At 71.7% G+C, this 48252-nt stretch carries 34 protein-coding genes and 1 tRNA gene (1 of these 35 cut by a window edge); 25 read left to right on the top strand and 10 right to left on the bottom strand.

The window, feature by feature from the left end; genetic code table 11:
- From IXW69_RS07820 to IXW69_RS07845, 6 genes are all read left to right on the top strand, one after another.
- Nucleotides 1–27, top strand: partial view of a TadA family conjugal transfer-associated ATPase gene (locus IXW69_RS07820; protein ID WP_194785781.1) — the 3' end only. It extends 1146 nt beyond the left edge of the window; only the last 27 of its 1173 coding nucleotides appear in the window; its start codon lies beyond the left edge, outside the window; its stop codon occupies nt 25–27.
- Complete coding sequence (locus IXW69_RS11675; protein WP_323745237.1) at nt 24–1451, top strand: hypothetical protein; 1428 nt, start codon at nt 24–26, stop codon at nt 1449–1451. Before IXW69_RS07820 ends, IXW69_RS11675 begins: the two co-directional genes overlap by 4 nt.
- Entirely contained in the window at nt 1373–2320 is a 948-nt protein-coding gene (locus tag IXW69_RS07830) for an HAD family hydrolase (RefSeq protein ID WP_194785782.1), read from the top strand. Before IXW69_RS11675 ends, IXW69_RS07830 begins: the two co-directional genes overlap by 79 nt.
- Before the next feature lie 196 nt (nt 2321–2516).
- On the top strand, nt 2517–3029 hold the full coding sequence (locus IXW69_RS07835) for a PH domain-containing protein (RefSeq protein WP_194785783.1): 513 nt from the start codon (nt 2517–2519) through the stop codon (nt 3027–3029).
- A gap of 195 nt (nt 3030–3224) precedes the next feature.
- Nucleotides 3225–3929 (top strand): TetR/AcrR family transcriptional regulator, encoded by a 705-nt coding sequence (locus IXW69_RS07840; RefSeq protein ID WP_194785784.1) that lies wholly within the window; start codon nt 3225–3227, stop codon nt 3927–3929.
- Between the two features lie 236 nt (nt 3930–4165).
- Nucleotides 4166–5773 (top strand): MDR family MFS transporter, encoded by a 1608-nt coding sequence (locus IXW69_RS07845; RefSeq protein ID WP_407646553.1) that lies wholly within the window; start codon nt 4166–4168, stop codon nt 5771–5773.
- A 216-nt stretch (nt 5774–5989) separates the two neighbouring features.
- Here IXW69_RS07845 and IXW69_RS07850 read toward each other — a convergent pair whose 3' ends face one another.
- Entirely contained in the window at nt 5990–6520 is a 531-nt protein-coding gene (locus IXW69_RS07850; RefSeq protein WP_194785786.1) for a carboxymuconolactone decarboxylase family protein, read from the bottom strand.
- Between the two features lie 5 nt (nt 6521–6525).
- A complete protein-coding gene (locus IXW69_RS07855) occupies nt 6526–7110 on the bottom strand; it encodes a peroxiredoxin (RefSeq protein WP_194785787.1) in 585 nt (194 codons plus the stop codon).
- Nucleotides 7111–7668: 558 nt separating this feature from the next.
- Here IXW69_RS07855 and IXW69_RS07860 point away from each other — a divergent pair.
- The 6 genes from IXW69_RS07860 (at nt 7669) to IXW69_RS07885 (ending at nt 24310) form a co-directional block, all read left to right on the top strand.
- A complete protein-coding gene (locus IXW69_RS07860; protein ID WP_194785788.1) occupies nt 7669–7950 on the top strand; it encodes a hypothetical protein in 282 nt (93 codons plus the stop codon).
- A 200-nt stretch (nt 7951–8150) separates the two neighbouring features.
- The gene (locus IXW69_RS07865) at nt 8151–9134 is read left to right on the top strand and encodes an MsnO8 family LLM class oxidoreductase (protein WP_194785789.1); all 984 of its coding nucleotides are present in this window, start codon (nt 8151–8153) and stop codon (nt 9132–9134) included.
- Nucleotides 9135–9634: 500 nt separating this feature from the next.
- The gene (locus tag IXW69_RS07870) at nt 9635–11977 is read left to right on the top strand and encodes an Ig-like domain-containing protein (protein ID WP_194785790.1); all 2343 of its coding nucleotides are present in this window, start codon (nt 9635–9637) and stop codon (nt 11975–11977) included.
- Nucleotides 11978–12162: 185 nt separating this feature from the next.
- Nucleotides 12163–13746: a DUF7059 domain-containing protein gene (locus IXW69_RS07875; RefSeq protein WP_194785791.1), complete on the top strand. Its 1584-nt coding sequence runs from the start codon at nt 12163–12165 to the stop codon at nt 13744–13746.
- Between the two features lie 321 nt (nt 13747–14067).
- Nucleotides 14068–23148 carry a DUF5979 domain-containing protein gene (locus IXW69_RS07880; protein WP_194785792.1) on the top strand — a complete coding sequence of 3027 codons (9081 nt, stop codon included), beginning with the start codon at nt 14068–14070 and terminating at the stop codon, nt 23146–23148.
- Nucleotides 23149–23263: 115 nt separating this feature from the next.
- Nucleotides 23264–24310, top strand: a complete 1047-nt coding sequence (locus tag IXW69_RS07885; protein WP_194785817.1) for a phosphatase PAP2 family protein — start codon at nt 23264–23266, stop codon at nt 24308–24310.
- Between the two features lie 640 nt (nt 24311–24950).
- Here the strand turns inward: IXW69_RS07885 and IXW69_RS07890 are convergent.
- A complete protein-coding gene (locus IXW69_RS07890; RefSeq protein ID WP_194785818.1) occupies nt 24951–26663 on the bottom strand; it encodes a sensor histidine kinase in 1713 nt (570 codons plus the stop codon).
- Between the two features lie 220 nt (nt 26664–26883).
- Nucleotides 26884–27630: a response regulator transcription factor gene (locus IXW69_RS07895; RefSeq protein ID WP_194785793.1), complete on the bottom strand. Its 747-nt coding sequence runs from the start codon at nt 27628–27630 to the stop codon at nt 26884–26886.
- Nucleotides 27631–27859: 229 nt separating this feature from the next.
- Between IXW69_RS07895 and topA the strand changes: the two genes are divergently transcribed.
- From topA to IXW69_RS07925, 6 genes are all read left to right on the top strand, one after another.
- Nucleotides 27860–30715, top strand: a complete 2856-nt coding sequence (gene topA, locus IXW69_RS07900; protein ID WP_194785794.1) for a type I DNA topoisomerase — start codon at nt 27860–27862, stop codon at nt 30713–30715.
- 198 nt (nt 30716–30913) lie between these two features.
- The gene (locus IXW69_RS07905; protein WP_194785795.1) at nt 30914–31963 is read left to right on the top strand and encodes a hypothetical protein; all 1050 of its coding nucleotides are present in this window, start codon (nt 30914–30916) and stop codon (nt 31961–31963) included.
- Nucleotides 31964–32092: 129 nt separating this feature from the next.
- Nucleotides 32093–32890: a dTMP kinase gene (gene tmk, locus IXW69_RS07910; RefSeq protein WP_194785796.1), complete on the top strand. Its 798-nt coding sequence runs from the start codon at nt 32093–32095 to the stop codon at nt 32888–32890.
- The gene (locus IXW69_RS07915) at nt 32887–34149 is read left to right on the top strand and encodes a DNA polymerase III subunit delta' (protein ID WP_194785797.1); all 1263 of its coding nucleotides are present in this window, start codon (nt 32887–32889) and stop codon (nt 34147–34149) included. Before tmk ends, IXW69_RS07915 begins: the two co-directional genes overlap by 4 nt.
- Before the next feature lie 5 nt (nt 34150–34154).
- Nucleotides 34155–34664 (top strand): hypothetical protein, encoded by a 510-nt coding sequence (locus IXW69_RS07920; RefSeq protein ID WP_194785798.1) that lies wholly within the window; start codon nt 34155–34157, stop codon nt 34662–34664.
- A gap of 201 nt (nt 34665–34865) precedes the next feature.
- Nucleotides 34866–36527, top strand: coding sequence for an alpha/beta hydrolase (locus IXW69_RS07925; RefSeq protein ID WP_323745238.1), 1662 nt, complete (start codon nt 34866–34868; stop codon nt 36525–36527).
- Nucleotides 36528–36713: 186 nt separating this feature from the next.
- On the opposite strand, the gene IXW69_RS07930 is transcribed toward IXW69_RS07925, so the two are convergent.
- Complete coding sequence (locus IXW69_RS07930) at nt 36714–37721, bottom strand: asparaginase (RefSeq protein WP_194785799.1); 1008 nt, start codon at nt 37719–37721, stop codon at nt 36714–36716.
- 153 nt (nt 37722–37874) lie between these two features.
- Nucleotides 37875–39218 (bottom strand): amino acid permease, encoded by a 1344-nt coding sequence (locus tag IXW69_RS07935; protein WP_228525097.1) that lies wholly within the window; start codon nt 39216–39218, stop codon nt 37875–37877.
- 548 nt (nt 39219–39766) lie between these two features.
- On the opposite strand from IXW69_RS07935, the gene IXW69_RS07940 reads away from it, so the two are divergent.
- From IXW69_RS07940 to IXW69_RS07950, 3 genes are all read left to right on the top strand, one after another.
- Nucleotides 39767–39839: transfer RNA gene (locus tag IXW69_RS07940), tRNA-Thr, on the top strand.
- Nucleotides 39840–40229: 390 nt separating this feature from the next.
- Nucleotides 40230–40559, top strand: a complete 330-nt coding sequence (locus IXW69_RS07945; RefSeq protein ID WP_194785801.1) for a histone-like nucleoid-structuring protein Lsr2 — start codon at nt 40230–40232, stop codon at nt 40557–40559.
- A gap of 110 nt (nt 40560–40669) precedes the next feature.
- Nucleotides 40670–41404 carry a phosphoglyceromutase gene (locus IXW69_RS07950; protein ID WP_194785802.1) on the top strand — a complete coding sequence of 245 codons (735 nt, stop codon included), beginning with the start codon at nt 40670–40672 and terminating at the stop codon, nt 41402–41404.
- A 170-nt stretch (nt 41405–41574) separates the two neighbouring features.
- On the opposite strand, the gene phoU is transcribed toward IXW69_RS07950, so the two are convergent.
- Nucleotides 41575–42255 carry a phosphate signaling complex protein PhoU gene (gene phoU / locus IXW69_RS07955; protein WP_194785803.1) on the bottom strand — a complete coding sequence of 227 codons (681 nt, stop codon included), beginning with the start codon at nt 42253–42255 and terminating at the stop codon, nt 41575–41577.
- 229 nt (nt 42256–42484) lie between these two features.
- Here phoU and IXW69_RS07960 point away from each other — a divergent pair, with 229 nt between their 5' ends.
- From IXW69_RS07960 to IXW69_RS07975, 4 genes are all read left to right on the top strand, one after another.
- Nucleotides 42485–43762 carry a sensor histidine kinase gene (locus tag IXW69_RS07960; RefSeq protein ID WP_194785804.1) on the top strand — a complete coding sequence of 426 codons (1278 nt, stop codon included), beginning with the start codon at nt 42485–42487 and terminating at the stop codon, nt 43760–43762.
- A complete protein-coding gene (locus IXW69_RS07965) occupies nt 43759–44460 on the top strand; it encodes a response regulator transcription factor (protein ID WP_194785805.1) in 702 nt (233 codons plus the stop codon). Before IXW69_RS07960 ends, IXW69_RS07965 begins: the two co-directional genes overlap by 4 nt.
- A 124-nt stretch (nt 44461–44584) precedes the next feature.
- A complete protein-coding gene (locus IXW69_RS07970) occupies nt 44585–45079 on the top strand; it encodes a CarD family transcriptional regulator (RefSeq protein ID WP_194785806.1) in 495 nt (164 codons plus the stop codon).
- 93 nt (nt 45080–45172) lie between these two features.
- Entirely contained in the window at nt 45173–46636 is a 1464-nt protein-coding gene (locus tag IXW69_RS07975) for an MFS transporter (RefSeq protein ID WP_194785807.1), read from the top strand.
- A 193-nt stretch (nt 46637–46829) separates the two neighbouring features.
- On the opposite strand, the gene IXW69_RS07980 is transcribed toward IXW69_RS07975, so the two are convergent.
- The 3 genes from IXW69_RS07980 to IXW69_RS07990 all read right to left on the bottom strand — a co-directional run bounded on the left by IXW69_RS07980 (nt 46830) and on the right by IXW69_RS07990 (nt 48122).
- Complete coding sequence (locus IXW69_RS07980; protein ID WP_194785808.1) at nt 46830–47258, bottom strand: DUF2218 domain-containing protein; 429 nt, start codon at nt 47256–47258, stop codon at nt 46830–46832.
- 120 nt (nt 47259–47378) lie between these two features.
- Nucleotides 47379–47840 (bottom strand): NUDIX hydrolase, encoded by a 462-nt coding sequence (locus tag IXW69_RS07985; protein WP_194785809.1) that lies wholly within the window; start codon nt 47838–47840, stop codon nt 47379–47381.
- Between the two features lie 9 nt (nt 47841–47849).
- On the bottom strand, nt 47850–48122 hold the full coding sequence (locus IXW69_RS07990; RefSeq protein ID WP_194785810.1) for a prolyl oligopeptidase family serine peptidase: 273 nt from the start codon (nt 48120–48122) through the stop codon (nt 47850–47852).
- Nucleotides 48123–48252 lie beyond the last annotated feature (130 nt).

A 48252-nucleotide genomic window follows, 5' to 3' on the forward strand; every position in this document is an offset into this window, starting at 1 on the left:
GAGGCGGCGCTGGGAGGAGCCTCGTGACCGGCGACTGGGCGGTGACGGCCGTGCCCGTCGCGCTGCTCCTCGCGCTCGCGACGGCCGTCCTGCTGCTGCCCGCGCGGCGGGAGCGCCCAGCGACGCGGCAGAGCCGGTTCGCCGCCCCGGGCTCGACGAGCGACGACGCGGGTGGGAGCAGGAGTGAGGGAGGCCTGAGGTCCGCCGCCCGGGAGCCCGCCGGCGACCTCGAGGTCGGACTCGTCCTCACCGAGGTCGCCACGCTTCTGCGCGCCGGGGCCACGCCGCAGCGAGCCTGGGAACGGACGCTCGGGCGCGCGGGCGTCCTCGATGGCGCCCAGCCGGGTGAGGACGGTGTGCCGCCCGCGCTCCGCGACCTCGCTGAGGCGCCCGTGCCGTCCTGGGCGCCTCAGCGGGTCGTGCGGACGCCGTCCGTCGGTAGCAGCCGCGGAGCCGACGACGGCACGGGGCGGTGGGACGCGGCGCGAGCCCTGCACGCCGTCGGCACCGCAGGAGCGCCGGTGGTCGACTCTGAGGACGACGGTCCCGGCCGGCCCCGGACTCCTGGTCCCCTGCGCTGGACGTGGCTGCCGCCCGTCTCGCGCCACCGGTCCGGACCCCTGCCCGGCCTGCCGCTGCCGGATCCCGCTGTCGCCCGGCGAGCCCGTGCCGCTCGGGCCGCCGCACCCGGCGCCGTCGCCGCCTGCCGCCTCACCGCCGAGCTCGGCGCCCCGCTCGCCGGGATCCTCGAGACCGTCGCCGACGGTGTCGCCGAGGCCGGTCACGCCGACTCCTCGCGCCGCACCGCCCTGTCCGGTCCCCGAACGACGGCCCGGCTCCTCGCCTGCCTGCCGCTCCTCGGGATCGCCCTCGGCCAGGCGGTCGGAGCGCACCCGGCCGCGGTGCTCCTCGATGGTGGATGGGGCAGCGCCGTCGGCCTGCTCGGGCTCGGTCTCATGGCCCTCGGCCAGCTGCTCACGGCACGCCTCGTCCGTGCCGCCGAGGGGGAGGCTGACGCCGTCGACGAGGCCCTCGTCCTCGACCTGGCCGGCGCCGCCCTCGGCGCCGGCGCCTCGCTGCCCGGAGCGCTCCAGGCCCTCGGAGGAGCCCTCGACGAGGAGCCTCTCGCCGTCGTCGGGCGGGCCCTCCTCCTCGGGGCGTCCTGGGACGCGGCCTGGCGGGCGCCCGAGGACCCCGGATGGCACGAGCGGCGCGTCCGCCTGGAGCAGTGCCTGCGCCCCGGGTGGGAGGACGGCGCGTCGCCCGGACCGCTGCTCGCCGGCACCGCGCGCGCCCTGCGCGCCGGACGGGCCGCCCGGGACGAGGAGGCCGCCGAGCGCCTCGCGGTGCGCCTCGTCGTGCCGCTCGGCCTGTGCTTCCTGCCGGCCTTCGTCGCCCTCGGGATCGTCCCCGTCATCGCCGGCGTCGGCCTCGACCTTCTCGCGGCCTGAGCCGTGCCCGGGCACACTGGCGCCGTGAGCAGCTCCGAGTCCCCCGTCCCCGCCGGCCTGCGGCCCGCCGAGGAGGACGCCGCCCGGCGCGAGACCGGCGACGTCGAGCAGCGCTCCGTGCCGTCCTCCCTGTCGATTCTGATGGCGCCGTCCACCTCGGCGCCGACGTCCACGGCCTCCTCCTCGACATCGACGGCGTCCTGTCCGACCACCGCACGGCAGCCGACGCGGCCGTCTTCTCCTGGGCCTCCGCCCTCCCCGGCTGGAGCCTCGCCCCAGCCGAGACCGCCGAGCTCTGGGAGCGCCTCGACCGCAAGCACTTCCTGCGCTACCAGCACGGCGAGCTCACGTTCAACGGCCAGCTCCTCGCCCGGGTGCGGGACTTCGTCCCGGGCGGCGCCGACCTCGACGACGCCGGGGCCCAGGCGCGGATCGACGAGTACTACGACCACTACCGCGCCCGGCTCGTCCCGTACGAGGACGTCGCCGGCTTCATCGCCCGGCTGCGCGACGCCGTCGCCCGCCGTGCTGACGCCGGGGAGCGGCTCGCCGTCGCCTACGTGACCAACGGCGACGAGGACTCCCAGCGGACCAAGCTCGACGCCGTCGGCGCCCTCGTGGGGGACTGGCCCCTCATCGCCTCCGCGCAGGCCGGTGCCTCCAAGCCGGACCCGCGCATCTTCGCCCTCGCGTGCGAGCGCCTCGGCACCGGCGCCGGTGAGACCGTCATGGTCGGTGACGACCCCTGGTCCGACGTCGACGGCGCCACCGGTGCTGGACTGCGCAGCGTCCACCTCCGGCGCTCGGCGTCGGCACCCGGGCGCCCCGTCGCCACGATCGGCACGCTCGCGCGCCTCGTCATCGACTGAGCGCCGGACGTCCGCGGGCGGAGGCTCGTCGACTGCCGAGGACGCTGGGTTCCGTCGCCCGCGGGCCCGCAGCCGGTGGTGCCTCAGTGGTCAGGGCTCCTGAGCCGCTGGGGCCCGCCGCCCAGCGGCCCGCCACTGAGCGTCGCGCCACGGAGCGGCCCGCGCCCGACCGCGGGTCGCGTGGCACCATGAGTGCATGGCACTGCCCAAGAAGCTGCTCGGCCGGGACGAGGTCGTCGTCCGCCACATGCGCACGCACCCGAAGGTGCTCATCGGCCGCACCCTGCTCGAGGTGCTCCTCCTCGTGCTCGCCGTCGTCGGCACGGTCTACGCGCCGGAGTCCTGGAACCCGTGGGGCTACGTCGCCATCTGGGCCCTCTGGCTCCTCCTGTCGATCCCGCTCCTCATCGTCCCGTGGATGCGGTGGGTGTCGACCACCTACACGGTGACGACGAAGCGCGTCATCACCCGCTCCGGCATCCTCAACAAGACGGGGCACGACCTGCCGCTCTCGCGCATCAGCGACGTCCAGCAGGACCGTTCCGCCACGGACCGTCTCTTCGGCGTCGGCACCCTGCGTCTCCAGACCTCGGCCGACGACCCGCTCACCCTCACGGACGTCCCGCAGGTGGAGACGGTCCAGGTCGAGATCGCGAACCTGCTCTTCCACGACGCGCAGGGCGCCATCGACGCCGACCCCGACGACTGACGCGCGCCGCCCGAGGGGCCCTCGCGCACACCCAAATGCGCGTGTGCAGCGCCTCACGCGAGGAGGGTCCTGGGCGTCTCCTTCCGCGTGATCCCGCTGATCAGGGCGAAGGTCCCGCTATTCCGTGACGTCGTGTGCCGAAGAGCACCATTTCTGCACTTGGTGCAAGTCTGCACTGAGTGCAGGATATGCGGCATGAACACGACCACCGTCTCGGCCCCGACCGCTCGCGCGGCCGGCGGCCTGCGCGCCTCGAGGGCGCGCCGGACGCGCGACGCCATCCAGGCCAGCGCCCTCCGGCTCGCCCACGAGCGCGGCTACGACGCGACGACGGTCGAGGACGTGGCGGCGGACGCCGGGGTCTCCCGGCGCACCGTCTTCAACTACTTCCCCACCAAGATCGACATGTTCGTCCACGGGCCCCTGGCGCCCGAGGCGGACGCGGTCGAGGCCTTCATCGCCTCCGACGGGGACCTCCTCGACGACCTCGGCGCCCTCATCGCCTCCGCGGACCCCCGCGACAGCGACGACGCCGAGGACTTCCGCCGTCTGCGCGCCGTCTTCCGCGAGAACCCCGAGATCATCGTGGCGCTGCAGCCCCGCGTGCGTCTCTTCCACTCGGTCGTCCGTGCCGCCATCGCGCAGCGCCTCGGCACCGAGCTCTCGGACCCCCGGGTCCGGGCCGCCTCCGGCCTCGCCCACCTCATCCAGAAGACGGCCGTCGAGCTGTGGGCCGGGGACGACTGCGACTCCGCGGAGGGCGCCGCCCCGAGCAGCACGACCGCGGCTCCCGCCCCCGCCCCCGCCCCCGCCTCCGTCGCCGACGCCGTCCCGGTCGCCATCACCAGCCTTCGCGAGGTCCTCACGATCTCGCCCCGAACCTCACAGGAGCCCTCATGACCGCAACGCAGCCCGGCGCCTCCGCGCCCCGCGGCCGTCACGCGGCGGACCGCCCTGTCGACAGCGTCGAGAAGCAGGACACCCGGGCCGCCCGGGGCCGCCACGCCCTCGCCGTCGACGACGCCCGCCCCGACGCCGCCCCCCTGTCCACCCCGCGCACGGCCGCGGCGCCCGCGACCAAGGCCTTCCGCCCCGACCGCCGCTTCTGGGCCGTCTACGCCTCCCTCCTCGTCGTCATGTTCCTGTCCGCCATGGACCAGACGATCGTCGGCACGGCGCTGCCCACGATCGTCGGGGACCTCGGCGGCGCCAGCCACATGGCCTGGATCATCACGGCCTACACGCTCGCCGTCACCGTCGCCATGCCCGTCTACGGCAAGGTCGGCGACCTCATCGGCCGCAAGCGCCTCTTCCTCATCGCTATCGCGCTCTTCCTCATCGGCTCCGCCCTGTGCGGCACCGCCTCCGACATGGGACAGCTCATCGCCTGGCGCGCCCTCCAGGGCCTCGGCGGCGGCGGCCTCATGATCTCCTCGCAGGCCATCACCGGTGACCTCATCCCGCCGCGCGAGCGCGGCACCTACATGGCCCCCATGGGCGCCATGTTCGGCATCGCCTCCGTCCTCGGCCCGATCCTCGGCGGCTGGCTCACCGACTCCGTCAACTGGCGCTGGGTCTTCTGGGTCAACCTGCCGCTCGGCATCCTCGCCTGGATCGCCGTCTGGGCCGTCCTCAAGCTGCCCGTCCGCACGTTCGACTCGAAGGTCGACTGGGCCGGCCTCTCCCTCATGAACCTCGGCGCCGTCCTCATCGTCCTCGGCGCCACCTTCGGCGGGAACCAGCTCGAGTGGTCCTCTCCGGCCCTCATCGCGATGTTCGTCATCGGCGCCCTCGCCTGGATCGCCCTGCCCTTCGTGGAGATGCGCGCCGTCGAGCCGATCCTTCCGTGGGAGGTCATGAAGGGGCGAACCTTCGTCCTCACCACCCTCCAGGGCATGCTCGCCATGGCCGGCATGATCGGCACGAACCTCTACCTGCCCACCTACCTGCAGATGAGCTACGGCTACTCCGCCACGAAGTCCGGTCTGCTCCTGGTGCCGATGACCGTCGGCATGCTCGTCGCCGGCATCGGCTCCGGCATCGCCGTGACCCGCACCGGTCGCTACCGCGCCTACCCGATCGTCGGCCCGCTCGTCTCCGCCGCGGCCCTGTGGTGGATGAGCACCTTCGACGTGAGCACGCCGGTCTGGCACATCTCCCTCGCCGTCCTCATCCTGGGCTCCGGCATCGGCCTGTTCTTCCAGCTCCTCATGACGCTGGTCCAGAACGACGTCGAGGCCCGCAACATCGGCTCGGCGACGAGCGGCAACAACTTCTTCCGCCAGGTCGCGGTGTCCCTGAGCGCCTCGCTCATCGGCGTCGCCTTCTCCAACAACCTCACGGACAACCTGACCTCGAACATCGCGGCGCTCGCCACGAGCAAGGACCCGTCGGTCCTCAAGGCTCTCGCGGCCTTCAAGGCGTCCTCCGGTGGTTCGGAGTCCTCGCTGACGCCGGCCGTGGTCAACCAGCTCCCCGGCGCCCTCCACACGGCGATCACGACCGCCTACGCGGACGCCCTGAGCCCGATCTTCCTGCTCATGGTCCCGACCTTCATCCTCGCCGCGGTCGTCGGCGTCTTCTACAAGTCGGTCCCGCTGTCGCACAAGACCGCCCTTGAGCAGCTCGAGGAGCAGACCGACGGCGAGCTCGTCTCCGAGGCCGAGGCCCTCGCCAACGGTGAGATCACGGAGCCCGAGGGCGACGACGTCGTCCACGACCCGCACGCCGTCAGCGTGCACTGACAGGAGGTCTCACGCTCCAGCAGCAGCACGACGCTGGCCCGCCGCCCCTCGAGGGGTGGCGGGCCAGCGTCGTGCTGGGGCTGTACTGGGGTCGGTCGGGCCGGCGCTCGCCGCCGCGTCCGGCGGTGCTCCTCCCGCGAGCAAGACATCCTCGGCAGAACAGGCGCCGTAGGCGTCGGTCTCTGCCGAGGATGTCTTGCTGTGTATGAGCTGGGCTCAGCCGAGCGTCTCGACGACCTGGATGGCCTGGGCGGCGCCCTGGACGGTCGCCGCGATGCGGACGGCCTCCCAGACCTGCTCCGTGGACAGGCCCTCGCCGCGGACGGTCGCGTCGTGGGCGGTGACGCAGCGCTCGCAGCCGTTGATGGTGGACACCGCGAGGGCCCAGAGCTCGAAGTCGACCTTGTCGACGCCGCCGGACGTGCCGATGATGTTCATCCGCAGGCCCATGCGCTCCTTCTCATAGTCGCCACCGAGGAAGTGGCGGGCGCGGTAGGCGACGTTGTTCATCGCCATGATCGAGGCGGCGCCGAGCGCGGCGGCCTGGGCCTCCTCGGACAGGTGCTCCTTGGCGTCCTCGGCCACCTGGACGAGCACGGACTCGTTGCGGGTCGCGGCGGCGGCGGCGAGGAAGGTGCCCCACTGCTGCTGCTCGGTCAGCGTCGAGGTGCGCGCGAGGCTGGAGAGGTTGAGGGAGAGGTCCTTGGCCCAGTCGGGCAGCGCGGAGCGGAGGTTCGCGATCGTCATGCGGCTCAGGCCTCCATCTCGTGGAGAGCGTCGATCGTGGCCGCGCCGGCCTTCCAGTTGCAGGCGCAGAGCTCGTCGGACTGGAGGGCGTCGAGCTGGCGCAGGACCTCCTCAGTGTTGCGGCCGACGGAGTCCGCGGTGACGGAGACGGACTGGATGGTGTTGTGCGGGTCGACGATGAAGGTGGCGCGGTCGGCCTCGCCGGAGGCGCGCTGGATGCCGAGGGCGCTCACGAGCTCGCGGTTGAGGTCCGAGCCCATGACGAAGGGGAGGTCCTGGAGCTTCTCGTGGCTGCGGCGCCAGGCGTAGTGCGTGTACTCGTTGTCGACGGAGACGCCGATGACCTCGCAGTCGCGGTCCTTGAACTCCTCGTAGAGCTCGCCGAAGGCGGCGATCTCGGTGGGGCAGACGAAGGTGAAGTCCTTGGGCCAGAAGAAGACGACGCGCCAGGTGTCCTCGGGGACGTCCTCGGAGGAGACGGTCGTGAAGTAGTCCTCGGGCTGGTCGGCCTCGACGTTCTTGAGGTTGCCGGGGATGAGGCCCGTCATCTTGTAGGCGGGGAACTGGTCGCCGATGGTGAGAACGGCCATGGGTGCCTCCTAAGGGGCTCGGTGCGGGCGGCCCGAGCGCCGGTTCAGGGTGGGCGCTCGACCGCGTTGTCGGGATCAACGCTAGGTCGACCATCCGATAACAACAAGTAAGTAACGGAGCGAATTTCCGAAGGTCACATTATTGGACATGGTCAGGCGCTCCGCCGGGAACGGCAGTGAGGGGCCGGGCAGCCGTTGCGCTCGGGGTGACGGCGCCGGGGAGCGCGCTCCCCCAAGGGTGAGCCACCCTGGCCTCCTCGAGGGGTACGCGCTTCGAGTGCGTGCACGTCCTTGGAATCGTGCGGGTTTCGACACGCGGGTGGGGGCGTGGATGAGGGTGAGGGGTGAGTGACCCACCCGAGGGACGGGTGAGGGTGTCACCCGGTCGCTGGGTGAATGCGGGGTGCCGGGCCGAACCCCCAATGGGTGCAATTCTCAATACCCCCACACTTATAGGTGAATCTCGCATCGGCACCGTGTTTCCTAGGACCAGCACGAACGGGCCACGCGGCCCGCTCCTCCACGAACCAGGAACACGAGAGCAGGCAGGTACGCCACATGAGCACGATGACGCTGACGCAGTCCGCGGCCCCCACGAAGGTCACGGCCCGTCGTCCCGCCACCGTCCGTCGCGAGAGCAACGTCCGCGCGGCGATCATGCCCCTCGTCTCCGGCCTCCTCCTGGTCCTCGCCGTCCTCGTCGGCGTCGGCGTCCTCTCCGCCGCCGTCGCCGTCATCCTCGCCGGCGACTCCGCCGTCGCCACCACGCTCGTCGGCGTCGCGGGCATCGCCCTCGTCGGCACCGGCTGCCTCGTCGCGATCCGCTCGCGCTCCTACTGAGCCGCGCGCTCATCCGTGGTGCCCGGTCCTCCGGACGCCGCCGACCCCAGACCTCCGGGCCGGCTCACCCTTCTTCCTGGCTTGGGGTGAGCCGGCCCGGTGCCCTTTCTCAGGAGGGTCCCGGAATGCCGACGACGACGCCGGTGTTGCGTCCCGTGGACGCGCGGGGAGACGGCCCCGCGCCCGGCCCAAGGAGCAGCATGAAGCTGAGCGCACTCGAGCAGATCCCACTCTTCGAGGGACGCACGCCCCAGGAGGGCATCGAGCAGACCGTCCGCCTCGCGCAGGGCGTGGAGGAGCTCGGTTTCGAGCGCTTCTGGGTGGCCGAGCATCACAACACGAGCGCCTTCCTCTCCAGCGCCCCCGATCTCCTCATGATGCACGTCCTGGACGCGACGACGTCGATCCGCGTCGGTTCCGGCGGCGTCATGGCCATGCACTACGGCAGCCTCCAGATGGCCGAGCGCTTCGCCACGCTCGCCACGCTCCACCCCGACCGCGTCGACATGGGGCTGGGCCGAGCGCCGGGCGGCGACATGCTCGCCTCCCACGCGCTCAACCAGAACCGCGTCATCGACCCGGACTCGATCAACACCCTCATCGCGGAGACCAAGGCCCTCATGCTCGACGAGCTGCCGGCCGACCACCCGTACGCCTCCCTCGAGGTCCATCCGACGCCGGCGGTGCTGCCCCAGTTCTGGCTGCTCGGCTCGTCGGGCCAGTCCGCGGCCTGGGCGGCCCAGCACGACATGAGCTACGCCTACGCCCAGTTCTTCTCCGGGCGGCAGTCCGTCGACGTCATGGACCACTACCGCTCCCACCTGCCGGAGGGGGCGACGTCGGGGCGGACCCTCTCGGCGCTCTGCGTCTCGGCCGCCGCGACGCGCGAGGAGGCCTGGGAGCAGGCCCTCGTGGCCGGAGCCTTCCGCCTCGGGCTGCGCACGGGGCGGTCCGGGGGCTTCCGCTCCCCGAGCACCTTCACCCCGGAGTTCCGGGCCCAGGTGGAGCAGTACCTCACGCTCGACCCCTCGGTCATCATCGGCACCTACGACGAGGTCGCCGACGCCGTGGGGTCCTTCGCGACCAACCACCGCACCGACGAGGTCATGCTCATCAGCTACATCGACGACGTCGAGGTCAAGATCAACCAGTACCGCGAGCTCGCGGCGCGTCTGGGCGACTGAGGTTCTAGCGGGAACCTTGCGTGTGGTGCGCGTTGATCCGCGGAACGGCGGCGATTCGGGATACATCAGGTGTTCTGAATTGCTGCCGTTTCAGGTCCAAGGTATCGATTCGGGACGCGTAGGGCGGGCCTGCAATGAGATTTCGTCGATCTCCTTGACCGGATCGTGACCTGCTCGTGCGGACTGTCGCGCCGCGGGGGCGTTTTCGCAGTTCAGAGGCTGTTTCGGGCCCGTGCGGGCCCGCAATTGGGTCTCGTGACGATAGGTCGGATCGATGAAAAGCGACGTGCGAGGATTTGGTTAATCTCTCAACGGCACCGAGATCTCGCGGTTTCCGGTGGGTTCTCAGTGCAAGCAGGTATCTCGATCGTTTATTAGAACGCAGGTCGAATACCCCTGGCCCGGAGGGTGCCAGGTCTGTACCGTCAATCCCGTCTGAGGGACCTCTGTGCGCCCCGCACCGCGTCCCCACTCGAGATCCCTTGCGAAAGGTCCTTCACATGCGCTCCATCCAGAATCGAACGGGGGTGCTTCCCGTGCCTCGGACCGCGGTGTCCTTCCTCGCCGTCCTCGCCCTCGTCCTGGCGTACGTCGTGGCCGCCGTGTCCGCCTCGCCGACCGCGTCGGCCGCAACGGTGGAGCCCTCCGGGCTCTCCGCGAGCACCACGGTCTCGCTCACTGGCACGGACCCGAACAACGCGCAGTGCTACGACGGTACCGTCACGTCGGTCCTGAGCTTCACCCTCCCCGCCACGGCTCAGGTCGGGGACACCTTCACCCTCACGCTGCCCTCGCAGCTCACGTCCTTCCCGTCGAGCATGAGCATCGTCGCCGCCACCACGGGCGACACGGTCGCAACCGGCACGGTCGACCAGACGGCGAAGACGGTGCTCTTCACCCTCACTGACAACTTCGCGTCCTTCGTCGGCAAGACGACGAAGGTGACGGTGAGCTTCTCCGCCAAGTTCGCCCAGTGCCAGCAGAGCGGTGAGGCTGTGGACCTCACGTACACCGTGGACGACCAGACGACCATCGGGCAGGACCCGAACACCCGTGACACGCCCGTCATCACGCCGGGCAACACCCCTGTGGCGGTCCCGACCGCCCCCTCGAAGGCGGGTTGGCCGGCCGCCAACCAGCCGAACGCGTGCCGCTCCACCGACACGGTCGCGGGCTGCCTCACCTGGGACATCACCGTCCCGATGAAGGACACGGACGGCCGCGACGGCGCCGACCAGATCAGGATCGTCGACACCGCCCCGTCGACCGCCGCCGCTGACGGCAGCGCACCCTGGAACTGGTACTGCTCCTCGCCCAGGGCCCGCCTCGTCCTCAGCCAGTACGTGACCGCCAACGGCACGACGACGAAGACCGAGGTCGGCCGCCTCACGGGCTCGCAGATCGCTGTGGGCGCGACGATCCCGGGAAGCAGCGCCACGATCTCCGCCTTCACCTGCGACACGAGCACCCGCACCCTGTCGGTCACCATCGAGCCGAACGGCCTCACCGTCGGTGAGTACGTCATCGACCTCGCCTGGCAGGGCACGCCCGATGAGCTCGTCGGCGACGCCGAGCAGGTCTTCGCCAACTCCGGCACCGTCTACTACAACGGCACCCCGACTGACGTCGGGAACAACTTCAAGGTCCAGAGCGCCCGCGGCGTCGCCGACACCCAGGACACCACCTTCGCGGTCTCCAAGACCTCGGCGGACAAGACCGACGCGAACCCGACCGGGCAGGTCGTCCTGGCCTCCGGCCAGACGAGCCTCGACCGCACCTACGCCGTCACGGTCACGAACACCGGGGACTTCCAGGGCGTCTCCTCACCCGTCATCGACACCCCGGCCGTTCACGACGGCTTCACCATCTCCACGGTGGCTCTCAAGAACGACGACGGCACCACCACGGCGCTGACCGCGAACGCCGACGGCTCGTACACGCTGTCGGGCGGCGTGCTCCTCAGCGCCGGCAAGTCGAGGACCTTCACCGTTGTCGTCACCTACACCGTCGACGAGTCGAAGATCACCGCGGACGAGTGGGCCGCGCTCGGTACCTGCGCCGCTGCTGGCTCCACCTCTGAGGCCGTGTCGGACAAGGGGCTCGCCAACGTGGTCGCCATGGAGGGCGACTCGGACACCGAGCAGACCACGAACAACTGGGACTGCACGCCCGTCACCCCGTCCAGCCCGTCGATCGGCATCGAGAAGATCGACGAGAACGGCAACGACGCGGACACCGCCAAGGAGACCGTTGACCTCACCAAGACCAACGGCACCATTGGCCTCAACGTCCCGGTGACGAACACGGGCTCCGTCGACCTCACCAACATCGTCATCACCGACGAGCTCCTCGCCGGCTCCGGCCACGTCACCGAGCTCACCTGCGACCTCACGCCCTACGGCGGCTCCAGGGTCACGGACGACCTCACCGACGGCAGGATCCGCATCGAGGCCGGCAGCAAGGTCGTCCTGCCCGTCGGCAAGGTCATCGACTGCACCGCCAGGCTCACCGGCGTCACCGCCGTCGTCCACTCCGACCGCATGACGGTCGCCGCCGACGGCATCGTCACCGGTCTCGACGAGAACGGCAACAAGACGACGAGGCTCGTTCCCGTCACGGACCACGACGACTACTTCGCCAAGACGACCGTCCGCCCGACGCCGTCCACCCCGGCCACTCCCGGGACCCCGGTCAAGCCGGGCAACCCGGTCTCCGGCCACGGCACGACGACGAGCTCCCTCGCCCACACCGGTACGGACTCCCTCGCCGCGATCATCCTCGCAGCCGGGGCCCTCGCCGGAGGCGCCGTGCTCACCGGCTCCCGCCGTCGTAAGGACGCCTGAGGGCCAGGAGGACGCCGGAGCCGGTGCGCCGGCTGAGCGCCCCGCCCCTGACCGACCGCCCGCCACCCACCGGTGGCGGGCGGTCGCGCGTTCCGGGGAGCGAGTGCTCCGGGCGGCCACGCCGGCGTACCCCGCCCCGCCGACGGCACGCCCGGGTCCCCGTGAGGCCGCGATAGCGTCGGGTCATGACCTCCACGCCCCCGCCCACCGCCACGCCTCAGCAGGCCGCCGACCTGCGCAAGGACCTCGAGGCGGCCGGCTGGGGCGTCGACACCGTCCGCCACGCGCTCGGCGAGGTCGCCGACGCCGCCCTCCGCCGGGAGGTCCGCCTCCCCGCCCTCCTCGCGGTCCGCGCCGGTCTCGCCGAGGACCGCGCCGCCGGCGCCACCCCCAGCCCCATCGCCCTCCTCACGGCCCTCTTCATGCTCGGTGAGCCCGTCGCCGCCGCCGAGCTCGACACCGCCCTGCGCCGCACCCGCACGCGCGACGCCGTCGCCATGGGGCTCGTCACCGAGCCCGACGACGACGGGATGGTCCGCGCGCTCGTCGACCTGCGTCCCCACGAGGCCGGCGACGCGAAGGGCGAGGTGCGCTGGTGGGTCGCCTCCGACCTCGGCGAGCTCACCACCGGCCGCGCCCTCGAGCCCGACCACGTCCTCGGCATCGGCGGCGCCGGCCTCACCCTCGCCGCCCTCACCCCACGCACCCCCGTGCGCACCGCCCTCGACCTCGGCTGCGGCTGCGGCATCCAGACCCTCTACCTCCTGCGCCACGCCCAGCACGTCACCGCCACCGACATCTCGGAGCGGGCCCTCGCCTTCACCGCCTTCAACGCGGCCCTCGCCGGTACGGAGGAGGGACGCCTCGAGCTGCTCGCCGGCTCCTTTCTCGAGCCCGTCGCCGGCCGGCGCTTCGACCTCATCGCGACGAACCCGCCCTTCGTCATCACCCCGCCCGCCGTCCGCGAGGCCGGCCTGCCCCTCATGGAGTACCGCGACGCCGGCGGCCCCGTCCTGCCCGCGCTCGTCCCGCGGCTCGGCGACCACCTCGAGCCCGACGGCACCGCCGTCATGCTCGGGAACTGGGAGCACCACCGGTTCCAGGACTGGCGCGATCGCGTCGAGTCCTGGGTGCCCGACGGCGTGGACGCCTGGGCCATCGAGCGCGAGACCCAGGATCCTGTCGAGTACGCGACCATGTGGCTGCGCGACGGCGGCGAGACCCCCGAGCGCGACCGCGAGGGCTTTGAAACGGCGCTCGCAGCCTGGATCGGGGACTTCGAGACGCGCGGCGTCGAGGAGGTCGGCTTCGGCTACCTCATGCTCCACCGCCCGGCTCCGGGGGAGGAGCGCGCTCCCTGGCGCGTCCTCGAGGAGGTGGCCACCCAGGGCGAGGGTCCGCTCGGCCCCCACGTCGCGGAGTCCCTCGCCACGCGCTCGGGCCTGGCCGGCATGAGCGACGACGCCGTCGCCGACCTCTACCCGACCGTCTCGGCCGACGTCACCGAGGAGCGCCACCTGCGCCCCGGCGAGTCCGATCCGAGCGTCATCCTCATCCGGCAGGGCGGGGCCTTCGGGAGGTCCGTCCAGGCGGACACGGCCCTCGCCGCCCTCATCGAGGTCGCCGACGGCGAGCTCACCGTCCGGCAGATCGCCACCGCCGTCGCCGCGCTGACCGGCGTCGACGCCAGGGCCCTCACGGCGGACATGGTGGCGGCGACGCGGTCGCTGGCTGCGGACGGCTTTCTCACGCTCGCCACCGACGAGTAGGGAGCGGGAGGGTCTGGAGGCCCTGTCGAGCTCCCAGCCGACCGTCCTGTGCGCGGGCGGTCGACGGTGTCTCGGCGCTCGGTGGGAGGTGCCTCGGTGCACCGTGAGCAGCCGCTGTGCACCCTGGCGGGAGCTGGTTTCGGAATCGTTGCGAACGTGGGTGAATCCACGAAAACAAGGGTGCCAGCTCTCGTGTCAATCGAGGGTCACGTGGGTATGGTTCGTTCAACGAGTGTCATGAGGACGCTCGGTTCCCGTTCCCCAGCCCCTTGGAGCGTCGTGTCTTCTCGGAGTGCCCTCCCGTCCCGCGGACAGCAGCCCGTGACCCACCGCCTCGCCGCGGTCCTCACGACGCTCGCGCTCGTCCTCATGACTGCTGTCGGCTCCTTCATCCTGCCGATCGCCACCAAGACCGAGGCGACCGCGGCCGCGGCCACCGAGCAGCCCGGTTCGACGAGCCTCACCCTCGGCACCGTCCGCGGCGGCATCGGCTCCAGCTACTCCAACAACTCGGCGACGGGCGCCACGGGCGACACCAGCACCGACTGCGTCAGCTACTACAACAACAACACGTACAGCTCGACGCCGGTGACCGTGACCGCGAGCACCACACCGCTCGCCGCGTCCGCCTGGTCCTACGCCGGGCGAGGCGTCCCGGTCGGCTCGAGCTGCTCCAACGCTTACCCGACGAACCAGTCGACGCTCGGCTTCATGCCGAACAACGCCAGCACCGTCGACGCGGGCTCCGTCTTCCTCGTCGGGCGGTTCCGGCACAACAACTTCCCGATCCAGACCCAGGACGACTACTTCCACTCCTCGATCTACGTCGAGGTCAACGGAACGGGCGACAACTTCCCGTTCTACCAGCACGACACGCCCAACACCTCGGTCCCGACCGTCCTCGACCACGCCGGCGGCAACTACACCTACGTCGGCGCCGCCGGTTACAGCAGCCTGGTCGGCAACGGCTACGGCTACTCCACCCAGTACAACGTCAACTACTGGTACGGCTACTACTGCCCCGCCGGCCAGGAGGTCGCCGTGTACGGCAGCACGTGGGGCTGTTACCGACTCACGACCGGGACCGGCGCCTACGACCTCTACACGCTGAGCACCCAGAGCAGCGCGAGCGGCAAGATCGGCGCGCCCAACCAGACGCCGAGCTCGGACGACGTCCTCACCATCCAGAGGACGACGTCCACCAACGTCGTCATCTCCAAGGAGGGCGTGCCCTACCGCCTCACGCTGTGGGGCTTCACCACGAGCGCCGACGGCACCTGCCCCGCCACGGTCCCGTCCGGCGCCCAGCCGGTCAACACCTTCACCACCAAGGAGGGGAAGGTCTCCTACGGCTGCCTCTACGGCACCTTCGAGCAGGAGCGCTACGTCACCATCGCCAAGGAGGCCACGGCGGACGCGAACTCCCAGGACGTCACGATCCCCGACTTCGGCTTCTCCGTCGACGCCCAGGCCGGTGCGGAGTCCATCTCCAACGGCACGCCGGCCACCGGCGTCGTCAGTGCCCTCAGCCCCGCCAGCGAGGTCACCAACTTCGTCTCCGACAACTCCTTCGGGTACACGGTCAAGCCCACCGCGCTCGGGAGCGCCGGCACCGACTACTACGACGGCGCCAACGGCACGAGAACCGGGAAGATCCGTTACCAGGCCTTCCTCGTCGGGGACGGCGACTTCACCATCAACGAGAAGAAACCCAGTCCCTCCTCCGCAGGAGGAACCCAGTCCGGCTGGGCGCTCACGTCCGTCACCTGCGTCAACGGCGAGGGAGACGACGTCGCCGTCACCCACACCGCCACGGGAGTCTCCTTCGAGAACGTCGGTGTCGCTCCCAGCGTCAAGGCCGTGCCCATCACCTGCACCTTCCACAACGAGTACACGGCGAAGTCGAAGCTCACCCTCGTCAAGCAGCTCACGCACGCGCCGTCGGGCGTGACCGCTGACAAGTGGACCCTCTCGGCCCGCGGCACGACGGCGGACACCGTCACCAGCAGCACGATCGTCGCCGGCCGCTCCGGCAGCAGCTCCGTGACCAGCCAGGTGGTCCCCTCGGGCAGCTACCACCTCGCCGAGGTGGTCAACCCGACGGGCATCGCGGGCTTCGTGCGCACGAGGCTCACGTGCGTCAACAACACGACCGGGGCGTCGGTCGCCGTGAGCACCGCCGACGACGTGACGCTCCCCGACGGCGCCGACGTCACCTGCACCTACACCAACGACTACCGCACCGGCTCCCTCTCCGTGTCCAAGACGCTCCTGGACCAGGACGGCAAGAAGATCGACCTGGCCTCCGACACGGACGGCTACGTCGGCGACGGCACCTTCACCCTCAGCTGGACCTGCACCGGCAACGGGGTGACCCGGACCGGCACCGTCGACGTCACCGCGAACGGCTCCGCCGTCACCGCCGCCGACGACCTCCCCATCGGCCTGTCCTGCAGCGTCACCGAGACGGCCGACCAGCTCGACCAGGACGATCTCGCCGACCCCTCTTACTCCTGGCTCAGCTACCAGTCCTCGGCCGCCGTCACCATCACGACGGGTACCACCCAGGCCCTCGCCGTCACGAACCAGATGCACCGGGACATGGGGACCCTCACCATCGGCAAGACCGTCGCCCCGGAGGACGGCCTCCCCGCCGACGCCTACGTCGGCGGCACGAACCGGACCTTCCCCATCTCCTACGAGTGCACGTCCGCCGGAGACGTCGTCGCCTCAGGGACGGTCAACGTCGCCAACTCCCAGACGACGGACGTCGCGGTCCCCGCTCCCTCCGAGTGCACCATCAACGAGGACGTCCCCTCGACCCAGTCGGGCGACTTCTCGGCCTCGTACTTCACGTGGTCGTCCTCGGCACCCGACCAGGACTTCGTCGACGTCGGCGTCGACGGCACCTCCACCATCACCGAGGTCAACAAGTACAAGATCGACACCGTCCCGCTCACCGTCGGCAAGAAGGTCGTCGGTCCCGGCGGCACCATCGCCAGCCCCGGCACCACCGGCTACAAGGGCACGGCGTCCGACACCTTCACCATCACCGTCACCTGCCCCAGCATCGGCACCCAGACGGTCACGGTCGCCAACGACGCCACGAGCACCGTCCAGGTTCCCCGTGGCGCGAGCTGCACCGTCAACGAGCCCAACAACGCCACCGACTACGACGACTCCCGCCTCGCCGCCGACTTCGACTGGGACCCCGCCGCGACCACCTACGACGGCACCGACTCGGGCGCCGTCACCGTCAACGACGACGCCGGCAAGACCGTCACGGTCGTCAACCCCACCAAGCTCTCCTACGGCGGCATCGCCATCGCCAAGGCGATCAACCCGAACGACGCCACCGGCCTGGCAGCCAAGGCGACCTTCTCCTTCGACGTCGTCTGCTACGCCCCCGGCGTCGACCCCACCAACCCGGGCACGGCCACCCCGACCTACACGACGACGGCGACCATCGGCCTCACCGGTATCTGGCGCGCCCCCGCCAACACCCTCCAGGCCGAGTCGTCCTGCCTCGTGTCCGAGCACGACCTCACCGGCACCTCGACGGGCTTCGTCAACGCCTCGTACGAGTGGACCGGCAGCTCTTGGGCGATCAGCTTCGGTCAGGAGCACAACGGGATGACGGGGACCGGCTCGGCCGTCATCACGGCGCACGCGCGCTCCACCGACGCCGACCACCCCTACCCGCGCGTCACCTTCACCAACACGTACTCGCGTCAGACCGCCGCCCTGCACGTCAAGAAGCTCCTCGACCTGCCCGACGGCGCCACCATCGACGACCACACGTACACCGGGTCCTTCTACTGCGACCTCGGTGGGCAGTCGATCCAGGGCACGTGGACGCAGACCCACGACGGCACCGAGGCGGACACCGGTGACGCCAGCGTCACCGTGACCTCCGACGCGCAGGGCCTCAACACTCTGAACTCGGCATCCGACACCGTCACCGTCTACGCCGGCAGCTGGTGCCAGGTCACTGAGGACGCGCTCACGTCCGCCCCGTCCGCCACCGACGGTCACCTCGTGTGGGGATCCTCCACCTCGAAGTACGGCACCGTCACCTTCACGCCCGACGCCGACGGCAACCTCGAGCTCGACAAGACCGAGGTCATCACCAACCAGGTCGAGCGCACCGAGGCCAACGTCGTCATCTCGAAGTCGGTCTCGGGTGGTGTCGCCGGCACCCAGTACTCGGCGGACCAGCAGTTCACCTTCGTCTACTCCTGCTGGACGGACAGCACGAAGGCCACCGAGGTCGCGTCCGGGAAGCGGACCGTCACCGGTGGAGCCTCCGCGGACCTGCCGGGCCTCACCCTCGACCCGGGCACCTACTGCGAGGTCTACGAGGACCTCACTGCCCACGAGGGCCTCAAGGACCCGTGGATCTGGGACCCGGTCACCTTCGCCGCTGGCGACCAGTCCGTCTCGAGGACGGGCACCACGACCGACGCGGACGGCAACACCTTCAACGTCTACGGCTTCACGGTTCCCGACGCGGGCAAGAACATCGTCCTGTCCGCGACCAACCACCTCAACAACGAGTTCGTGCCCCTGCGCGTCTCCAAGGCGATCACCGGCAGCACGGCCGGGTACACGGGGACCGCGGCCAACGGCGCCACCCAGACCTTCTCCGTCCAGGTCACCTGCACCTCCGACGATCCCTCGGTCGCCGGGTACTCCGGAAACCTCACGATCTCGGCGCCGAAGGGCTCCGACCCCTCCACCGCCTACGCCGAGACCGCCAAGGTGCCCGTCGGCCAGCACTGCACCGTCGCCGAGAACCCGCCGAGCGGCGGCCTGGCCGACGCCTCCTACGAGTGGGGGACCCCGTCCGTCAGCGCCGTCACCGACGCCGAGGACGGCACCCACGTCACCGTGTCGCGCGACTCGACGGCCGAGCTCCGCGTCACCAACACCATCCAGCGCGCCTACGGGACCATCGCCCTCGTCAAGTCGATCACCGGCTCCACCGCCGACGGCTCGGCCCTCCAGGGCCGCGACGGCACCTACTCCGGCTCCTTCACCTGCACCCACGACGGCGACTCCGCCGTCACCGGCACCTGGACCGTCACCGGTCCGGGCACCGCCACGGTCACCGTGGACGGCACGGACGTCAGCAAGGACAACACGGTCCTCCTCCTCGGATCGAGCTGCTCCCCGACGGAGACGAGCCTGCCCGATCACCCCAACGACGCGGACCTGCGGTACCACTGGGGCAAGGTCGGCGCCGACGCCGTCACCACCGACGCCGTCGTCTCCGCGGACGCCACCAATGACATGACGGTCGCGAACGAGGTCGTCCGCCCCGTCGTCGCCACGACCATCTCCAAGGACATGAGCGACACGGACCTCGCGGCCCTCACGGCCGCCGGCGCCACCCAGGACTTCACGATCCACGGCGCCTGCGCGCCCACCGCAGACATGGCCGACGTCACCGTCTTCACCCTCAACATCAAGGTCAACGAGGCCCAGGACACCGAGATCCCCCCCGGCTTCTACTGCCAGATCAGTGAGGTCATCCCGGACCAGTCCACCCTCAAGGACGCCTCCTACGCCTGGGACAACCCGACGATCACCGTCTACGACACCTCGGGCGGCGGCCGCACCGCCCTCACCGCCGTCGACGGGACGACCAACGTCTACAAGGTCCCGGACACCGCCACCTCCGTCAGCGTCGGCGTGACCAACACGGTCCACCGGGTCACAGGCTCACTCAGCCTGACCAAGGCCTACGGCTCGCAGGTCCAGGCCGCGGGCGTCGTCGACGACGGCGCCACCTTCACGGGGACGTACACCTGCACCTACGACGGCTCGACCATCTCAACGGGCACGTGGACGCGCACCGGCACCGGAGCCGCCACCTTCACCCCGGCGGACGGCTCGGCCGCCGTCGACTCCCTCCCGCTCACCACCTCCTGCACCGCCACCGAGGACGCCCCGGACAACGACCAGCTCGCCAACGTCTCGTGGGCGTGGAAGACGCCCGCCGTCACCTACGGCGCCTCCGGCAGGGCCACGACCGCCACCGTGGCCTCGTCGACGACCCCCGCCGTCGTCACCGTCACCAACGACGCCACGCGCGTCTACTCCACGGTGAGGATCCAGAAGGACTACGTCGGGGACACCGCGGCCCTCGACGCCGGCGCCACGGTCACGGGCACGCTCCAGTGCGTCGGGCCGGACGGCTCGGTCGTCTCCATCTCAGGTCCCTTCAACGCCCGCGGCATCTCGAACACGGACGACGGCTCCGCGGAAATGACCCTCGACCCGACGGACCCGAACGCGCCGATCAAGGTCCTCGCCGGCTCCGACTGCCGGATGGTTGAGGACTCCCTCGACAACGACCCGACGACCGGCCCCCTCGCCGACTCCTCCTACAAGTGGGGGACACCCGTCTACTCCTACTCCGAGGACGGCGGCGCGACCTTCACGGACGCGTCAGGAAACTGGTACGCGACCACCTCGGGCTCGCAGGAGACGATCCTGCGGGTCACCAACTCCACGGTCCGCCAGTGGGGCAACATGACCCTCACCAAGGTCGTCCCCGACTCCACCACGACCAGCTCGAACACCTACACCGGCACGTGGACCTGCACCTACACCCCCGCCTCGGGTGACCCCGTCGTCCAGACGGGGACCTGGTCCCGGTCCGGCGACGGCGTCGCCACCATCGCCTCCGACGTGGACTACGACGGCAACGGCCTCCACGACGGCCACGTCCTCGTCGGCTCCGTGTGCTCCGTCGCCGAGACCGCGCGACCGGACAACCCCGACGCCACCGACGTCTCCTACCAGTGGAAGACGACCATCGCGGACGTCCCCGTGGACGCGACGGCCAACGTCGTCACCGCCACGAGCTCGCGCGTCGCCTCCTCCACCTCGAACGCGGCCCTCAGCGTCACGAACGCCACGGAGCGCCACTACGGATCCCTCGCCGTCCGGAAGGCACCGCTCGAGGGAGCCAGCGACGGCGCGGACCCGGACGGCCTGTACTACGTCGCCTACACCTGCGTCGCCGGTACCGGTGACGAGGAGAGCACGCTCTCCGGCTACGCCGCGGTCACCGCGGGTGGTGACCCCGTCACGGTGTCCACGCAGATCCCGGTCGGCTCGCACTGCGTCGTCTCCGAGGTGCCCCCGGGCTCGCAGGTCGCCGTGGGCGTCACCGCTCCCATCAACCTCCTGGACACCACCAAGTTCGCCTGGTCCACCGCCGTGCGCTACGACGCCTCCGCCGCGGTGACCGAGTCCGACCCGGGCAGCATCGCCTTCGTCCTCCCGTCGGGTGAGTCGAGCACCGCCGTCACCAACACGGTCTACCCCCTCGCCCAGGTGGACAAGGCCTTCACGGGCACCACCCAGCACCTCGTCGACGGCGTCTGGGACGGCACCTGGGACGTCGCCTACTCGATCACGGTCTCGAACCCGTCGAGCAAGGCCGAGCTCCAGTACTCGCTCACCGACACCCCGACGACCCCATCCGGTTCCGACCTCAAGGGCGTCACCGCCACCTACGCCGGGCAGCAGGTCGACCTCACCGGCCAGACCGTCGCGTCGGGCACGGCCCTCACGATCGTCCCCGGGCTGCCCGAGGGCACCTCCCGCAACGGGGACGGCAACCTGGTCAACGCTGACGGCACCCCCTACACGGACGCCGACGGGAACCAGGTCAAGGACCCGCGCGCCACGCTCGAGGCCGGCGGCAGCGCCGTCTACACCGTGGTGCTCAACGTCGCCGCCCGTGACGACGGCGCCGCCGTCGCCCGGGCCGACGACACGAGCTGCGCCGCCATCACGCCCGGCAGCGACGTCTCGACGATCCACAACTCGACGTCGGCCACCTCGAACGGCGTCACCCGGACCGACGCCGACTGCGGTGAGATCCCCGAGTCCCCGACCTTCTCCGTCACCAAGACGAGCACGGGCGGTGCCGACCAGGCGACGCGCAACAGCGACGGGACCTACACCGCCTCCTACACGGTGACGGTGAGGAACACCTCGACCACCGCCTCGGCGCTCCTCGCCCCGCTCACCGACACCCCGACGCTGCCCGCCGGAGCGACCCTGACACAGGCCACCGTGAGCGTCGACGGCGCCACCGCGACCGACCTCGGGACCAGCCCCGCCTGGACCCTCGCCGAGGCCGGGACCAGCGACCCCGCCGGGACGCTCGCCGGCGGTGCCAGCCGCACCTACGTCGTCACGCTCACCTTCACCGTGGACGGCACCGCCACCGGATACGACCCGACCACCTACACCTGCGCCGGCTCGGCGGCCGACGGCTACACCGCCGGCATCATCAACACCGAGTCGATGGACGGCGACACCACCACCGGTGACGACGCCGCCTGCCAGTCCCTCACCCCGGAGCTCTCCGTCGCCAAGACCGTCACCGAGAACGGCGGCCTCACGGGCGCCGCCACCTTCACCATCGACTACGACGTCACCGCTACCAACGACGGCGCCATCCCGCAGTCCACGGGCGTCCTCGCCGACACCCCGGACTTCGCGCCCGGGCTGCGCATCAACGGCGTCTGGGCCAGTGAGGACGCGGGCGCCCTCGGGACCGACGCGACCAAGGTCTCCGCGGACGCGGACGGGGCCTACACGCTCACCGACGGCCTCCTCGTCCAGCCCGCCTCCTACGACGCCGGCGGCAACGTGGTCCCCGGGTCCAACACCCGCACCGTCCACGTCCGCTTCCAGGTCACCCTCGACACGACCGCAACCGGCTACACCGCCGACGCGCTGTCCTGCACCTCGGACGCCGACGGCGTCCTCACCTCCGGACACGGCCTCTACAACGCCGTCGCCGCGGACGCCGCCGTCGACCACGACGGCGCCGGGAACAACGTCGCCTGCGGGCCGTTCGGCCCGCGCACCATCACGGTCCACAAGACCGGTGCCGTCGACAACGCGTCCCTGAGCGGCTCCACCTTCGCGCTCTACGACACCGACCCGACCGCCACCGGCGCCGAGCCGGTCGCCGGCGCCCTCACCGTCAACCCCGACGACGGCTCGCTCTTCACGAGCTCCACCCTCGAGCTCGGCCGGACCTACTGGCTCGTCGAGACGAAGGCCCCCACCGGGCACGAGCTCCTGGCGGCACCGATCGCCTTCACGCTGAGCGCCGACGCGGACACGGACCTCACCGACGTCACCCTCGTCGACGCCGCCGCGCAGGGTGCCAAGGTCACGGCGGTCAACGCCTCGAGCAACGCCGGCGTCACGACGCCCGCGACGATCACCGTCCAGGACACCGAGACGGGGACCATGCCGGCGACCGGCGGTCCCGGGATCATCCCCTTCGCGCTCGCGGCCATGGGCCTCGTCGTCGTCGCGACCGGGTTGTCCCTGAGGCGACGCCGCTCCGGGGCCCTGGTCTGAGACCCGGCTCCACTCCGGCGGGAGACGGACTGAGCGCCCCGTCACCCGCCGGAGAGGAACGCCCCACGGTCACGTTCCGCCGCTCGCAGGAACCCCCTCGTACCATTCCGAAGTGATGAGCACTCCCGTCGACGCTCCCGCACCCCATCTCGTGGCCGACGGGCGCCCGCAGTGGCGCTCGCGGCTCCTCGCGGCCGTGCTCGCGATCGTCTGCTTCGGCGGCGCCGTCCTCGACTGGGTCCTCCTCGTCACCACCCACACCGGGCAGGTCATGGAGCAGTCAGCCCTCACCGGCTCCCTCATCGGCTCCCGCTTCGTCTCCGACCACGCGAGCAACCTGCTGCACGTCATCACGATGCCGGCGCTCATCGTCCTGCTCCTCGTCATCCTCATCGGCGCGCTGTGGCGGGGCTCGCGGCGCCGGGCCCTGTGGGCGGCCGGGACGGTCATCGCGACAACCGGCTCCGTCCAGGTCCTCAAGCGCTGGGTCTTCACGCGTCCCGACTACGGCCTGTCGTGGCGCTTCGACGGCGCCAACACCCTCCCGTCCGGGCACACCGCCGTCGCCGCCTCAGCGGCCGTCGCGCTCGTCCTCGTGGCCGGGGCCCGCTGGAGGGGAGGGGCCGCCTGGTTCGGGGCGGTCCTCACCGCCGCCATCGGCTACTCCACGCTCGCCGCCCAGTGGCACCGCCCCGCCGACGTCCTGGCCGCCATCCTCATCGCCGTCGGCTGGGGAGCCCTGGCCGTCGCCTGCGGCGCCTGGTCCGAGGAGAAGGTGCTCGTCCGCGAGGACCACCGGCTCCGCTGGATCCACGACGCCGCAGGCGGTGACGGCACCACGGCGGCGGTCCTCGGACCGGAGACGGAGGATCCCGCTCCGCGTCGCCGCCGCCCGCGCCGCGACGAGGGCCCGACCCGGGAGCCGAGCGACGGCGGGCTCACCTCCGTCGGGGTCCTCGGCGGCCTGGGTGCGCTCGCGGGCGCCGTCGCGGCGTTCCTCGAGCTGTGGACGTACCTGAGCGCCTCCACCTCGGGCAGCCGGGTCGATGACTTCCTCGCCTACGCCGCGGGCTCGGCCGGGACGGTCGCCCTGTCCTTGATCGGGCTCGCGCTGCTCACCGCGCTCTCGCCGGACAGGCGCCGCCGCTCCACCGACGCCTGAGCCGACACGGGGTTCACCGGCGTCGCCGCGGCCGGAGCCAGGACGGGCGCCACCGTCGCGACCGCGTCGTTGACGGCTGACGCCGATCCAGGATGGGCCCGCCCGAGCCGCGCGGCCCCGCGACCGGGCGCGGTGGAACGGGCCGGAACCGCCGACGCGCCCTCGACGACGACGCTCCGGGCCGCCTGACGGCGCACGGGCGAGCGGTGCAGGACGAGGTCTCTTGACCACCAGGCGCGCACCGCCAGCAGCGCGCCGGCAGCGAACAGGCCGGCGAGGAGGAAACCGGCTGCGAGGGTCTCGCGCGAGGCCGTCGGCGCGACCGCCCTCACGAGAGCGGCGCACAGCGATGCCGTCGCCAGGCACGCCAGCGCGCCCAGCGCCTCGTCCCGACGACGGTGGGCGGGGGGCCGGTGCAGGGCGCGACGTGTCATGCTCCTATCGAAGGACGGGGGGCTGTGGCCGTCGCCGGTCGCCTCTGTGCCGGGACTGTGCCACGCCCTGCCCGGTGCCACGGCGGTGGCGGAACGACCGCGGGACGGTTGCGGGAGGTGAGTGGGCGCCCACGCAGGCCGGGAGGACGAGCGGCGCTCGTCCCGGGCCGGCGCGGGCGCCGATCGACGCGCCGCGTGCGGGTGGCTCAGTCCAGGGGTGCCGCGGGCAGGCTCACGGTGAAGGTCGTGCCGTGCTCGCCGGGGGCGGCGTCGCCCTCGCGCACGGAGTCAACCGTGAGCGTCCCGCCGTGGGAGAGGACGATCGCCAGCGCGATGCTCATCCCGAGCCCGGTCGAGCCGGTGCGGCGCTCGCGCGAGGAGTCGCCTCGGGCGAAGCGCTCGAAGAGCCGGTCGCGCACCGCCGGGTCGATACCCGGGCCGTCGTCGGCGATCCGGATGACGAGGCGGTCGCCGTCGGCGCCCTGCGCCCCGGCGGCGTGCTCGCGGCTCAGCGTCGTCGTCACGTGCGTGCCGGTGGGCGTGTGGACGCGGGCGTTCGCGAGGAGGTTGACGACGACCTGGCGCAGGCGCGCCTCGTCCCCGATGACGAGCGGCGGCTCCGGCTCGAAGTCGTCGCTGTCATCGGCCCCGACCCCGGTGGCCTCGCCGTCCTCGAGGACGGCCAGGTCGAGGTCCCACTCCTGCTCGCGGCCGGCGGCGCGCGCGTCGGAGACGGTGTCGAGGAGCAGCCCGACGAGGTCGACCTCGTCGTGGTGGAGCTCGCGGCCGGCGTCGAGGCGCGCCAGGAGCAGGAGGTCCTCCACGAGGGCCGTCATGCGCAGGGACTCGGAGTGGACGCGCTCGAGCGCGTGCGTGGCCTCCTCGGGCAGCCGGGCGTCGGCGCCCTCGCGCTGGATGAGCTCGGTGTAGCCGCGGATCGAGGCCAGGGGCGTGCGCAGCTCGTGGGAGGCGTCGGCGACGAATTGACGCACCTGCGTCTCGGAGCGCTGGCGGGCCGTCAGCGCGTCCTCGACGTGACCCAGGAGCGTGTTGAGGGCGCCTCCGACCTGCCCGACCTCCTGCGAGGAGGCGAGGTCAGCGTCCTCGACGCGCTCGTCGATGCTCACCTCGCCGCGGGCGAGTGGCTGGGAGGCGACGCGCTCGGCGGTCGCGGCGACGCGCTCGAGCGGCGCGAGGGAGGATCGCACGATGAGCCGCCCGGCCACCGCGGCGAGAAGGGCTCCCACGATGGCGATGGCCGCCTCGATGAGGAGCTGCTTGCGGACGAGGGCGTTGTCGTCGGCGAGGGACAGGCCGGTCACGACGACGTCGCCCGAGGTGGAGTCCTTGGTGACGAGGACCCGGTAGTCGCCGAGGGAGTCGATCGCGACGGTCACCGGCTCGCCGGAGGGCTCCAGGGAGAGGAGCGCCTCGCACTCGGCGGTCGAGAGGCTGCGGTACTGGCCCGAGTCGTCGATGTAGCCCGCGGCGACGGTGGTGGCCGCGCTGGTCGAGCTGCCCGCGTTCCCTGCGGAGATGAGCGTCAGGGTGCCGGTCGACTGGCCCGCGGCGTCGAGGCCCGCGGGCAGCCGCGAGTCGTCGCCGTCCTTGTCACCCGGGGCGACGGCGCCCGGGGGTGGGGTCTGCTGGGATTCGGAGGCGGTCGCCTGGGTCCCCGAGGGCGCGCCCTGGTAGCCGGCGGCGGGGGAGGGGCCGGCGGACGGCGCGTCAGAGCCCGCCGTCGGCTGGGTCGAGCCGGCGTCCTGCTGCTGGACGCCGTGGCGCCGGTTGGCAGCGCGGTCCGAGGCGGCGCTCAGCTGCGTGTCGAGCCGGTCCATGAGCGTGTGCCGCAGCGTGAGCGTCGAGAAGGCGCCCACGAGAGCGCACGCGACGAGGACCAAACCGAGCACGCCCGCCACGAGACGGGTCCGGAGGCTGCGCGGACGCCGTTCGCCACCAGGTTGCTCAGCGGTGTGCCCGGACGGCGCCTGCTGCGGCTCGGTGGAGGCCTGTGGCGTCGTGCTCCGGCCCGAGGACGCGGCGTCGCCGCCGGTCGGGCCGGGTGCGGGGGAGGCGGTGGAGGGCACGGCTCGACCCTAGCGGCCGGTGCTGTGCGAGCCCGGGGCCCGGACGCGTCCCTCAGCGGGACGCCGGAGCCGCCCCCTCGACGGGCTTGAGGACGTAGCCGACCCCGCGCATGGTGTGGATCATGGGCTCGCGGCCCTTGTCGATCTTGCGGCGCAGGTAGGAGATGTAGAGCTCGACGATGTTCGCCTGCCCGCCGAAGTCGTAGTTCCACACGCGGTCGAGGATCTGCGGCTTGGACAGGACGCGTCGCGGGTTGCGCATGAGGTAGCGCAGGAGCTCGAACTCGGTGGCCGTCAGGTGGATCTCGTCCTCCCCTCGCCAGACCTCGTGGGAGTCCTCGTCCATGCGCAGGTCGCCGACCTCGAGGACGTTGGACTCCTGCTCCTGGTTCGCGCCGGAGCGGCGCAGGAGGGCGCGCAGGCGGGCGACGACCTCCTCCAGCGAGAAGGGCTTGGTGACGTAGTCGTCGCCGCCGGCGGTGAGGCCCGCGACGCGGTCCTCGACGGCGTCCTTGGCGGTGAGGAAGAGGATCGGGACGCCGGGCTGGTGACCGTGGATGCGGCGCATGACCTCGAGACCGTCGAAGTCGGGCAGCATGATGTCGAGGACGACGACGTCGGGCTCGATCTCCTTGGCGGCCTGCACGGCCTTGATGCCGGTGCCGGCGGTCGTCACCTCCCAGCCCTCGTAGCGCAGGGCGGAGGCGAGGAGGTCGGCGAGCATCTGCTCGTCGTCGACGACGAGGACCCGCACGGGGGAGCCGTCCGGGCGGGTGAGGGTCTCGTTGGAAGCGGTCATGGGTAGGAGTGAACACGAGCTGCCTGTGCTGATCCTGTGAGCTTCCTCGCGAGGTGCGGCACGGCCTCCGGGCGACGGCCTCGTGCCCGGAACGAGGCACGGGCGGTACCCGTGGGGACACGCGGGACGGGGCGCAGGGCGGTCTTGCACGTCGGCGCCGTGGGTTACAGTCGGCCCGTCCGCCGCGCGCCTGCGGCCTGACGCCGTCTCCGCGAGGAAGAAGGTCCCCGTGTCCAAGAAGCTCGTCATCGTCGAGTCCCCGAACAAGGTCCGCTCCATCGCGGGCTACCTCGGGTCCGACTTCGACGTCGAGGCCTCCGTCGGGCACGTCCGCGACCTCGCCCAGCCCTCCGAGCTGCCCGCCGCGGAGAAGAAGGGCCCCTACGGCAAGTTCGCCGTGGACACCGAGGACGGCTTCAAGCCCTACTACGTCGTCAACGCGGACAAGAAGAAGACGGTCACCCAGCTCAGGAAGGCCCTCAAGGAGGCCGACGAGCTCTACCTCGCCACGGATGACGACCGCGAGGGCGAGGCCATCGCCTGGCACCTCAAGGAGGTCCTCAAGCCCAAGGTCCCCGTCAAGCGCATGACCTTCACGGAGATCACCAAGGAGGCCGTCACCCGCGCCCTGGACAACACCCGCGACCTCGATCTCGACCTCGTCGACGCCCAGGAGACCCGCCGCATCCTCGACCGCCTCGTCGGCTACGAGGTCAGCCCGGTCCTGTGGCGCAAGGTCCGCGCCGGCCTGTCCGCCGGCCGCGTCCAGTCCGTCGCCACCCGCCTCGTCGTCGAGCGCGAGCGCGAGCGCATGGCCTTCAAGGCCGCCGGCTACTGGGGCGTCGAGGCCGAGCTGTCCACCACCCTGTCCAAGGTCGACGCCGCCGAGGCGCAGTCGAACGCCTTCACCGGCCGCCTCGCCACCCTCGACGGCCGCCGCGTCGCCACGGGCCGCGACTTCACCGACGCCGGCGAGCTGCGCCCCGCCGCCGTCAAGGCCGGCACCGTCCACCTCCACGAGGGCGCCGCCAAGGCCGTCGCCGACGCCGTCCTGCGCGGGACGCCGCGCGTGTCCGCCGTCGAGGAGAAGCCCTACAAGCGCCGCCCGGCCGCCCCCTTCACCACCTCCACCCTCCAGCAGGAGGCCTCCCGCAAGCTGCGGATGAACCCCAGGGAGACCATGCGCGTCGCGCAGGGCCTCTACGAGAACGGATTCATCACGTACATGCGAACGGACTCGACGGTCCTGTCCTCGCAGGCCGTGGGCGCCGCCCGCTCCCAGGTGGCCGAGCTGTACGGCGCCGAGTACGTCCCCGCCAAGCCCCGCCTGTACGCGACCAAGACCAAGGGCGCCCAGGAGGCCCACGAGGCGATCCGCCCTGCGGGCGACCACTTCCGGACCCCCGCCCAGGTCTCCGGCCAGCTCTCCGGCGCGCAGTTCCGCCTGTACGAGCTCATCTGGAAGCGCACCGTCGCCTCGCAGATGGCCGACGCCGTCGGCTCCACCGCCACCGTCCACGTCGACGTGCCGCTCGCCCCGGCGGACGGCGGCTCGCGCGACTCCGGCCTCACCTTCGGCACGGCCGGCTTCACGGCGTCGGGCACCGTCATCACCTTCCGCGGCTTCCTCGCCGCCTACGAGGAGGGCCGCGACGCCGAGCGCTACGAGGACGCCAAGCCCTCCAAGGGCGACAAGGACGTGCGCCTGCCCTCCATGATCGAGGGCCAGGAGCTCGCCTCCCTGGGCGCCGAGGCCTCCGGCCACGAGACCACCCCGCCGCCCCGCTACACGGAGGCCTCGCTCGTCAAGGCCCTCGAGGAGCGCGAGATCGGCCGCCCCTCCACCTACGCGGCGACGATGTCCACCATCTCGGACCGCGGCTACGTCGACCACCGCGGCCAGGCCCTCGTGCCGACGTGGCTCGCCTTCGCCGTGACCCGGCTGCTCGAGGAGAACTTCGCCGAGCTCGTCGACTACGACTTCACCGCCTCGATGGAGCGCGACCTCGACCGCATCGCCGCGGGAGACGAGGACCGCGTCGCCTGGCTCACCCGCTTCTACGGGGGGCAGGGCGACGCCGCCGGCGCCACCCCGATCCCCAGCGACGACTCCGGAGAGAACCGCGGCCTCAAGGCCATGGTGGAGAACCTCGGCGAGATCGACGCCCGCGCCGTCAACTCCATCGAGATCGGCGAGGGCATCACCCTGCGCGTCGGCCGCTACGGCCCCTACCTCGAGTCCGAGGACGGCAAGCACGCCAACGTCCCCGCCGACGTCGCCCCCGACGAGCTCACGGTCGCCAAGGCCAAGGAGCTCTTCGAGCGCGCCGCCGACGACGGGCGCGAGCTCGGTACGGACCCGTCCACGGGCCACATGATCATCGCGAAGGACGGCCGTTACGGCCCCTACGTCACCGAGGTCCTCCCGGAGCCCGAGGAGGAGAAGGCGGCGGAGGTGCCGGCCGCCGACGGCGAGGACGCCGAGAAGGCTGCGAAGCCGAAGAAGAAGGCGACCCGGTCCAAGGCGGCGGCCAAGAAGGGGCCGAAGCCGCGCACGGCCTCCCTCTTCAAGTCGATGAGCCTGTCCACGGTCACCCTCGAGCAGGCTCTCGACCTGCTCAGCCTGCCCCGCGTCGTCGGGCAGGACGCCGAGGGCGTCGACATCACCGCCCAGAACGGTCGCTACGGCCCCTACCTCAAGAAGGGCAAGGACTCGCGCTCCCTCGAGAGCGAGGACCAGCTCTTCACGGTGACCCTCGAGCAGGCCCTGGAGATCTTCGCCCAGCCCAAGCGCCGCCGCGGCCAGGCCGCCCCGAAGGCGCCGCTGCGCGAGCTCGGCACGGACCCGACCTCGGGGCGTCCCGTCGTCATCAAGGACGGGCGCTTCGGCCCGTACTTCACGGACGGGGAGACCAACGTGACCCTGCGCCGCGACGACGACCCGGCCACGGTCACCCCGGAGCGCGCCTACGAGCTCCTCGCGGAGAAGCGAGCCAAGGGTCCGGCCAAGAAGAAGCGCACCACGCGCAAGACGACTGCGAAGAAGTCCACCACCCGCAAGACGACGACGCGCAAGACAACCTGACCCATCTCGCTGGGAACGTGCCTGCGCTCTGGGAACGTGGTTGACGACAACGTTCCCAGAGCGCAGGCACGTTCCCACGGAGGGTGGCCGGGCTCCACAGGCAAGGGCCATCCACAGGTCGCGGGTGCGCCCGGGGCCGACGACGGCCGCGGGAGGGCACGCTGGTTCCCCCTGTGACGCCGACGTCAGTGAGACACCATGCCCGAGCTCCCCGCCGTCCTGCCCGGTTCCGTCTGGTCAGGACGTCCACCTGCCGGCCTGGTGCGCGTGGCGCGAGGCCAGTACCTTCGGCCGACCTCGCAGGCTGAGGCATGGCGCCGACGCCGCGAGGTCAGTCTCGCCAGGCTCGTCGCCCTCCTGCGGGTCTGCCCCGCCGCCGTCGCCCTCTCGCACGAGTCCGCGGCGCTCCTCCATGGCGTCGCCGTGCGCTGGCAGGAGCCGGATGTTCACGTCGTCCAGCTGACGTCGAGTGACCGCAGCTCCGTCGAGCTGCCCCGGATGGACTACGCCGACGGCACGGTGCGCGTGCTCGACGGCGACCGCTCCTCGGGGCCCGACGCCGGTCGCGCGGTCGTCCTGCGCCGGCACGTCCGGTCGGCCCTCCCTCCCGGTGCGATCGTCACGGCCCACGGGCTCCCCGTTACCGACCTCATGACGACCCTCGTCGACTGCCTCACCGACCTCGACCCGTTGTCCGCCCTCATCGCCGGTGACGGGCTCGCGCGGGCGCTCGTGGAGCCGGATCGCTATCACCGCCGTGAGTCGGACGCCCGGTGGACCGCCTTGCGCTGCGAGGCTGCGGAACGCATCGAGGAGCTCCCGCGGCGTCAGGGCAAGGCACGGGCTCGGCGGCTGCTTCCGCTCCTCAGCCCGTGGTCGGAGTCGTGGGGCGAGAGCACGCTCCGCTTCATCCTCCTCAAGGCAGGCCTTCCCGTGCCACTCCTCCAGCTGGGGGCGCGGACCGAGGACCGCCTCTACTTCCTCGACCTCGCCCTGCCCGGCATGAGGATCGCGATCGAGTTCGACGGCCGGCTCAAGTACGTCGAGCGGGACGTGCTCTACGAGGAGAAGGTCCGTGAGGACGCGCTGCGGGCGCTGGGGTGGTCCGTCGTGCGGGTGCGGACGGAGCAGCTGCGAGCACCGGACGTCGTCGTGGACATGGTCCTGCGTGCGGCGGCACGGTCCGGGCGCCAGCTCACCCTCGAGTCTCGCGCCTGGATGGGCTGGCGGCCCCGTCGTCGTCGCTGATTCCTTCGCTGAGAACGTGCCTGCACTCTGAGAACGTGGTTGACCTCCACGTTCCCAGAGCGCAGGCACGTTCCCAGCGGATTGGGGGCGGGCCCCGTTCGCGTCGTACGGCACCGCTACCCTGGCCACGTGACTCCGACGCCCCCCGCCCCGGTCCCCGCCCAGGTCGACGACGCGCCCCGCCCGGGCCTGTTCATCACCTTCGAGGGCGGCGACGGCGTCGGCAAGTCCACCCAGATCGACCGCCTCGCCACCCTCCTCGTGGCCGCGCACCTCGAGTACGTGCGCACCCGCGAGCCCGGCGGCACCGAGCTCGGCACGGAGATCCGCCGGCTCCTCCTCGACGGCGGCCACGTCGACCCGCGCGCCGAGGCCCTCCTCTACGCCGCGGACCGCGCCCACCACGTCACCACCAAGGTCCGCCCCGCCCTCGAGGCAGGCAGCGTCGTCATCTCCGACCGCTACCTCGACTCCTCCGTCGCCTACCAGGGCGCCGCGCGGGACCTCGGCCCCGGCGAGGTCCGCGACCTCTCCCTGTGGGCCACCGACGGGCTCCTGCCGGACCTCACCATCCTCCTCGACGCCGAGCCCGGCCTCGCCGAGCGCCGCCGGACGGCCCGCGGGGGGAAGGACCGCCTCGAGCGCGAGCCCGGCGCCTTCCACCAGGCCCTGCGCGAGGAGTTCCTCGCGCTCGCCGCACTCGAGCCGGAGCGCTTCGTCGTCATCGACGCCGAGCAGGACCTCGAGACCGTCGCCCGTCTCGTCGCCGTCAACGTCGCCCGCCTCGTCGCGCGTCGGGGCGACGGCCTGCGCGGCGAGGACGCTGCCGGGTCCTCCGCGGTGGAGGCGGACTCTCCCGCCGCCGCCGTGCGCGAGGCCGTCCTGCGCCGCTACCCGGCCCTGCACGTCTCGGAGCTCGACGGATGAGCGTCTGGGACGACGTCGTCGGCCAGGAGCGGGTCGTCGAGACCTTCCAGACGGCCGCCCGCTCCGCCCGGGCCCTCGCCGAGGCCCGCGAGACCGGGCCGGGCGCCGTCGTGGGCGTCACTGGCGCCACTGACGGCACTGGGGCCGTGGACGCCGGCGCCGAGTCGCGCGCCGCCCACGACGACGGCTCCGCCATGACCCACGCGTGGCTCGTCACCGGCCCGCCCGGCTCGGGCCGCTCCAACGCCGCCAGGGCCTTCGCCGCCGCTCTCGAGTGCACCGGTCCCGTGCCGGGCTGCGGCGAGTGCAAGGCCTGCCGCGACGTCATGAAGGGCACCCACCCCGACGTCGTCCGCCTCGCCACCGAGCGCCTCATCATCACCATGGACGAGGTCAAGGAGCTCATCGGGGAGGCGCAGCGCCGTCCCTGGACCGGACGCTGGCGCGTCATCCTCATCGAGGACGCGGATCGCATGGCCGAGCGCACCACCAATGTCCTCCTCAAGTCCATCGAGGAGCCCCCGCCGCAGACCGTCTGGGTCCTGTGCACCCCGTCCGCCGACGACGTCCTGCCGACCATCCGCTCCCGCTGCCGCCTCGTCACCCTGCGGATCCCGTCGGCCGACGCCGTCGCCGAGCTCCTCGTGCGCCGCGACGGAGCCGAGCCGGAGCTCGCGGCCCGCGCCGCCCGGGCCAGCCAGTCCCACATCGGGCTGGCCCGTCACCTCGCCACGGATCCCGGCGCCTGGGAGCGCCGCCGTCGGCTGCTCCTCGCCCCAGTCTCCCTCCGCAGCGTCGGCGACGCCGTCCTCGCGGCCGCCGAGCTCGTCGACAACGCGGAGGCGGAGGCCAAGGACGCCACCACCGAGCGCGACGCCCGCGAGCGGGCGGAGCTCATGCGAGCCCTCGGGATGGAGGGGGAGACGAAGGTGCCTCCGGCCCTGCGCGCCCAGGTCCGCCAGCTCGAGGAGGACCAGAAGCGCCGGGCCAAGCGCGCCCGCACCGACGTCCTCGACCGCGCCATGATCGACCTCCTCTCCTTCTACCGGGACGTGCTCGCCACGCAGATGGGCTCCGACGTCGACCGCGTCAACGTCGACCTGGGCGACGCGGTGGACCAGGCGGCCCGCAGCACGCGACCGGACCAGTCGCTCGCCCGGATCGCGGCCATCGAGGAGTGCCGTGTGCGCCTGCGCTCCAACGCGGCGCCGCTGCTCGCCGTCGAGTCCCTCATGGTGCAGCTGCGCCCCCAGGCCTGAGCGCCGTGCCCACGCGGATCGGCGTCGACGGCGCCCCTGGTGACCCGGCCGCCTGCCCGGCCGTGCGCCCGGGCCCCCGGCTCCCGGCCCGTGCCCGCGAGACCGCGGACGGACGCCGCCTCGTCCTGAGCGCCCAGGCGTGGCGGGTGATCCCGCTCGCTGTCCTCGGGGTCCTCACCACCGGTCTCGCCGCCGTCTGCGTGCTCGAGCGCGTCTCCGGCGATGCAGCGCCCTTCCTCGCCATCACCTTGATCGCGGGGTGGTTCGTGCTCCGTCTCGCCCGCGAGCGCGCCGTCATGGGGCCCGAGGGAATCATCATGCGCACCGCCTTCCGCACCCGTCGCGTCCCGTGGCCGGGATCGCGTGAGGAGCTGCGCGTCATCGGTCTCGCACCGCACGGCGGCCCAGGTGCTCCCGGCGTGGCTTCCACGCCCGTGGGTGAGGCGCAGGCGTGGATCATGGTCGACGCACCCGTCTCAGGTATCCCCAACCGCAAGCTGGTGGCGATCCCCTGACGCAGGTCTCCGGCTGGGGATCGGGGCTGAGGGTGCGCTGAGGCGGCGACGCGGTCGGCGCCGTCACCGAGAACATGGACGCCGTCTGGGCCTGGGTGACCGCCCGAGGCTACGTCCGTCCCGACGCCGCCTGAACCGGGTCCCTGTCCTCCGCCGGGCGGAGGAGTGCCCCCGTGGAGCGCTGACCCGTAGGCTGCCCACGTGATCATCCCCGAGTCCTCACGCCTCACCCACCTCGCCCGTCGGCGCGCCCGGGCGCTCGCGGCCGTCGGGGCCGCGCTCGTGTCCGCCCTCGCCCTCGTCGGCTGCCAGTCGGGCGGCGCCACCGGCTCCGGAAGCGCGGTCCCCGCGGCCACCGCCGCGACGGCCTCCGCCACGGCCACCGTGCCCGCGGAGCTCGCCCGCTTCTACGCGCAGAAGGCCTCCTGGTACCCCTGCGGGCCCGACGCCGGGATGACGAGGTCCTCCACCTCGGACGCCAAGGGCTTCACCTGCGCGACCATCGAGGTCCCGCTCGACTACGCCGCCCCCTCGGGCCGGACGATCAAGATCGCCATGAAGAAGCGGGCCGCGACCGGCGGCGACGCCGTCGGCACCCTCTTCATCAACCCGGGCGGGCCCGGGGGCTCCGGCGTCGACCTCGTCCAGTCGGCCGAGGGCTACTTCTCCGACACCCTCCTCAAGAGCTACGACGTCGTCGGCTTCGACCCCCGCGGCGTCGGATACTCCACGGCCGTCGACTGCCTCACCGACGCCGAGCTCGACGCCGAGCGCGCCGGCGACGACGAGACCCCCGTCGCCGAGGAGACGAGCGACGCGGCCGCGCAGGCCGACGTCGCCGACTTCGCGAGCGGCCTCGAGAAGAAGTGCGAGTCGCGCACGAGGCCGGCCGCGCTGCTCGACCACATCGACACCGTCTCGGCCGCCAAGGACCTCGACGTCATGCGCGCCGTCGAGGGCCAGAGCGCCCTGACGTACCTCGGCTTGTCCTACGGCACGTACCTTGGCGCCACCTACGCCGAGCTCTTCCCCGGCAACGTGGGCCGCCTCGTCCTGGACGGCGCCATTGACCCGAGCCTGTCCGCGGCCGAGCTCACCCTCGGGCAGGCCAAGGGCTTCGAGGCGGCGCTGCGCGCCTACGTCAAGGACTGCCAGGCCGGCAAGGACTGCCCCCTGAGCGGCAGCGTCGACGACGGTGTCAAGCAGGTCCGCGACTTCCTCGAGTCGACGCGCACGACGCCCATCCCCACCTCGGACGAGAACCGCCCGCTCACGTACGCGCTGGCGCAGGACGCCGTGCTCGGCGTGCTCTACCAGTCGGAGTCCTGGTCGGTCCTCAGCCAGGGCCTCGACCAGGCGATGAACCAGGACGACGGCTCGACGCTGCTCTACGTGTCCGACGTCTTCGCCTCTCGCAACAAGGACGGCAGCTACTCCGGCAACGGCGACGAGGTCATCAACGCGATCAACTGCCTCGACTACCCCGTCGAGGGTGACGCCGCGGAGTGGAACGAGGAGGAGACGAAGCTCGAGAAGGCCTCCCCGACCTTCGGTGCGGACCTGGGCTACTCCGACCTCTTCTGCAAGGCCTGGGGGCACAGGTCCACCCGAACGCGCGAGAAGATCGACGCCGCCGGTGCCGCCCCGATCCTCGTCGTGGGGACGACCGGCGACCCGGCCACGCCCTACGCCTGGGCCCAGAGCCTCGCGAAGCAGCTGGACTCTGGCCACCTGCTCACCTGGAAGGGCGAGGGGCACACGGCCTACGGACGCGCCGGGGACTGCGTGACGAACGCCGTCGACTCCTACCTCCTCGCCGGTCAGCTGCCCGAGGAGGGCAAGACCTGCGAGGGCTCGAAGTAGCCGTCGGGGTCGGCCGGAACGGGCTGGGCGCGCGGAACCAACCGCCTCGCGCGCGCAGGCTCAGCACTGAGCCCGCGGACCGGCCGAGCTGCCGAGCCCGCGGCACGGTCGAGTCGACGATCGGACGCAACGACGCCCCGGGAGCCGCGGGGCGCCCGGGGCGTCGTCGCGCGCGAGGACGCGTGGTCAGCCGCGGGACTCGGTGAGCTCCCCGGCGATGCTGCGGCCCATCTGGGCGCTCAGCTCGGCGCCGCGCAGCCCCTGGGACAGGAGGAACTGGACCTTCGCGTAGGTCGCCTCCAGCGTCATGTCGCGGTTGCCGATGGCGCCGGCGCGGGCGATCGCGTCCCCGGCCTCGTAGTGGCCCAGGAGCACCTCCGCCTCGTGGCACTGCGAGGTGACGACGACGGCGACCCCGGCCCCGATGACCTCCTCGATGAGCTCGGTGAGGCCCGGCTCCTCGCTCGGCACGTTGCCGACGCCGAAGGCCCGCAGGACGACGGCGTCGGGCAGGGGGGTGAGCATGGCGTGCAGGCGCGCGGTCGTGATGCCGGGGGCGAGGTCGATGACGACGACGTCGTGGCGCTGGTACGGCTTCGCGTCGGCCCAGCCGCAGCCAGGCTCGGGGCGCGGCGACCACTGCCACGGCGCGCCCGTCATGGCGAGCGGCGCGACGTTGGGCGAGTCGAAGCCCTTGAAGGCCCACGAGCTCGTCTTGGTCGCCCGGTTGCCGGCCAGGAGGCGGTGCCCGAAGAACAGGCTGACGCCGTCGATCTGGCCGCTCGTCGCGGCGCGGAGGGCCCCGGTGACGTTGGGGGCGGCGTCGGAGCCGACGAGACCGAGGGGGAGCTGTGAGCCGGTGATGACGACGGGGGCGCCGAGGTCGGTGAGGGCGTAGGACAGCGCGGCCGAGGTGTAGGCCATCGTGTCGGTGCCGTGGAGGACGACGAAGGCCTGCTCCGGGTCCTCGGCGTGGTGGCGGCGCAGGTCGCCGATGATCGCCTGCCAGGACTCCGGCGTGGCGTTCGAGGAGTCGATGAGCGGGTCGAGCGCCGTGAGGCTGAGGCCGCTGCCAAGGTCAGTGCCGTCGACGAGGTTCGCGAGCCATCCCTCGAGGTCGGCTCCGGGGACGAGCCCGTGGGGCGAGTCGACCATGCCGATGGTGCCGCCGGTGTAGGTGACGTGGACGCGCACGGTTCCTCCTGTGTTCGTGTCGGTGAGGGTGCTGGGCGGCGGTGTCGCTGGACGTATCGCTGGGACGTGCCCCTAGGGGCTGCTGCGCCGCGGGCGCCGTCGTCGGGTCCCTGTGGGGTGACGACGGCGCCCGCCGCAGGGCGGGGGGCCGCCTCAGGAGGCGTCGATGACCTCGTCGAGGAGGTCGCCGCGGATACGGCCGCGAACGGCGTACCAGCCGGCCACCATGAGGATGAGGACGAGGGCGAAGAGCGCCAGCGTCCAGCGCCCGGAGGCCGAGGTGAGGTTGGACAGGACGACGATCGCGAAGAACGCGAGCGAGAGGTAGCTCGTGAAGGGCGCGCCGGGCATCTTGTAGGCGGGGCGGGCCTCCTGGCCGGCCTTGACCTTCTTGAGGAAGGCCAGGTGGGTCACGAGGATCGCGGCCCAGGTCCCGGCGATGCCGATGCCGGCGAGGTTCATGACGATCTCGAAGGCGTCGTCGGCGAGGAAGGCGTTGAGGGCGACGCCGATGAGGCCGAGGGCCGAGGTGATCGTGATGGCCGCGGCGGGCACGTGGTTCTTGTTGAGGCTCGCGGCGACCTTCGGGGCCTCGCCGGCGACGGCCATGGAGCGCAGGGTGCGGCCCGTGGCGTAGAGGCCGGCGTTGAGGGAGGACAGGGCCGCCGTGAGGACGACGACCTGGATGACGTCGCCGGCGTGCGGGATGCCGATGCCGGAGAAGAAGGTGACGAAGGGCGACTCGTTCGAGGAGTACGCCGTGTAGGGGAGCACGAGCGCCATGAGGATGACGGAGCCGACGTAGAAGACGAAGATGCGCACGATCATCGAGTTGATGGCCTTGGGCAGGACCTTGACGGCGTCCTTGGCCTCGCCGGCGGCGACGCCGACCATCTCGGTGCCGCCGAAGGCGAAGACGACGCCCAGGGTGAGGGCGAAGACGGCGGGCAGGCCCTCGGGGAAGAAGCCGCCGTTGTCCGTGATGTTGTGGAAGCCGGCGGTGGAGGAGCCCACGGCGTGGCCGGTGACGATCGCCCAGATCGCGATGACCATGAAGGCGAGGATCGCGGTGACCTTGATGAGCGCGAACCAGAACTCCGCCTCGCCGAACATCTTCACGTTGAGCATGTTGAGGGTGAAGACGAGGGCGAGGGCGATGAGCGCGAGGATCCACTGCGGGATGACCTTGAAGGCGCTCCAGTAGTGCAGGTAGAGGGCGACGGCGGTGATGTCGGCCATGACGGTGACGGACCAGTCCAGGAAGAAGAACCAGCCGGTGACGTAGGCGCCCTTCTCACCGAGGAACTCGCGGGCGTAGGAGACGAAGGCGCCCGAGGAGGGGCGGCGGATGGCGAGCTCGCCGAGCGCGCGCACCATGAGGAAGGCGAAGCAGCCGCACACCGCGTAGGCGAGCGCGAGGCCGGGGCCGCCCTGGGCCAGGCGCCCACCGGCACCGAGGAAGAGCCCGGTGCCGATGGAGCCGCCGATGGCGATCATCTGCAGGTGACGGTTCTTGAGGGCCTTGTCGTAGCCGGCGTCGCCGCGGTCCTGGTGCGGGGCTGGGCCCGCTGCGGCGACGGTGTTGGCGATGCGGTTGACGTTCGCGCCTGCCGCGGCGCCGTTGCCGGGCCCGGACGGTGACGGGGGGCGGAGGGTCGACATGGGGTGTTCCTTCATGACGAGGGGCGGCCCGACCTTCTGGGGGGTGACGGCACGGCGGGTTCGCGTGGCCGCCGTCGGTCTCAGGAGGTGGGGTCGAGGGACCGCGGGACGCGGCACCGTGACGCGCTGACGGTAGCAAGAGGGAGGTTTCGCGCCAGGAGCGGAGGTCCCAGCGGGGGCCTGCTGGGAGGACGTGCAGGCCGGGTCCTGACGTCGTGGCCGCCGGTGGCGGTGGGGCTGCCCGTGCGGAGCCGAGCCGGCCCAGGTGCCGCGGCGGGCCGTTCGGTGCCCGTTGTGTCCAGGACCACGAGGGGAGGCCGTCGTGAGCGTTTGCGCGCTCGGCCAGTGGACCGGTAGCGTGTGGCCCGCTGCTTACGCGGCGTGCCACCTTAGCTCAGTCGGCAGAGCGATTCACTCGTAATGAATAGGTCGTGGGTTCGATTCCCACAGGTGGCTCGGAGAGTAGGAACCGGCAGGACCCGATGGGGCCTGCCGGTTCTCGCCTTCTCGGAGCGCTCCGGGTGCGCGGGCCGGGCCGGGGCGCCGAGAAGGGTGTCGCCCTGGTCGAGGGCTGGTCGAGGGGCGGGGGACGTACCGCCCGCGCGGATTCGACGAATGCGGTGACGGCGTCGGCATTTCCTGCTTCTCAGCCGTGTCTCCGCCGTGTCTGTCTCCGCCGTGTGGCGTCCGAACGGATTCCGTCTCGCTGACACTCCAGGAACATATTCTCGGGTGAATTCCGTCGCGCATTGTTGCGTCATTTGACGATCGCCGTTAGCATTCGTCGTGAAATCCTCCGTGCTTCAGGGGCCGGGGGTGAGAAGAACGTACAAGGAAATGAGCACCATGGCGCAGAAGACCCAGGTCATTCTCGTGGACGACGTCGACGGCTCCGAGGCCACCCAGACGATCACCTTCGCCCTCGACGGCGTCTCCTACGAGATCGACCTCAACGACGAGCACGCCGCCGCCCTGCGCGAGTCCTTCGAGGAGTGGACGAGCAAGGCCCGCCGCACCGCCGGCCGTCGCTCCTCGGGCCGTCGTCGCGCCGCAGGAGCCTCGTCCTCCGGCGAGACCCAGCGCATCCGCGAGTGGGCCCGCGAGCAGGGCCTCGAGGTCTCCGACCGCGGTCGCATCTCCGCCGAGGTCCGTGAGGCCTACGAGGCCGCGCACTGAGCGGCTCTAAGCGTCGTCGATGACTCCCTGTCGCCGAGCCCCCGGTCCCGACCCGCGTCTGGGACCGAGGGGCTTGGACGTGCCCGGGCGGGTACGGCACAATGAGGGGCATGGCTTACACCCTCGTACTGCTCCGCCACGGCGAGAGCGAATGGAACCAGAAGAACCTCTTCACCGGATGGGTGGACGTGCCGCTCTCCGCCAAGGGCGTTGAGGAGGCCAAGCACGCCGGCGAGCTCCTCAAGGAGAACGACGTCAAGCCGGAGCTCCTCTTCACCTCGCTCCTGCGCCGCGCCATCAACACCGCGCACTACGCCCTCGACGCGGCCGACCGCCTCTGGATCCCGGTCGAGCGCTCCTGGCGCCTCAACGAGCGCCACTACGGCGCCCTGCAGGGCAAGAACAAGAAGGAGATCCGCGACGAGTACGGCGAGGAGCAGTTCATGCTCTGGCGCCGCTCCTTCGACGTCGCCCCGCCGGCCATCGAGAAGGGCTCCGAGTTCTCCCAGGACGCCGACGAGCGCTACACCGAGGAGGTCCCCGGCTCCGAGTGCCTCAAGGACGTCATCGCCCGCTTCATGCCCTACTGGGAGTCCACGCTCGCCCCGGCCATCAAGACCGGCAAGACCGTCATGATCGGCGCCCACGGCAACTCGCTGCGTGCGATCGTCAAGTACCTCGACGACATCTCCGACGAGGACATCGCCGGCGTCAACATCCCGACCGGCATCCCGCTCGTCTACGAGCTCGACGAGGAGACCCTCAAGCCCATCAAGAAGGGCGGCACCTACCTCGACCCCGACGCTCAGGCGAAGATCGACGCCGTCGCCAACCAGGGCAAGTGAGCGTCCTCTGACGCTCCCCGTCTGACCGGGCGGTCCTCCGTCCGCTGACGCACCGGCGCCCCGGGCTCCCTCGCGGAGCCCGGGGCGCCGTGGTGCCCACGGGATCGGGGACGTGAAGCGCCCCGCGGCCTCAACGGTCGCGGGGCGGTGCCGTGCCGGCGGAGAGGTGCTCAGTGGAGCGCGTCGGCGTCCTCGTCGTCGTGGGTCTCGGGCACCTGGGCGCCGGAGACGAGGTAGGACACGCGGCGGGCCACCGAGGTGGAGTGGTCGCCGAAGCGCTCGAGGAACCGCCCCATGAGGACGGCGTCGACGACCTGCTGGCGACTCAGCTCGTTGGCCGGGTCGAGGATCATCTGGAAGGAGCGGCGGTGCAGCTCGTCCAGGGCGGAGTCGTTGGCCTGGATGCGCTGGGCGAGGTCGAGGTCGCGGGTGCGGACGAGCTCGGCGACGTCCCGGCCCGCCTTCACGGCCTGGTCCGCCATCTCGAGGATGAGGCCGAGGACGGGCTCGGGGACCGGGGGCTCGGGGTAGCGGCCGCGGGCGATGGAGGCGACGTGACGGGCGAGGTCGCCCTGGCGCTCGAGGGTCTGCGCCATGCGCAGCGCGGAGATGACGTTGCGCAGGTCGGAGGCGACCGGCTGCTGACGGGCCAGCAGCATGACGCACAGGTCGTCGATGTCGCGCTGGAGGTCGTTGATGCGCTCGTCGGCGTCGATGACCTGCTCGGCGACGATGATGTCGCCGTTGCGCAGGGACTCCGCCGCGCGCTCGATGGCGGTGGCGACCTGCGAGGACATGGTCTCGAGGTCGGAGCCCAGCTGCTTGAGCTCCTGGTTGAAGATGTCGCGCACGAGGCGGCTCCTGACTGGTGGGATTCGATGTCCTGCCCGGCGGTGCGCGGCGCGCGGTCCCCTGCCCGGTCCCGGGCGCCGCACGGGCCTGCTCAGGCCGCATGACGGGCTCAGCATGGGGGACCAAGGTGAACGCTCGGCGTCGTGGGCGGACATGGTCGGTGAACGCTCGCCATTCTGGGGCATCCGGGCTCGCTATGCGCGGTGCGCAGCACCTAGTGTGTCCCGCGTGGGAACCACCTGGCTGCTGATCGTCGTCGCCCTCGTGGGTGTCGCCGTCGGCACCGCGGCGGGGCTGGCCTTCGGCCTGGGCGAGCGCGACCGGCGCCGCTCGGCCGCGCCCGCGGTCACCGGCCTCATGGGCGACGACGGCGCCATCCCCGTGCTCGCTGCCCTGCGCTCCACCGTCGTCGTCCTCGACGAGGACGACGAGGTCCTGCGCGCCTCTGCCAGCGCTTACACCTACAACATCGTCCGCGACGACTCGGTCCAGGAGGCGCAGGTTGCCGCGATGGTCGCCCGCGTCCGCGCCTCCGGCGTCGCCGAGGACGCCGACCTCGCCGTGGCCCGCGGGAGGGTCGCCGGAGCCGGCCAGTTCTACCTGCACGTGCGGGTGGCCGGGATCGGGCGCGGCCGGATCCTCATCCTCATCGAGGACCGGACCGCGGAGAAGCGCCTCGACGACACCCGCCGCGACTTCGTCGCCAACATCTCCCACGAGCTCAAGACCCCCGTGGGCGCCATCAGCCTGCTGGCCGAGACCATCGAGTCCAACGCCGACGACGCCGACTTCGTCCGCGACTTCGCCGGACGCATGCACAAGGAGTCCGACCGCCTCGGCCTCCTCGTCCAGGAGATCATCGAGCTCTCCCGCCTCCAGGAGGGCGACGCCCTCGCCAGCCCCGAGGACGTCGACATCGACGCCGTCGTCGCCGAGTCCGTCGACCGCGTCCGCGTCGAGGCCGAGGCCGGTGGCATCACGGTCGTCTCCGGCGGCACCAAGGGCCTGCACGTGCGCGGCGACGCCGGCCTCATCGCGACCGCGGTCCGCAACCTCCTCGGCAACGCCATCCGCTACTCCGACCCGCGCACCCGCGTGAGCGTCGGCGTGAGCGTCGACCCCCAGGACGCCGACCTCGTCCGCATCGCCGTCGTCGACCAGGGCATCGGCATCGCCAAGGAGGATCAGGAGCGCGTCTTCGAGCGCTTCTACCGCGTCGACAAGGCCCGCTCCCGCGCCACCGGCGGCACGGGCCTGGGCCTGTCCATCGTCAAGCACGTCGCCGCCGACCACGGCGGCACGGTCGAGCTCTGGTCGACTCCCGGCCGCGGCTCCACCTTCACCCTCGTCCTGCCCAGGCTCCGGACCCCGGAGCCCCAGACGGCCCCCGGGACCGGGGACCGTGAGGAGGCGGGTGACGTCGTCGCCCGCACCGACGACGCCCCCGTCGCGGCTCTCGCCGCGTCCCCGGCCCAGCACCGCACCGTGGAAGGAACCACCCGATGACCCGCATCCTGCTCGTCGAGGACGAGGAGAACTATCGCGAGCCGCTTGCCTTCAACCTGCGCCGCGACGGATTCGACGTCGTCGAGGCCGAGGACGGCCAGGCGGCCGTGGACGCCTTCGAGAGCGCCGGGTCCTCCGAGGGCGACGCCATCGACCTCGTCCTGCTCGACCTCATGCTCCCGCGCCTGTCCGGCACGGAGGTCTGCCGCCGCATCCGCCGTAGCTCGAACGTCCCGGTCATCATGCTCACCGCCAAGGACTCCGAGGTCGACAAGATCGTCGGTCTCGAGATCGGCGCGGACGACTACGTCACCAAGCCGTACTCCTACCGCGAGCTCATCGCCCGCGTGCACGCCGTCCTGCGCCGCACCCACGAGGAGGAGCCGGCCGAGACGCTCCTCGAGGCGGGTCGCGTCACCATGGACGTCGAGCGCCACGAGGTCACGGTCGGCGGAGAGCACATCCAGATGCCCCTGCGCGAGTTCGAGCTTCTCGAGCTCTTCATGCGCAACCCCGACCGGGTCCTCACCCGCGGCCAGATCATCGACCGCGTCTGGGGCGCCGACTACGTGGGGGACACCAAGACCCTCGACGTGCACGTCAAGCGCATCCGCGCCAAGGTCGAGGCCGAGCCCTCCAGCCCCACCCTGCTGACGACGGTCCGCGGTCTGGGCTACAAGCTCGTCACCCCTGCCTGAGGGGCCGTCCCGGCGCACGAGCCGGCGCGCGCTCCACGGGCCGCTGTGAGGAAACTCCCCGGCTCATCCGCAGGATTCCTTGATAAACTGGGTGCCTTCCCATAGGACTGGAGTGACCTCACTGATGACCTTCGAAGTTGGCGAGACCGTCGTCTACCCCCACCACGGAGCAGCCCGGATCATCGACATCCGTCAGCGCAAGGTGCGCGGCGAGGAGAAGACCTACCTGCAGCTCGAGGTCGCCCAGGGCGACCTGACGATCCTCGTCCCCGCCGAGAGCGTCGACCTCATCGGCGTCCGCGACGTCGTCGACGAGAAGGGGCTCGAGAAGGTCTTCGAGGTCCTTCGCGCCCCCCTCACCGAGGAGCCCACCAACTGGTCGCGCCGCTTCAAGGCCAACCAGGAGAAGATCGCCTCCGGCGACGTCATCAAGGTGGCCGAGGTCGTCCGCGACCTGTCCCGCCGCGACACGGACCGCGGCCTGTCCGCCGGTGAGAAGCGCATGCTCTCCAAGGCCCGCCAGATCCTCGTCTCCGAGCTCGCGCTCGCGCAGAAGACCGAGGAGGAGCAGGCCGAGGAGAAGCTCGACGAGGTCCTCGCCTCCGGTGAGGCGGCCTGAGCCGCCTGCCTCACGCACTGAGCCGACGCCCGCGCCACCAGCCGGTGGCGCGGGCGTCGTCGTGTCCGGGCTGCGCACCGTAGGCTCACTGCCATGACCCCCGCTCCCGGGCCCTCTCACGACGATGCCGTCCGTGCCCGCGCCCGTAGCCGCCTCCTCACGCGCCCCGTCATCGCCTGGGGCCTGTGGGACTGGGGCTCGTCCGCCTTCAACGCCGTCATCACGACCTTCGTCTTCACCGTCTACCTCACCGGCTCCTCCTTCGGCGACAAGACCGACAACCAGTCGGCCCTCTCCCTCGGCCTCACCGTCGCCGGCGTCCTCATCGCCCTCCTCGCCCCCGTCACGGGCCAGCGCGCCGACCGCGCCGGCCGCACCGTGTTCTGGCTCGGCGCCTGCACGGCCGTCGTCGTCGCCATCTCGGCCGCGCTCTTCCTGGTGAGGCCCGAGCCGCGCTACCTGTGGCTCGGCATCATCCTTCTCAGCGTCGGCAACGTCTTCTTCGAGCTCGCCTCCGTCAACTACAACGGCCTCCTCTCCGGCCTCACCACTAAGGACCGCGTCGGCGCCGTCTCGGGGCTCGGCTGGGGCATGGGATACCTCGGCGGCATCGTCCTGCTCCTCATCCTCTTCGTCGGCTTCATCAATCCCGAGGTCGGCTGGTTCGGCGTCACCAGCGCGGACGGTCTCAGCGTCCGCGTCTCGATGCTCGTCTCCGCCGCCTGGTTCGGGATCTTCGCCCTGCCGGTCCTCCTCACCCAGTCCGGGCGCGGCGCGCGCCGTCGCCGACGCGCCCTGCGCACCGAGGCCGAGCGGGACCGCGAGCGCGAGCGCCACCAGACGGCCCTGGAGGACGAGCCGCCGTCGAACGCGGACCCCGCCGAGGGGATCGTGCGCGAGGAGTCCCTGTGGTCCTCCTACAAGCGGCTCTGGCGCACTCTCGTCGCCCTCAGGCGCTCCCACCCCGAGGTCCTCTGGTTCCTCCTCGCCGCTGCCGTCTTCCGCGACGGTCTCGCCGGCGTCTTCACCTACGGGGGCATCATCGCCCAGGCGACCTTCGGCTTCTCCAGCGGCGACGTCATCATCTTCGCGATCGCGGCGAACGTCGTCGCCGGCGTCGCCACGATCGCCTCCGGGCGCCTCGACGACCGCATCGGTCCCAGGCGCGTCATCCTGGGGGCGCTCGCGATCCTCGTGGTCGCCGGCGTCGCCGTCTTCCTCCTGCACGACGGCGGCCCGACCGTCTTCTGGGTGCTGGGCCTGGCCCTGTCCGGCTGCGTCGGGCCGGCGCAGTCGGCGGCGCGCTCCTTCCTCGCCCGCCTCACCCCGGAGGGGCGAGAGGGCGAGATCTTCGGGCTCTACGCGACGACGGGCCGCGCCGTGTCCTTCATGGCTCCGGCCATGTACGGGATCCTCATCGCGCTCGGGAAGCAGGTCGTCGGCGACGGCGCCGGCTACTGGGGCATCCTCGGGATCGTCGTCGTGCTCCTGGCGGGGCTGCTCCTCATGCTCAAGGTGCAGGACCCGGCCGGGCACATCACCGACCTCGGGAGCTGAACGGGTTCGGAAGCGCTTCTTTGTCTGGGCCGTGCAGCTCGATCCGGACCACCTGGATGAGTCTGGACCACCTGGATGAGTCTGGACCACCTGAGACGGTGGCTGCGACGGTCCTGATTCAGGAGGGTGGTCCGGACGAGGAGAGGACGCGACGACGACGCGGGCGAGCACCTTGCCCTGCTCCGTGCCGCTCCTACTGCTGCGCGGCGGCCTCGCGCGCGAGCCGCGCCTCGCGCTTGGCCCTGAGCTCGGCGAGCTCCTCGGGGGAGAGGGGGCCCTGCGAGGTGCCGGTACTGCCGTCGTCGCGGACCCAGGAGACCGCCAGCTGGTCGTCGACGCCGAAGCGCGCCAGGTGGATGCCGGCGACGTACTCGAGACGCTCGAGCGAGTCCTCCGTGGTGCGCAGCGTGAGGACGAGGGCACCGTCCTCGACGGACAGGTCGACGACGCCGGTGGTGACGCCGGAGCGGTCGAAGACGAGCTCGCCGACGGCGGTGCCGGGGTCCCACGAGGTCGTGATCTTGTGGCTCATGTGGGCTGCCAGCTGCTTGCCGTAGCGAGCGGGGCGGTCGGTGGCGACGTGGGCGACGGAGGTACGGTCGAGGCCGGTGCTGGTGCTCATGGGGCCATGGTCGCCCGTGAGCCCTGCCGTGCGCCAGGAGCCGGGCACGACGGCCGGCGGGCGAGCGGCTGCTGGACCAGGCGGCGCCCGCCTCAGACGGGGAGGACCGTGCGGACGTGCTCAGGGGCGCTCGCGCAGCACCTCGACTGACAACGGCGCCAGCCGTCCGCCGGGGAAGCTGCCCTCCTCGTCGACGTCGCTCGGGGAGACCCAGGCGAGCTCCTCGATCTCGTCGTGCACGGTGACGCCGGCGGCGACGTCGTCCGCGAGCACCGGCCCCGCGTAGACGGCTGCCGCCAGTGCCTGGCCCTCCTCGTTGGCGGCGCTCGTTCGGCGCAGCCCGAGGCAGGTGAGATCGGAGGGGGCGAGCGTCAGCGCCGTCTCCTCGGCGACCTCCAGCACCGCGGCGAGCAGGTAGGTCTCGCCGGCCTCCGGCTTCCCACCCGGGAACATGAAGGCCTCGGTGCCCGCCTTGCGAACCTGGAGCACACGGCCGGCACCGTCGGCGAGGACGACCGCGGAGACGTGGATGACACCCTCCTCGTCGACGGGCACGGGGGAGAAGGGGATCGACTCGCTCATGCCGGGAGGCTACGCGGACGCTGTTTCGCCGGCGTTCCTCCAGGCGAAGGTGTGGATGAGGGCCGTCGTCGTCGCCTTGCGGGCCGTGCCTCCGGCCGTGCCGGTGTGCCCGCCCTCGCTCGTCTCGACGTAGGAGACGTCCAGCCCCATGGCCTCCATCCGGTAGGCCATCGTCCGGGCGTGCGCCGGGTGGACGCGGTCGTCCGCCGTCGAGGTGAGGAGCAGCAGCGGCGAGTAGTCCCGGCCCGCGCGCAGCGCATGGAAGGGGCACAGGGGCTCCATGAGGGCTCTTCACGAACGAGGGTGTAGCGCGGGTCTGAACCCTCCGGCTTCGAGCAGCGACCTGGCGATGTAGTGGGTGAGGTTGCGGAAGCCGAGGGCGGAGCCGCGGAGGTGTTCGAGGCGTCCGTTG

Source organism: Actinomyces haliotis (assembly GCF_015355765.1).
Classification (GTDB): domain Bacteria; phylum Actinomycetota; class Actinomycetes; order Actinomycetales; family Actinomycetaceae; genus Actinomyces; species Actinomyces haliotis.

What these genes read in the sequence shown, in the direction of transcription:
- IXW69_RS07885 (WP_194785817.1), top strand. Translation starts at nt 23,264, where the DNA reads ATGAGCACTCCCGTCGACGCTCCCGCACCCCATCTCGTGGCCGACGGG.
- IXW69_RS07935 (WP_228525097.1), bottom strand. Translation starts at nt 39,218, where the DNA reads ATGATCGCCATCGGCGGCTCCATCGGCACCGGGCTCTTCCTCGGTGCC.
- IXW69_RS07870 (WP_194785790.1), top strand. Translation starts at nt 9,635, where the DNA reads ATGCGCTCCATCCAGAATCGAACGGGGGTGCTTCCCGTGCCTCGGACC.
- IXW69_RS07985 (WP_194785809.1), bottom strand. Translation starts at nt 47,840, where the DNA reads ATGAGCGAGTCGATCCCCTTCTCCCCCGTGCCCGTCGACGAGGAGGGT.
- IXW69_RS07980 (WP_194785808.1), bottom strand. Translation starts at nt 47,258, where the DNA reads ATGAGCACCAGCACCGGCCTCGACCGTACCTCCGTCGCCCACGTCGCC.
- IXW69_RS07875 (WP_194785791.1), top strand. Translation starts at nt 12,163, where the DNA reads ATGACCTCCACGCCCCCGCCCACCGCCACGCCTCAGCAGGCCGCCGAC.
- IXW69_RS07855 (WP_194785787.1), bottom strand. Translation starts at nt 7,110, where the DNA reads ATGGCCGTTCTCACCATCGGCGACCAGTTCCCCGCCTACAAGATGACG.
- IXW69_RS07950 (WP_194785802.1), top strand. Translation starts at nt 40,670, where the DNA reads ATGGCTTACACCCTCGTACTGCTCCGCCACGGCGAGAGCGAATGGAAC.
- IXW69_RS07975 (WP_194785807.1), top strand. Translation starts at nt 45,173, where the DNA reads ATGACCCCCGCTCCCGGGCCCTCTCACGACGATGCCGTCCGTGCCCGC.
- IXW69_RS07865 (WP_194785789.1), top strand. Translation starts at nt 8,151, where the DNA reads ATGAAGCTGAGCGCACTCGAGCAGATCCCACTCTTCGAGGGACGCACG.
- IXW69_RS07990 (WP_194785810.1), bottom strand. Translation starts at nt 48,122, where the DNA reads ATGGAGCCCCTGTGCCCCTTCCATGCGCTGCGCGCGGGCCGGGACTAC.
- IXW69_RS07895 (WP_194785793.1), bottom strand. Translation starts at nt 27,630, where the DNA reads ATGACCGCTTCCAACGAGACCCTCACCCGCCCGGACGGCTCCCCCGTG.
- IXW69_RS07845 (WP_407646553.1), top strand. Translation starts at nt 4,166, where the DNA reads ATGTTCCTGTCCGCCATGGACCAGACGATCGTCGGCACGGCGCTGCCC.
- IXW69_RS07860 (WP_194785788.1), top strand. Translation starts at nt 7,669, where the DNA reads ATGAGCACGATGACGCTGACGCAGTCCGCGGCCCCCACGAAGGTCACG.
- IXW69_RS07905 (WP_194785795.1), top strand. Translation starts at nt 30,914, where the DNA reads ATGCCCGAGCTCCCCGCCGTCCTGCCCGGTTCCGTCTGGTCAGGACGT.
- IXW69_RS07915 (WP_194785797.1), top strand. Translation starts at nt 32,887, where the DNA reads ATGAGCGTCTGGGACGACGTCGTCGGCCAGGAGCGGGTCGTCGAGACC.
- IXW69_RS07835 (WP_194785783.1), top strand. Translation starts at nt 2,517, where the DNA reads ATGGCACTGCCCAAGAAGCTGCTCGGCCGGGACGAGGTCGTCGTCCGC.
- IXW69_RS07970 (WP_194785806.1), top strand. Translation starts at nt 44,585, where the DNA reads ATGACCTTCGAAGTTGGCGAGACCGTCGTCTACCCCCACCACGGAGCA.
- IXW69_RS07850 (WP_194785786.1), bottom strand. Translation starts at nt 6,520, where the DNA reads ATGACGATCGCGAACCTCCGCTCCGCGCTGCCCGACTGGGCCAAGGAC.
- IXW69_RS07945 (WP_194785801.1), top strand. Translation starts at nt 40,230, where the DNA reads ATGGCGCAGAAGACCCAGGTCATTCTCGTGGACGACGTCGACGGCTCC.
- IXW69_RS07840 (WP_194785784.1), top strand. Translation starts at nt 3,225, where the DNA reads ATGAACACGACCACCGTCTCGGCCCCGACCGCTCGCGCGGCCGGCGGC.
- IXW69_RS07965 (WP_194785805.1), top strand. Translation starts at nt 43,759, where the DNA reads ATGACCCGCATCCTGCTCGTCGAGGACGAGGAGAACTATCGCGAGCCG.